Genomic DNA, 56813 nt, shown 5'->3' with positions numbered 1-56813 from the left:
ATCATCCGTAGCTCAGCTGGATAGAGTACTCGGCTACGAACCGAGCGGTCGGAGGTTCGAATCCTCCCGGATGCACCATATTCTCCGTACTTTCAGCAATGCAGATAAGATAGCGGTAATCACCGCTGGCATCAGAAGGATAACGTTGCGTCAGCAACGGCCCATAAGGCGAATAATCCTCCCGGATACGTCACTGCCCTGCAATCGCTTTTCCCCTTATCCTGAATATACCTCTTCATCTCTATTAGCGACAAAATCAACCAATTGCGATAAAGTACTGTCTGGTTATTCGGTTTGCGAGAACACGATGTACGCACGTTATGCTGGTTTGATTTTTGATATGGACGGTACTCTCCTGGATACCGAACCCACGCATCGCAAAGCGTGGCGTGAGGTTTTGGGGCGCTATGGTCTTCGTTTTGATGAACAGGCAATGGTCGCGCTTAACGGTTCGCCAACCTGGCTTATCGCCCAGTCAATCATTGAGCTTAACCATGCCGATCTTGATCCCCTGTCACTGGCGCGTGAGAAAACCGACGCGGTAAAAAGCATCCTGCTGGACTGCGTAGAACCGCTGCCGCTGGTTGAGGTGGTCAAAGCGTGGCATGGGCGGCGTCCCATGTCGGTCGGTACCGGTAGCGAAAGCGCTATCGCGGAAGCCTTGTTAGCGCATCTGGGGCTGCGTCGTTATTTTGATGCGGTTGTGGCGGCAGATCACGTACAGCATCACAAACCTGCGCCTGACACCTTCCTACTGTGCGCCCAGCGGATGGGCGTCATGCCGACGCAGTGCGTGGTATTTGAAGATGCCGATTTTGGTTTACAGGCGGCGCGGGCGGCGGGAATGGATGCCGTGGATGTCCGACTATTGTGAGTGACGGACTGTCGCTCCTGTCTCTGTTTGCCAGTAGTTTTCTCAGCGCGACGCTGTTACCCGGTAATTCTGAGGTGGTTTTGGTTGCTATGCTGGTCTCCGGCGTCAGTCATCCCTGGGTCTTAGTCTTAACAGCAACAATGGGTAATAGCCTTGGAGGGGTAACTAACGTTATTCTTGGGCGTTTCTTTCCGCTGCGCAAAACGTCGCGCTGGCAGGAAAAAGCGACTGGCTGGCTAAAGCGTTATGGCGCAGCCACACTATTATTAAGCTGGATGCCGGTCATCGGTGATTTGTTGTGCCTGTTAGCGGGATGGATGCGCATCCCGTGGGGGCGGACGATCTTTTTTTTGTGTCTTGGTAAGGCGCTGCGCTATGTTGCGCTCGCAGCGGCGACGGTTCAGGGCATGATGTGGTGGTAATAATTGTAGGTTTGGCATGTATGGCCGCCATTACAGTTATGCTTATTAAAACGATTTGGACAGGCGGGAGGTCAATTTGATCCCGGACGTATCACAGGCTCTGGCCTGGCTGGAAAAACATCCTCAGGCGTTAAAGGGGATACAGCGCGGGTTAGAGCGCGAAACGCTGCGTGTCAATGCTGATGGCACGCTGGCGACAACAGGTCATCCTGAAGCGTTAGGTTCAGCGCTGACCCATAAATGGATTACCACGGATTTTGCGGAAGCCCTACTGGAGTTTATTACGCCAGTCGATGGCGATATCCAGCATATGCTCACTTTTATGCGCGATCTCCATCGGTATACGGCCAGGAAACTGGGCGATGAGCGGATGTGGCCATTAAGTATGCCCTGCTATATTGCGGAAGGGCAGGACATAGAGCTGGCGCAGTACGGCACATCCAATACCGGGCGCTTTAAGACGCTCTATCGCGAAGGGCTGAAAAATCGTTATGGCGCTTTGATGCAAACCATCTCCGGCGTACATTACAATTTTTCATTACCGATGGCGTTCTGGCAGGCGAAATGCGGCGTTACGGAAGGCGAAGCGGCAAAAGAAAAAATTTCTGCCGGCTATTTTCGTCTGATTCGCAACTATTACCGTTTTGGCTGGGTCATCCCCTATCTGTTTGGCGCGTCTCCGGCCATTTGTTCCTCTTTCCTGCAAGGAAAGCCAACCACATTACCGTTTGAAAAAACGGACTGCGGCATGTACTACCTGCCGTATGCGACGTCGCTGCGTTTGAGTGATTTGGGCTATACCAATAAGTCGCAAAGCAATCTCGGAATTACGTTTAACGATCTACATGAATACGTTGCAGGTCTGAAGCGCGCGATTAAAACCCCTTCCGAGGAGTACGCGCGGATTGGTGTGGAAAAAGACGGTAAGCGGCTACAGATTAACAGCAACGTTCTGCAAATTGAAAATGAGCTGTACGCGCCCATTCGTCCCAAGCGCGTGACGCGCAGCGGCGAATCGCCTTCTGACGCGCTTCTGCGTGGTGGTATTGAGTATATTGAAGTTCGTTCTCTCGATATTAACCCGTTCTCACCGATCGGCGTAGACGAGCAACAGGTGCGCTTCCTCGATCTGTTTATGGTCTGGTGCGTATTGGCCGATGCGCCGGAAATGAGTAGCGATGAGCTGTTATGTACGCGTACTAACTGGAATCGCGTTATTCTGGAAGGGCGTAAGCCGGGCCTGACGTTAGGCATTGGCTGTGAAACTGCGCAATTCCCGCTGCCCAAAGTAGGGAAAGATCTTTTCCGCGATCTGAAACGCGTGGCGCAAACGCTGGACAGTATCCACGGGGGAGAGGAGTATCAAAAGGTGTGTGACGAGTTGGTCGCCTGCTTTGATAATCCTGAACTGACATTCTCCGCCCGGATCTTACGGTCTATGATTGATGAAGGCATTGGCGGCACCGGGAAAGCGTTCGGTGAGGCTTACCGTAATCTGTTACGCGAAGAGCCGCTGGAGATTTTACAGGAAGAAGAGTTTATTGCTGAACGTGACGCTTCAGTACGTCGTCAGCAGGAGATTGAGGCGGCGGATACCGAGCCGTTTGCCGCGTGGCTTGCAAAACACGCCTGACCCAAAAGAAAAAGGCCACTCACGGAGTGGCCAAAATTTCATCGCTGAAAACAGGGATGATGATAACAAATGCGCGTCTTTCATATACTCAGACTCGCCCCGGAACAAAGAGTTCAGTTTATTTTTAAAAAATTATCGGAGGTGACTAAATGCCATTATTAGATAGCTTCGCAGTCGATCATACCCGGATGCAAGCGCCGGCGGTCCGGGTTGCAAAAACGATGAACACCCCGCATGGCGACGCAATCACCGTGTTTGATCTGCGTTTTTGCATTCCGAACAAAGAAGTGATGCCGGAAAAAGGGATTCATACGCTTGAGCATCTGTTTGCTGGCTTTATGCGCGACCACCTCAACGGTAACGGCGTTGAGATTATCGATATCTCGCCGATGGGCTGCCGCACCGGCTTTTACATGAGCCTGATTGGCACGCCGGACGAGCAGCGTGTTGCCGACGCCTGGAAAGCGGCGATGGCGGATGTGCTGAAAGTGCAGGATCAAAACCAGATCCCGGAGCTGAACGTTTACCAGTGCGGTACGTATCAGATGCACTCGCTCAGTGAAGCGCAGGACATTGCCCGCCATATTCTGGAGCGTGATGTGCGCGTGAACAGCAATAAAGAGCTGGCGCTGCCGAAAGAAAAACTGCAGGAACTGCATATTTAGTCTTATTGGTAAGCGTTTCCAGTATTTAAATTAACCCCGGTTTATGGCCGGGGTTTTTTATTGCTTAATATAATTTGCGTTTATTATATTTGCGGCGAGAATACATTTTAAATTAAGTAATGCCTGGCCTGTTAAATAATAAAATGTGATCTGGCAAACAGAAAAGGCGGATAACTCACGATGCCAGAGTGTATTGATCACATAAACTAAAAATCATAAATAATTAATAGAAAAACATAATGGAATGCGCCAGATATCCAGGTAATAACAAGACTCTACTAATAGCCGGTCGATGGGGTTTTTAGCAAATCTTATCTGGTATACATCAAACTTAAGGGATAAAAAATGAAGGCTAAATATTTGGCGCTGATGATCGGTGCTTGCTTTTCTCATAACCTTTGGGCAGCGAATAATATCACTATTGAGCAGCGTCTGGCTGAACTGGAGCAACGTGTTGTTAATGCTGAAAAACGGGCATCCGATGCCGAGGCGCAAATTCGCTCGCTGAAACAGCAGCAGGTCGCCGCTACGCCGACGGTGAATGTCCAGTCTGCCGAGCCCACTGCAGCAGGTAAAACGCCGCCGAAGCTGACCTTATCCGGATTCAGCGATATTAAGTTCTATGGCGATGTCGAATTTAATATGGATGCGGCAAGCCGTTCCGGTAGCCTGACATCGATGAGAACGTCAGCGAATAAAGATTGGGCATCAGGAACCAATGAACGCTGGGATATTAACGGGCGCTTGTTGCTGGGCTTTGATGGCTACCAGCGGTTGGACAACGGTAATTTTGCCGGATTCTCTGTACAGCCTCTGGCGGACCTGACCGGAAAAATGAACCTTGATGATGCCGTTTTCTTCTTTGGTCGTGAGAATGACTGGAAAATTAAGGTTGGTCGTTTTGAAGCCTACGATATGTTCCCGCTGAATCAGGATACGTTTATTGAATATTCGGGGAATACAGCGAACGATCTTTACAGTGACGGTTACGGCTATATCTATATGATGAAAGAAGGACGGGGACGTAGCGACAGTGGGGGTAACTTCCTGCTGAGCAAAACCATCGACAACTGGTATTTCGAAGTTAACACATTGCTGGAAAATGGCAGTACGTTATATACAGAGAAGCAGTACCACGGAATGGATTTAACCAACGATAAAAACGTGGCTTACGTCCGTCCGGTTATTGCCTGGCAAAACGGGCGTTTTTCAACGGCGATAGCGATGGAAAGTAACGTCGTTAACAACGCCTATGGCTATTATGAGAATGGGAAGTGGATCGATCAGTCAGATCGTACGGGCTATGGTTTTACCATGACCTGGAATGGTCAAAAAACTGACCCGGAAGATGGCGCGGTGATTAACCTGAATACCGCTTATATGGATGCGACCGATGAGACAGATTTTACCGCTGGGGTGAATGCGCTGTGGCATCGATTTGAACTGGGTTATATCTATGCGCATAACAAAATCGAAGCCTTCAATGCTACTAATATCGATGCCGTTTGTGAGGACGATTGCTGGATCACCGATCCCGGCAATTATGACATTCACACTATTCATGCCTCATATTTATTCCCCAACGTGATGGATATGAAAAACTTTAACATCTACCTCGGTGCCTATGCTTCATGGGTAGAGTCCAATCCGAATAATGGCGATAACAGTGAAGATGCGCGTTACGGCGGGCGTCTGAGATTCAAATATTTCTTCTGATTGTTGGTCTACTAAAAAAGGGATCCGCAGATCCCTTTTATCAGATAGTTAGTGCGCGCCGCCACCGCCGCCGCCCGCACCGAAGGGCGGTTTGGCGAACCACACCAGGCCGAGCAGCACCAGGAAGATCCCCGCCGACATCCAGAAGATTTCGTTGGCGGAAATAATCAGCCCCTGATTCGTGATTTGCTGGGCTATCCAGCCTGACGCCTGTTGGTGCGTCATCCCTAAGCCTTCCAGTTTATCGTACATAGCCTGAGCGTTTGGATTATACGCCGTAATCGACTCCGTGAGCTGAGCATGGTGTAGCGACTCACGATCGGTCCACATAGTGGTGGTAATCGAGGTGCCGATGGAGCCTGCCAGCGTTCGCGTGAAGTTCGACAGGCTTGATGCCGCCGCCAGCCGTTCTGGCGGTAACCCGGAGAGCGTAATGGTGGTCAGCGGCATAAAGAAGCAGGCGACGGCAAATCCCTGAATAAACTGCGGCCATGCGGAAGCGCCGAAATCCATACCCGGTTCGAACGTCCAGGCGCGCCAGTAAAAACAGACGGCGTACATAATGAAGCTGAACGTGACCAGCCTGCGCATATCCAGTTTATGCGCGAAGCGTCCGATAATCGGCGACAAAATTACCGGAATAATGCCGACTGGCGCCGACGCCAGACCTGCCCACGTTGCGGTATAGCCGTACACCTCTTGCAAAAGCTGCGGCAGTAGAACAATGGCGCCGAAATAGAGCATATAGGCAAGGCTGATGCACAAGCAGCCAATCGTGAAGTTACGCGATTTAAAAAGAGAAAGATCGACGATAGGGTGATCGTCGGTCAGTTCCCAGACGATCAGGAAACTGATGGCGATGACGGCGACCACGGTCAGGATGATAATTTCCTGCGAGGAGAACCAGTCCAGCTCTTTACCGCGATCGAGCATAATTTGCAGGCTGCCGATGCCAATCACCAGTAACGCCAGCCCGACGGCGTCAATACGTCGCCGTTCGGTATGCGTTTCACGTCCGCGCAGCGTGTGTAACGTCATCAGGACGACGGCGATGCCAATCGGCACGTTGATGAAGAAAATCCATCCCCAGTGGTAATTATCACTGATGTAGCCCCCCAGAATCGGGCCGCAAATCGGCGCGACAATGACGGTCATTGACCAGAGCGCCAGCGCAATGGAGCGCTTTGCAGGCGGATAGTTATTCAGCAACAGGCTTTGCGAGAGCGGAATCAGCGGCCCGGCGACCACGCCCTGCACCACGCGGAAGAAGATCAGCATATTCAGGCTGCTGGATACGCCACAGGCCCAGGAGGCCGCGGCAAAGGCGACCGTCGACCACATGAACAGTTTGACTTCGCCAAAACGTTTCGCCAGCCAGCCGGTTAAGGGAATCGAGATAGCGTTCGCCACCCCGAAAGAGGTGATAACCCATGTCCCCTGGCTTAGGGAAGAACCCAGGTTCCCGGCGATGGTCGGAATCGCCACGTTGGCAATGGTGGAGTCCAGCACCTGCATGAATGTCGCCAGCGACAGCGCGATCGTCATGATGACGAGCTGCGCGCCCTCCAGCGGTTTTTGCTGTTGCATCACACGCACCTCAGGATTAACCCGCGTTAGCCTGTACGATGTCGTCGATCAGTTTATTGACCGGCGCGAGATTAATTTCGCGTGCGTTACTTTCGGCAACCGGCGTCGTTCGTACCTGGCTGGCCAGTACCTGACCGTCGCGATTAGCGGTATCCACGGTGACCAGCGTCGATAAACCAATACGCAGCGGATGTTGTTCTAACTGGCGGGCGTCCAGTTCGACGCGTACCGGCAGACGTTGAACCACTTTAATCCAGTTACCCGTCGCATTTTGCGCGGGCAGCAGAGAGAAGGCGCTGCCTGTTCCCATATCCAGACCGACGACTTTACCGGTGTATTTTACGTCGTCGCCATAAATATCAGTAATCACCGTCACTGGCTGCCCAATGCGCATATTCGCTAATTGAGTCTCTTTAAAGTTAGCGTCCACCCACAGATCGGTTGCAGGCACCACGGCCATCAGCGGCGTGGTGGGGCTGATTTGCGCGCCAGGCTGGACGGCGCGGCGGGAGACATAACCGGTCATTGGGCTGACGATGCGGGTACGCTCCAGCGCCAGCCAGGCGTTACGCACTTCGGTCGCCGCTTGTTGAACCGCAGGCTGATCTTCCAGTTTACTGTTGAGTATCATTGCCTGGTTGGCATTGTACTGTTGAATGGCGACATCCAGCTGTGCCTGCGCGCTGGCGACGGCATCGCGGGCGTGTTGCAGCTCTTCACGGCCAATAAGATTGGCATTACCCAGCGGCACACGACGGTTAAGGTCGCTTTGCGCTTGCGCCAGGGCGGTTTTTTGCACGTCGATATTCGCCTGTAACTGCTTGCTGTTAATCATCAACTGGTGCGTCTGGCGCACGCTGGAGGCCAGCGCCGTTTTGGCTTTTTCAAACGCTTGTTTGGCGTCAGTCTGATCGAGCGTGACCAGAACATCGCCCTCTTTTACAAAGTCGGTGTTATCAGCCCAGACTTTCGTCACGCTGCCTGACACCTGCGCCATGATTTGAACCTGGTTCCCTGCCACGTAAGCATCATCTGTCTCTTCAATATGACGCAATACTAAAAACCAATAAATTCCATATGCCACGGCAATAATAACAAAGAGCAAGGTAAGAAGTAGCAGCGCTGTTTTGCGTTTGCCTTTCTTCTTAGCCGGTTGCTGCGGGGTTTGGATCTCCGCATTTGCGCTCATGTTGTTCTCCACGATCTTATTATTCACATCGGCTGAGCCGACCTGTTGTCAGAAAGGCCAGCAGTAACGCGTGCCGGCCTGTCCGCTTTCCTGTTATTAATCTGGATTTTTGAGCGGGTCGGCGCTTTAGCGCAGCGCCTCAAGAACAGTGCCTTCCTGCTCCATTTGATCAAGACGCGTCAGGAGTTTACGAGTGATGTGCTCAAGTTGATCTTTTTCGGCAGTGCTAAGTGATGACCAGAGTTGATGCAGACAATGATGCTGAGGCGGAAGCACTTCTTGCAAAAATGCCTGACCTTTCTCCGTTAATTGCAGATGCAGGCAACGGCGGTCGTTATCGCTCTCACGACGCTCAATCCAGCCGCGTTTTTCCAGCTCATCTGCAATGCGTGTCGCATTGGTGCGAGATGAACCCAGCGCGCAGCTTAATTCAGACGGCTGAATACTGTGGTTTTCCTGAGACTCCAGCGTAATCAACGCCATAAACAACGTCTCGTTAATCCCTTGAGCCTTCAGCATCTTATTGCGGTTTTCCAGGAGCTTGCCTTGCATGTGCATACAAAGACGAGTCAAAAGAATTTCCTGATAAGGAAAGTCTTCGTGACGGCTGGCGCGAAATTTTAGCATTTGTTCAATGGGCGTAAACGAACTATCCATTTGGGCATGACCTCATTAATTTCAGCCGATATAGTAACGACAGTGACAAATAAAGTAAATGTATTATTAATACAAAATCATTCTTTCAGGCTATAAAGCAACCAATGATACGCAGACTGAGACGTCAACGGGAGCATTGGGCCCGGTAAAGCGCCGCCTGCGGCAAATCCAGGAATGACGAGAAAAGCGTGAGTGCCTGCATGAAAAAATCAGGAGAGAACGATAAGCGGGAGGGGCGAAAGCCGGGTAAACGGCCTTACAACCCGATGCAAAAGCCACCGGAATATCACGGATAGCTATCGGTGAACGACCTTCGAATCCTTGAACGGGCGCTATTGGCCTGGGAGCAGATGGGGATGCAGGGCTTTCCATAGAATTATATTATTCTTCACCGGTATAAAAATAACCATGATAAATGAATAGCATAACCTTAACAGACTGGGGAGCTCCTTAACACCCTAAGGAGCTTAAACAAAGGTAAACGCTCACTATCCGCTTAATTTACGGCTTCCTGTCGGTGAAAACCTCGCCACCAGACCAGTAAATTAAGTAAGGCTACCGTGACACCCGCCAGACAAACGCCGGCCCAGCCGGCATGTTGCCAGGCGGAGGCGGAAATCAGCGACCCCGCGGCGCCACCGATAAAGTAGCTGGTCATATAGCCGGCGGTGAGCCGGTTACGCGCATCCGGATGCAAACGATAGATGACCGTCTGATTGGTGATATGTACCCCCTGAACGGTGAGGTCCAGTACCAGAATGCCAATAATCAGCGCCAGTACCGAGGTGTGCCCAAGCCAGATAGCCAGCCAGGAGAGTAACAGCAGCAGTAAGCCGAACGTGGTGGTGAGGTGAGATTTACCTTTATCGGCAAATCCGCCAGCCGGACGCGCGCCTAAAGCGCCGGCGGCCCCCGCCAGGCCAAACAGGCCAATCATTCCCTCGGAATAGCTAAACGGCGGCGCGGCGAGCAAAAAGGCCATTGATGTCCAGAGGATGCTGAAATTAGCAAAGGTCAGACAGCCCAGCAGCGCGCGGGTACGCAGCAGCTTATCGTGAATAAACAGGCTGAATACAGAACCCAACAGTTGCGGGTAGTTAAGATGGGTGTCGGATTTGAGCTTTGGCAGTCCGCGCCACAACGCGACGGCCATCAGCGCCATCAGCGCCGACGCTACCCAAAATACGGTGCGCCAACCGCCGAGGTTTGCCAGCAGTCCGGCGACCGTTCGCGCCAGCAGGATCCCCAGCAACAGGCCGCTCATAATGGTGCCGACCACTTTACCGCGGGTGGCGGGCGTCGCAAGCGTGGCGGCCAGCGGAACCAGAATCTGCGCCACCACGGAGAACAGTCCGGTTAAGGCCGTTCCGAGTATCATCATGCTAAGCGACTGACTGCTGGCGGTGATCAGCATTCCGCCAGCCGCCAGCAACGTCATGGAGACAATCAGCGTTCGGCGTTCAAACATGTCGCCGAGCGGCACCAGAAACAACAGGCCAGCGGCATAGCCCAACTGCGCGGCGGTAACGATAAACCCTGCGGAGCTGGCGGAAAGCGAAAAGTGATGCGCGATGGTATCAAGCAGCGGCTGGGCGTAGTAGTTGCTGGCGACCGCCAGCCCCGTGGCCACAGACATTAAAACGATCAGCGCCGGGCTAAGCCCATGAGTGGGTTTCGTCATTATGGTAATCGTGATTCAGATAATTATTTCCTGGGAAAACAATCATAGCGGATGTTGATGAATAAAGGGGAACGGTGACGTGATGAATCGTGCGCTTTGAGGAGAGATTGCGTTGGCCGGATAGCGGCGCATGAACTGCGCCGCTATCCGGCATAAAAAACGATCTTATTTCTGCGCGGCCAGCGCTTCTTTCACCCAGCCGTCAAACTGCTGCTGGTGGGCGTTGATCCAGCCGTCTACGTGGCCCTGAACATCGGCTTCAGACGATTTACCGGCATGCATCATGGCGTTCTGCGCGTTGATATCCGCCAGCGGCAACTTCATGATGGCGAACAGTTTCGCCGCCGCCGGGTTTTTCTCCGCCCATGCCTTATTGGCGACAATATGCATGGTATTAACCGGGAACCCATAGTTCGCGCCGTTCGGCAGTTTAGTATCAATATTTTTCTGTTCGCCCGGCAGAGAGGAGAACGGCACCTGTAGCCAGACGACATCTTTACCCGGCTTCATTACGTCGCTCACCCAGTACGGGGTCCAGGTGTAATACAGCACCGGCTTGCCTTCTTTAAAACGGGTAATGGTATCAGCCATCATCGCCGCATAGTTACCGTGGCTGACCTCAACGGTTTTTTGCAGATCAAACGCTTTATTCTGGTGATTGATCACGGCTTCGCAGCCCCAGCCCGGCGAGCAGCCCATCATGTCCGCTTTTCCGTCGCCATTGGTATCGAAGATTTTGGCGATTTTCGGATCTTTTAGCTGAGCGATATTGGTGATGTTGTACTGCTCGGCGGTTTTTTTATCGATCAGATAGCCCTGCGCAGCGCCGGAGACGAAGACGCCCTCGCGGTAAAACTTTTTGTCTCCGCCTGCTGCGGCATACATATCATCATGCAGCGGCTGCCAGTTCACGGCGGTAAACGTCGCATCGCCAGAGGCGATGGAGGTATAGCCTACGTTGTAATCGACTTCACTCGGCTTATTTACGGTATAACCCAACTTTTCCAGCGCCCGGCTGACCAGTAACGTCTGGAAGGACTCTTCAGAAATCGTGCTTTGGATAGGTTGAACGGTAATGCCTTTGCCAGGCAGGTCGGCAGCGAAAGCGCTGGTGGTGACAAGGGTGGCAAACGCTGAGGCAAATATCACAGTATGTCGCATCGTTGTTCCTTTAATTATGGTAGGGAGTTGTAAGCCCGGTAAGCGCAGCGTCACCGGGCGTCAGGAGAGTTACTTAACGAAAGGGCGGGTGATTAGCCCAACAGGACCGGTGGTATACCAGCGACGGTTACCGCGGCTACGCGAGTCGCGCCCGACGGCCTGCGTCAGACGGTCCAGAATGATGGCGAGAATCACAATGCCGACGCCGCCGACGGTTGCCAGCCCCATATCAAGACGACCAATGCCGCGTAATACCATCTGGCCAAGCCCGCCGACCGCAATCATCGAGGCGATGACGACCATCGAGAGAGCCAGCATCAGCGTCTGATTAACGCCTGCCATAATGGTGGGCATCGCCAGCGGTAGTTGCACTTTGAACAACATTTGGCGCGGGCTGGCGCCGAACGAGCGCGACGCTTCAATTAAATCGGCAGGCACCTGGTTAATGCCCAGGATCGTCAGGCGTATAATCGGCGGTAGAGCAAAAATAATCGTCACCACCACGCCCGGCACGTTACCGATGCCGAATAACATGACAATCGGCACCAGATAGACAAACGCGGGCGTGGTCTGCATCGCATCCAGCAGCGGACGAACTATTTTGGCCGCGCGCGGGCTGCGCGCCAGCCAGATTCCCATCGGTAATCCGATCACGACGCAGAACAACAGGGCGGTCAGCACCAGCGCCAGGGTAATCATCGCCTGCGACCAGGCGCCGATCGCGCCGATGGCGATCAGCGATATCAGCGCCGCGATCCCCATGCCCACGCCGGAAACCTGCCAGGCAATCAGCGCAAAGAGAATAATCGCCACAGGGGCGGGCATTCCCAGCAGCAGTTGCTGAAAGCCGTTAAGGATGTAATCCACCGGCACACGAATCCCCTGAAAAAGGGGACGGAAATGGGTGACGACCCAGTCGATTCCCTCTGTGACCCAGCTATCCAGCGGGATAAGCGTCTTATGGAACGGGTCCAGAAGAGAAAAGTGTTCAGGGGCTGGCGCGGGCGCGCTGTTCAACCAGTCGGTACTGCCGCCGTCCGTGGCTACGCCTGCCGGTGTTCCCCAGGCATCAGCCGTTTGCGTCGTCGTATCGGCCACCTGTGCGGTATCCCACGGATTCGTTTGATCAGCCATTGTTACCCCCCTCGCGATCTAAAGCCTGTAGCAACATACGTTTTGAAATAATGCCAACATACTGGTGTTCTTCATCGACAACCGGCACCGCGCAGGGCGCCTGACCGACGTGAGAGAGCAACTCGCTGAGTGGGGTTTGCGCATCAACGACTAAAGGGTCGTCGATAAGCGCCGCTTCAATCCCTTGCGCCTGGCTTAATGCCGCTTTTAATGAGTCGATGGACACGACGCCCACGAATTTATTGCCACGCTCAATGACGTAACCATATTCACGGTCTTCATCCTGTAATAATTTCAGTGCCGAACGGGGACCGAAACCTGGCGTTTTACGAATTAATCCGACCGGACTGCGACGGGCAATATCTTTGGCGCTAAAGACCTGACTAATATCCACGCCACGGAAGAACGTGCGGACATAATCATTTGCCGGATTATTCAGGATCTCATCCGGCGTACCAACCTGTACAACCTCGCCATTTTGCATAATGGCAATCCTGTCGCCAATACGCATAGCCTCATCAAGATCGTGGGAAATAAAGACAATGGTGCGCTGATGTTTCGCCTGTAATTTCACCAGCTCATCCTGCATTTCGGTACGAATTAATGGATCGAGGGCGGAAAATGCTTCATCCATTAATAAGATATCAGGGTTGATTGCCAGCGCGCGGGCAAGCCCAACACGCTGACGCATCCCACCGGAAAGTTCATCCGGATAGGCGTGAGCGTAATTCTCAAGCCCCACCTGACGCAAGGCGTCCAGCGCTTTTTCGCGACGCTCTTGCGCCGCGATGCCCGCTAATTCCATACCGAATGCCGTATTATCCAGCACGGTCATATGCGGCATGAGCGCAAATGACTGGAAGACCATCGCAATCTTTTTCCTGCGCACCTCGCGAAGCTCAGCGTCTGATATTTTGGCAATATCAACGCCGTCAATCAGTACCTGTCCGCGGGTGGGTTCAATCAGGCGATTGAGAAGGCGTACCATTGTGGATTTACCCGAGCCGGATAATCCCATGATGACAAATATCTCGCCTTCTTCAATGGCCAGACTGGCGTCTTTAACGCCAAGCGATAGCCCCGTTTTTTCCAGTATTTGCTCTTTCGATAGTCCCTTTTCAATATATTTGAAGGCACGCTGTGGATGCTCTCCAAATATTTTATACAGATTCTTCACTTCTAATTTAATTGCCATGCAATAGAATGATTCCTGTTATTTACTTATGTCGATATGTTACCTGATAGAAATAGTTACCTTTTTCTACCCTAACATACTCAGAATCTGAGACAACCCTGAATTTGCTTCTGGCATGAATATTGCGAGGTGCTATCGGCTGTGATTTCCCATGATATAAGGGCTGAACGCGAATGGGGAGGGAAAGATATTTTTTGAGACAACCAGCAAAAATCCACCTGAATTGGAGGAATCCAGGTGAATAATCTCACTCGTATTGAGTGTAGAACATGTTGTAATATTTGCGCGATTTAACCCGGTATTGCTTGAAATAAAGGCATGGAAAATGTAACGTTATTTCCCATGCCCGTAAGGTTAAAAATTCCAGTCTTCGTCTTCGGTTTCGACTGTTTTCCCCATCACATAAGATGAACCTGAGCCGGAAAAGAAATCATGGTTTTCGTCGGCATTCGGCGAGAGCGCGGCAAGGATTGCGGGATTCACGTCAGCCATCTCCGGCGGAAATAACGCCTCATAACCCAGGTTCATTAAGGCTTTATTGGCGTTGTAGCACAAGAAGGCTTTGACGTCGTTAACCCAGCCGGTTTCCGCATATAATGCTTCTGTGTAGCGGATTTCGTTGTCGTACAGTTCCATCAACAAATCGAGCGCGAAAAGCTTTAACTCTTCACGCTCGATTGCCGATAGTTTTTGTAGCGCTATCTGATACTTATAGCCAATATAATAACCGTGAACCGCTTCATCGCGAATGATTAAACGAATCAGGTCGGCAGTGTTCGTGAGCTTACCGCGGCTGGAGAAATACATTGGCAGCCAGAAGCCGGAATAGAACAGAAAAGACTCTAAAAAGACGCTGGCAATTTTTTTCTTTAGCGGTTCATCGCTGACGTAATGAGCCAAAATAATCTGCGCCTTACGCTGAAGCGGCGGGTTTTCTTCGCTCCAGGCGTAGGCGGCATCAACCTCTTTCGTCTGGCACAGCGTGGAAAAAATAGAACTGTAAGAGCGGGCGTGTACCGCTTCCATAAAGCTGATGTTCGACAGCACTGCCTCTTCATGCGGCGTGATGGCATCTGCCATTAACGACGGCGCGCCTGCGATGTTCTGGATAGTGTCGAGCAGCGTAAGTCCCGTAAACACGCGAATGGTGAGCTGCTGTTCGGCGGCGCTCAGCGTCTGCCAGGCCGGAATATCATTCGATAACGGCACTTTTTCCGGCAGCCAGAAGTTACTGGTCAGCCGGTTCCACACCTCCAGATCTTTGTCGTCCTGGATCTTGTTCCAGTTGATGGCGCTAATACGAGATAATTTCATATGGCTTTCCTTATAGCGCGCAGGATACGCAGCCTTCAATTTCAGTACCTTCCAGCGCCAACTGGCGAAGCCGGATGTAATACAGTGACTTAATACCTTTTCGCCAGGCATAGATCTGCGCCTTGTTGATATCGCGGGTCGTGGCGGTATCGGGGAAAAACAAGGTGAGCGACAGCCCTTGATCGACGTGGCGCGTGGCCTCGGCATAGGTATCAATAATTTTTTCCGGACCGATATCGTAAGCATCCTGATACATGTCCAGATTTTTATTGGTCATAAACGGCGCGGGGTAATACACACGCCCGGTTTTGCCCTCTTTGCGAATCTCAATTTTGGCCACAATCGGATGAATGCTGGAGGTCGCATGATTAATGTAAGAAATCGAACCGGTCGGCGGCACCGCCTGCAAATTTTGGTTATAGATGCCATAGCGCATCACATCGTCGCGCAGCTTTAGCCACATTTCGCGTGTGGGCAGCGTAATGCCGCTGCGGGCAAATAGCGTTCTGACTTTCGCCGTTTTCGGTTGCCAGTCGTCCTGTAAATACTGCGTAAAATAGTCGCCGCTGGCATAGCGCGACTGCGCAAATCCGGCGAAGGTTTTGCCGCGTTCGCGGGCCAGCCGCATTGAAGTATGCACGGCATGCCAGGTAATGGTGTAAAAATAGAGATTGGTGAAATCCAACGCCTCCGGCGAACCGTAGGCAATGCCTTCTCTCGCCAGATAGCCATGCAGATTCATCTGGCCCAGACCGATGGCATGAGAGGCGGCATTACCGGCGGCTATTGAGGGCACGCTGCGTATATGGCTCATGTCCGACACCGCCGTCAGGCCGCGAATAGCGGTTTCTACGGTACGGCCAATGTCCGGTGAATCCATGACGTGAGCGATATTCAGCGAGCCGAGATTGCAGGAAATGTCATGCCCGATGTGGGTATAGTCAAGGTTATCGTCGTAACGGGAGGCGCTATTGACCTGTAAAATTTCTGAGCACAGGTTGCTCATATTAATGCGACCAGCAATGGGATTCGCGCGGTTTACCGTATCTTCAAACATGATGTAGGGATACCCGGATTCGAACTGAATTTCCGCCAGTGTTTGAAAAAAGTCACGGGCGTTAATATAGGTTTTACGCACGTGCGGATCGGCAATTAATTCATCGTACCGTTCGCTAATGGCGATATCGCCAAACGGTTTGCCGTAGCGTCGTTGTACGTCATAGGGCGAAAAGAGCGCCATTTGCGCGTTTTCTTTCGCCAGCCGGAAGGTGATATCCGGGATCACCACGCCGAGAGAGAGCGTTTTGATCCGGATTTTTTCGTCGGCATTTTCCCGTTTGGTATCCAGAAAACGCAGAATATCCGGATGGTGCGCATGGAGATAAACCGCGCCGGCCCCCTGGCGCGCGCCAAGCTGGTTGGCATACGAAAACGCGTCTTCCAGCATTTTCATCACCGGGAGCACGCCGGAAGACTGATTCTCAATGCGTTTGATCGGCGCGCCCGCCTCGCGCAGATTGGAGAGTAAAAACGCGACGCCGCCGCCGCGTTTGGAGAGTTGTAGCGCCGAATTCACCGCCCGCCCGATCGACTCCATATTGTCTTCGATACGGAGCAGGAAGCAGGAGACCAGTTCCCCACGCTGCTGTTTGCCGCAATTTAAAAAAGTCGGGGTGGCGGGCTGAAAGCGACCAGAAAGCATTTCATCGGTCAGTTGGGTGGCCAGCGTTTCGTCACCCTGCGCCAGCGTCAACGCCACCATTGTTACCCGATCTTCAAAGTGTTCCAGATAACGTTTGCCGTCGAAGGTTTTCAGCGTGTAACTGGTATAGAACTTCCAGGCGCCAAGAAACGTCTGGAAGCGAAAGCCGCTGGCGTGGGCGTGCTCGAACAGGCGGAGGACGAAGGCGCGGTCGTAACGCGCGAGGACGGCGTCATCGTAATACCCTTCCCGAACCAGCGTCTCCAGACGTTCATGCTGGCTGGCAAACGTCACGGAATGCGGGCGGACGTGAGCGGCAAAGAAGGCGTCGATCGCCTGCTGGTCCTTGTCGAACTGAATATGGCCTGCTTTATCATAAAGATTCAGCATCGCGTTCAGGGCGTGGTAATCCATGGTTTCCTGCATTACGCGCTCCGGGGTAGTTGTTGCCAAAATTCATTTACTCCTTTTCGGACGTTATCGATGTCGCGTTGTATGCCCATGAGCTCAAAGCGGTACAGCCAGGGGACGCCGCATTTTTGTGCTATCACATCGCCAGCGCATCCCCAGGCATCGCCGAAATTGCGGTTACCGGAGGCGATGACGCCGCGAATGCGCGCCCGGTTGTGTTCATCATTTAAAAAGCGGATCACCTGTCGCGGCACCGCACCGGCCATCCCGCCGCCGCCGTATGACGGCACAACCAGAATGTACGGTTCGTCTACCTGAATTCGCTCCCGTTCATTGAGCGGAATACGCGTGGCAGGCAGCCCCAGACGCTGCATAAAGCGGTGCGTATTTTCAGATCTGCTGGAGAAGTAGACGAGCGCGCTCATGCGTTTGCCGCGTGGGGTGTCGGGTGCAGACGGTTAATCATGTCCGGGCGGAAGCCAGACCAGCTCAAATCGCCCGCCATCACCACCGGTAATTGACGAAATCCTTGCGCCCGGAGCGTATCCGCTGCATCCGGCACCAGATCGACGTTCACCATCTCAAATTCAAATCCACGGCTTTCCATCGCCCGCTTTGTGGCGTGGCACTGGACACAGTTATTGCGAGTGTAAATAGTAATGCTCATGATTCGTATTTCCATTTAAAATGAGAAAACGGCGCGATGAAACGCGTCGGATTGTCGTGTGTTGATACAGGAAATACTAGATGTAGTTGAATTAAGATTCAACCATACAAGATATGGGAATTTTCGATTGATTTTAACGTCGCTGATGAACGCAGCGGGGTAGGGGCGGCATGGCTAATTTTTGCCGGATGGCGGCGTGAACGCCCGATCCGGCCTGCAGGTTCACGCATAACAGAGTTGGCTGACATCTGCGCCATCCGGCAACAATGCGTCACATTCGCATACCGATCGCCAGACGGTTAAAGCAGTTCATTAAACCAATAGCGAAGGTCAGATCGCTGATTTCACGCGCGCTGAAATGATCGAGCAGCGGCAGGTAAACATTATCTTCGGCGTGGGTTTCAGCAATGTGCGTCACCGATTCCGCCCAGGCTAACGCCGCGCACTCTTGCTCGCTGAAATGGTGACTTACCCGCCATCCTGCCAGCGCATCTAATTTAGCTTGATTTACGCCAGCCTTACGCAGCGCTTTACTGTGCATCTCCAGGCAAAATGCACAGCCATTTATTTGCGAAACACGCAGGTAAATCAGCTCCATCAGAGTGAGGTCAAGCGTGCTCTTTTCCAGCGCGTTTTTCGCCTGCACCAGAGCGCTGTAAACCTCCGGGCTCAGTTCATAATAGGGTTGGCGTAACGTCGTCATCATGTTTCTCCTCGTGTTGATGACGAGCACTGTAGCACTATAATGGTCTGTAAAAGAGAGCCATATTTTTACAGAAAAAGCAGACCATATGCCGCGCTATCAGCACATCGCTCGTCAGTTAAAAACGGCCATTGAGCAAGGAGAACTCGCGCCAGGAACGCGTTTGCCTTCCAGCCGAACGTGGGCGCAGGAACTGGGCGTTTCTCGCGCCACGGTGGAAAATGCCTATGGCGAGCTGGTGGCGCAGGGCTGGCTGGAGCGACGTGGCCAGGCAGGCACGTTTGTGAGCAACGCTCTACGGTTTGAGACGGCGCCGCCGATACCCGCCGTTTTTGCCGGAGAAAGTCCGGAACCGAAACCCTTTCAGATGGGATTACCGGCGCTGGATCTCTTTCCACGCGAGAAGTGGGCGCGAGTGATGGGGCGTCGGTTGCGCACGCAGACGCGCTTCGATCTGGCATTAGGCGACGTCTGCGGCGAGGCGATTTTGCGCCAGGCGATAGTCGATTACCTGCGGGTTTCGCGTAGCATTGAATGTCTGCCGGAACAGGTATTTATTACCTCCGGTTATGCGGATTCTATGCGGCTAATCCTGCGTACATTGTCTGTGCCGGGAGACAGCATGTGGGTGGAAGATCCCGGCTTTCCGTTAATTCGCCCGGTGATAACGCAGGAGGGGATTACGCTGGCGCCGATTCCGGTCGATGCCGATGGGCTGAATGTCGCGGCGGGGATGCGGGATTGCCCGCAAGGGCGCTTTGCATTGGTGACGCCCGCCCATCAAAGTCCGTTGGGGGTGGCGCTGTCGTTAACTCGCCGACGGCAACTTCTGGCATGGGCGGCGAATGTGCAGGCCTGGATTATTGAAGATGACTACGACAGCGAATTTCGTTATCACGGTAAACCGCTTCCGCCGCTCAAGAGTCTGGATGCCCCGCAGCGAGTGATTTACGCCGGAACGTTCAGTAAGTCGCTCTTTCCGGCATTACGTACCGCCTGGCTGGTGGTGCCGATAAAGCAGATTGAGCATTTCCGCCAGCAGGCGTCGCTGATGCCCTGTAGCGTACCGTTGTTATGGCAGCACACGCTGGCTGATTTTATCCGTGATGGCCATTTCTGGCGGCATCTGAAAAAGATGCGTCAACATTATGCTCAGCGACGGTTATGGATTGAAGAGGCGCTGGCAGAACAGGGATTTGTCGTGACATTACAGAAAGGCGGTATTCAATTGGTTATTGAGGTTGAAGGTGATGATAAAGCGCAGGTAGCAAAAGCGAATCAGGCCGGACTGGCGGTACAGGCGCTAAGCCGTTGGCGAGTGGTTTCGTCAGGAAAGGGGGGCATTTTACTGTCGTTTACCAATATTACTTCCGCTGGCATGGCGAAACAGGTCGCATGGCAGCTTCGACAGGCGATACAGTAACCGTTTCGCCGAATGGCGCGACCTGGGCCTGCGGCAATGATGCAGGCCCAATAAAGTATGTCGCAATCCGGCTGCGCACGTCGTTAGCGACGCAGGCTAAGCAGCGCCCCGATAAAAATTCCTACCGCTGCGGCGGTTCCTACGCTACACCAGGGTTTTTCACGCACAAACGTATCCGCGCACCCCATCGCATCACAGGCGGCTTGTTTTACGCGAGTACGTCCATGCATCCGCGCCCGGGTCTCTTTCAGCAACGCCTGTGCTTTACGTCGCGCAGCCTCGGCTTCGTCTTTCGCATCGCTTCCCCAGGATTTAAGGACATCTTCCAGACTGTCGGCTAATCGATTGACATCATTCTGAATATCCTGAACACCATCATCGACGTCGTTTCGGTTCGGTTTGTTAAGCATATGATCCTCCATTGATTTCGATGTAGCTTTCAGTGTAGTTCATATTTTTACCTGCCGAGGCTTGTTACGGCGATATCATGCGTTTCTGGACTTTTCTGAAAGCGTTGATAACGCGCTATCGGGTAAGGTAAGCCCGCAGTACAAGAGAATGAGGATAAAATATGTATTTACGACCTGACGAGGTGGCGCGGGTACTGGAAAAGGCAGGGTTTACCGTCGATGTGGTGACGAATAAAACGTATGGTTATCGACGCGGCGAGAATTATGTTTATGTTAACCGCGAGGCGCGTATGGGGCGTACCGCGCTGATCATTCACCCCAGATTAAAAGACCGTAGCTCATCACTGGCTGACCCGGCTTCGGATATTAAAACCTGCGATCATTACCAAAATTTTCCGCTCTATTTAGGCGGCGAGACCCACGAACATTACGGTATTCCCCACGGCTTTAGCTCCCGAATAGCGTTAGAACGTTATCTGAATGGGCTTTTTGGCGACGAAAAAAGCGACTAAAAGCGCGACTGGCAATGCCAGTCGCGACGCTAGCTTACGCCTTAGCCTGATGATAGCTGCTCACTTTAAACAGGCGGCGACAATAATCCAGGAAGTAGCCATAAACCGCGCCCATTAACATTGAAACAACAATGTTTGAACTCACGGCGGCCACTATCTGATGCCAGCCGGCACCGACGGTCAGCAAGATGATAATATAAACGGGTGACTGAAAGGTGACATAAGCCAATACATCCGCCAGGTTTTTGGCCCATCCCGCCGGGCTTGCCTTACGCGCGACGCGCATAATCAGATCGCGGTAAACGCCGTATGGCCATGCAATCAAAATGTTGACAGGTATCGCCACCAGCCTGGAAGAAAGCGACTGCTCAAAGCTCATTCCGGAGAGGAATATCTCGATCAACATGTTCACAACAGAACAGTAAACAACCATCGCAAACGTGTCTGCTACGGCATGACGCAAGCGTGACTGTGGAGAGAACATGTTAATGCTCCTTGTAGCGTATCGATCAGAATGAGGTGATGGTTGGTAGTGAAATCATAAAGCACTTTTGTCTTTGCATAGAGTATATCCCTATATAATAACTATCAACTAGTGTAATATTTTTATTTATAGGCTTTTTGTCGATAAAATACTCTGGGATTGTGTGTTTTTTGCTCGCGGCGAGATTTTCGTTGTTGTTAGTCATTAATTACTTTTAAATCAATGCATTATAATGCATTGTTTTTCTGGCGATTTTCAGCCACATTCCAAATGTTGTCAGATGCGATGTATTCTCGGCTAACGGCACGCGCTCTACTTTTCTCAGCATAATTATAGCTATTGCAGGCTGATTTTTAGCATAAAGCTCTGATGATGATTTTTGAATAGTTAATCTCTTATTGTGCTGAAATATTCACTTCTGTATAAGGTCAGCCACCGTGAGGGTCACCGTGGTTACTGAGATACGCAATACGCTATATACGCTATGGATTTCGAGTTGCTTAAAGGCGGCAAGGGAGTGAGTCCCCAGGAGTATAGATAACGATGTGACTGTGGGGAGCGACAAATCTGCCGGGAGCAGATTTGAACGTCGCGTGCGACGACCCGTCAGGGCGAGGCCCATGGATGGGCCGGGTAATCCGTAGCCAACACATAAGCAACTTGAAGAATGAAGGGTATAAACAGCCGAACGGGAAACCTACAGATATACCGTAGGCAGAATAACCTGAAACACACAGGGGGTAATGAATATAACCTTCTGGTTAACAGATTAATATAATTAATCGAGTTATACTGAGTATATCTGTATGAACTTTAGGATCTGGAAATATAATCAATAATCGCATACAATACCGCCTGTAATAGTTTTTGTTTTCTGCGTTAAAAGGTTTTTATTGATATGAATTTGATGTTACAGAACTTAAATAATATCCGCACGCTGCGCGCTATGGCTCGCGAATTCTCCATTGACGTTCTTGAAGAAATGCTCGAAAAATTCAGGGTTGTCACTAAAGAAAGACGCGAAGAAGAAGAATTGCAGCAACGCCAGCTTGCCGAGAAGCAGGAGAAAATTAATGCCTTTCTGGAGCTGATGAAAGCAGACGGTATTAACCCGGAAGAGTTATTTGCCATGGATTCAGCAATGCCGCGTTCTGCTAAAAAGCGCCAGCCGCGTCCGGCAAAATATCGTTTTACTGATTTCAATGGCGAAGAAAAAACCTGGACCGGACAAGGTCGTACGCCTAAACCGATTGCCCAGGCGCTGGCGGCGGGGAAATCTCTGGATGATTTCTTAATCTAATCACGGATAACCTTTAACAGATGGCGCTTCGTTTCCTGTCTCTATTAACCGGGACTCAGGGAACGTTGCGCCATGCTCATTCTGATAAATCAGCACACGCCAAAATCGCCCTCTTCGCAATAGGGGGTGACATCTGCCGCTTTGAGGATCAATTTTTCGCCCTGCTCATTACCGACCTGTACCGCGACAATATGATCCTCGTTGACTTCAATCACTTTCAGTTTCGGCCCACCCATTCGGGGCTGTACGATATCGCCTGGTGTGAACATCACGCTCTCCTGTTGAACAATGGTATAAACCCGCCTTCAGTCTACTACACACCTACCGACGCGCGGTGAAGGTACCGCTTAATGAGTACGGGTATTCCAGGGCATTTTTTCCAGTAGTCGCGCCATTCCGCAGAAGCCGGTCATGCCTGCCAGCATTAACCCGGCCCCGACAAAACCACTAATGAGGAAAAAGCCGCCGTGGACCGTATAGCCAAGAATCACCCCAAGCAACGTCAACCCGCCGGCGGCGATTTGCACCTGACGCATCAGCGGCAACGGTTGCGATTTGTCTTCTGTGACGGGCAATCCTGCCGCTTTCCATCCGTCGATGCCGCCTTCCAGTAGACTGACCTGAGCAGGGGCGGCAATGGCCTGTAGTTTTGCTGCATTGCTGCTGGTTCGTTTACCTGACTGACAGTGAAAAATAATCTGTTCCGCTCGCAGGTTGGCGGGCAAATCGCCCTGTTCAAGCCGGGAAAGCGGCGCCAGTTGCGCATGTGGAATATGCTCGCGCAGATATTCATCGGCGTCGCGCACATCAATCAGTTTCGCGCCTTGCGCTATCAGCGCTTGCGCCTCACGGGGGGAAACTATCCCAATGGACATCGTGCCTCCTTATGGACAATAGAGATTCTTTAACGTGGCGATAATCGTATTAACCGCCTCATTTTTAATGAAATAGTGAATGCGCTGGGCATCGCGTTGACTATCAATCAGCCCTTCTTCCCGCATCCGCGCCAGATGTTGCGACGTCGCGGAGGGGCTTAGCCCGGTAATGCGCGCCAGTTCGCCTGCGCTGGTTTTTGGCGAACCGCAAAGCATACATAAAATCAGTAATCTTTTTGGGTGGCTCATCGCTTTGAGCAGGGCCGCCGCCTGTTCTGCGCTGGACTGAAGTTGTTCAAGCTCTGTCATAGTTATTTAAGCATTTTCTAAATTTAGTTAATTCTAAAATAAACGTCAACCTAATGCCAGCGTAAAGAGCGTAAAGGAGGGTAAAAGCGCGGCGCGTGACTGGCAGGCTCAGGTAAACTGACTATGCTTAGAGATAAAATCTCTTTTTAAACAACGACTAATTTTGCTTGTATGGAGTGTATATGGGTTTCTGGAGAATTGTATTTACGATTATTTTGCCTCCGCTCGGCGTACTTTTAGGAAAAGGGTTCGGTTGGGCATTTATCCTTAATATCCTGCTGACATTACTCGGATATATTCCGGGGCTTATCCACGCATTTTGGGTTCAGATGCGTCATTAATTACCGGCCACCGGCGGCGCATAAGCGCCGCTTATCAGGATAACCTCATTCCCTCTGCTACACTTTTCTTTGTGTGTATTTTTGACAAGCGAGGTGAATATGGGACTTTTCAATTTTGTAAAAGATGCAGGTGAAAAACTCTGGGACGCGGTAACCGCTAATCATGATAAGGACGATCAGGCGAAAAAAGTCCAGGAACATTTAAATAAAACGGGAATACCCGACGCTGACAAAGTGAATGTGCAAATTGCTGATGGAAAAGCGACAGTGACGGGTGATGGGCTGAGTCAGGAGGCAAAAGAAAAAATTCTGGTTGCCGTGGGGAATATCGCCGGGATTAGCAGCGTTGACGATCAGGTTAAAACCACGACGCCAGCGGCTGAAAGTCAGTTTTATACCGTAAAATCAGGCGACACCCTGAGCGCTATTTCAAAGCAAGTGTATGGTAACGCCAATCTGTATAATAAAATCTTCGAGGCAAATAAACCAATGCTGAAAAGCCCGGAAAAAATATATCCGGGACAAGTGTTGCGTATTCCTGAAGAATAATGGCTATCAGGCCGCGCCAGGCTACATTTTTCCTGCCATCGCCTGGCGAATAATGGGAATCGGCGTCAGCAAATGCTGACGCATTAATTCGCTGGCGCGTGCCGCCTCGCGCGCCAGTATCGCTTCGGTTAGCGTGTGATGCTGGATATGTTTATCTTCCAGCATCTCGACGGACAGAACGGTTTCACGTAACCAAATAAAGCGGTAGCGGGCCGCCAGGTCAAATAAGCGTTCGCGCATCTGTAGCAGATAGTGGGAGCCGCACCCGGCGACAATGGCGGAATGGAACGCCTGGTGGCGCTGATCCCATTCATCGAGCATATGTTCACTGGCATCGCTGGCTTCCAGTTTACTGAGCATATGCGCTCGCGCCAGGATCTCTGCCTCCCACGCATCATCGCCGCGTTCAATCGCCAGGCGTACCAGCATCGCTTCCATATTGGCGCGCGCGTCAAAAATATCGAGGAGTTCCGCCTCTGACATGGACGCCACGCGATAGCCTTTTTGATTCACCACGGTGACCAGCCGTTCCGCCACCAGTTGCGACAGCGCCTCACGCAGCGGCCCTACGCCGAGCGCATAGCGGGCGGTTAATAAACTCATCCGCAGTTTCTCATCCGGCTGATAAGTGCCGCGAATAATGTCATTTTTAAGCCAGCGATAGCCATCTATGGCCGTCGGTTGGGAAAGGGCGGTCATCTTTTACTCCTGAGAAGCTTCCCGGCTGACGCCGGGAATAACTAACGTAGGTTTTGCAGGGGGGCTTTTTGCCACCTTATCAGTTTTTTCCAGCGAGACATAATGGGGACAGTACCTATTATGCCCAGCCCTAACAGCCCCGTCGAAATGACTTCTAGTTGCTGTGCTGGTCGAAACAGCATCACCACCAGGACAAAGCAGATAAAGCCGATAACCAGCCAGGTGAGCCACGGATAAAGCCACATTTTCAGCTTAATTTCTCCGCCCTGCGCCAGCAGAATTTTACGCATCCGCAATTGCGAAATCGCAATCACCAGATAGACCAGCAGCGCGATGGCGCCAGAACTGTCGATAAGAAATTTAAACACTTTTGCCGGGGCGTAATAATTGACGATAACGGTTAAAAAGGCCGCGCCGGTAGAGAGGAGAACCGCTACCCAGGGCGTTTTGCTACGGTTAGTTTTTCCCATTATCGCAGGCGCATCGCCGCGGCGGCTAAGGGAATAGAGCATCCGGGAGGCGGTATATAATGCGGAGTTCAGACAACTGGTCACCGACAACAAAATCACGCAGTCCATAATGAATTTTGCGTGCGGAATATGAAGCAGCTCCAGTACCGAGCGGTACGAACCTACGCTTTTCAGACCCGGCATATTCCACGGGATCAGCGCCACCACCACAAAAATGGAACACAGGTAAAAGATGGAAATTCGCCAGATAACAGAATTGGTGGCGCGTACAATATGTTTATCCGGCGTATCGGATTCCGCGGCAGCAATAGTGACGATTTCCGCGCCCATAAAAGAGAACATGGTGATCAACATGGCGCTTAACACAGCGCCGAAGCCGTTAGGCATAAAACCGCCGTGATCCCAGAGCCGGGAGATACCGCTTACCTCGGCATACGGATAAAAACCGCTAATCGCCGCCGCGCCCAGCGCGATAAACGCCAGAATGGCAATTACTTTACATAGCGCCAGCCAGAATTCGAATTCGCCGTAATTTTTGACGCTCAATAAATTGCTTCCGGTTAAGGCAAGCGTAATCACTAATGAAAATAGCCACACCGGAATACCTGGTATCCATGAATTCAGAATAATGGCGGCAATATTGGCCTCCAGCGGAATAACCAGCACCCAAAACCACCAGTATAACCAGCCGATGGTATACCCGGCCCAGGGGCCGATCGCTTTATCCGCATAGGTGGAAAAAGAACCGGTATCCGGCGTGGCGACGGCCATTTCAGCCAGCATTCGCATTATCATGACGACTAAAAGTCCTGCGAACAGATAGGCCAGCAGTACCGCAGGGCCGGCCTCCGCAATCGCCACGCTGGAACCGACAAACAGGCTGGCGCCGATGACGCCGGCGATCGATAACATGGTGACGTGGCGTGATTTCAGCCCGCCCCCTAATGCATGTGATTCTGACAATTGCCCCATCCTAAAACCTCTTTATTGTTATTGCGCTCGTTTACCGGATGGCGCCTGGCTTATTCGGCCTACAATCGAAACGGTTTTTGTAGGCCGGATAAGACAGTTACGTCGCCATCCGACGCTGCTTATTGGACATTACGCTTGTTTCGCCTCATCAAAGCACTGGGCGATAATCTCCAGGCCTTGCCGAATCTGCGAGGCCTCAATAGTGAGTGGAACGAGGATGCGCAAGATGTTGTAGTAAGGACCGCAGGAGAGCAGAATTAACCCTTTCTCGCGGGCGCGGGCCACAATGTCGGCGGTCAGAGTCGCGTTCGGTTTGCCGGGGTCGCCATTTTCAAACAACTCAATGGCGATCATGGCGCCCAGTCCGCGCACGTCGCCAATCTCACGGTGCGTTTCCGCTATCTCCATCAGGCCATCGCGCAGCGTTTTGCCAAGCGTATTTGCCTTTTGCAGTAGAGTTTCCTGCTCGAAAATGTCCAGTACCGCCAGCGCGGCGGCGCAGGCAATCGGGTTTCCGGCATAGGTGCCGCCCAGCCCGCCCGGCGCGATAGCGTCCATCACGTCTGCCCGGCCGGTAACGCCTGCCAGCGGAAAGCCGCCGGCGATCGATTTCGCAAACGTGGTAATATCTGCCGCAACGCCCATCTGTTCCATGGCGAACAGCGTACCGGTCCGGCCCGCGCCGCTTTGCACTTCGTCGGCAATCAACATAATGCCGTGTTGGTCGCATAGCGCGCGCAGTCGCTGCATAAACGCGGGAGAGGCGGCGTAAAATCCGCCTTCGCCCTGTACCGGCTCAATAATAATGGCGGCGATATCTTCCGGCGCGGCATCATTTTTAAAGATGCGCTCAATGCTGGCGATGGCGTCGTCGTCGCTGATGTTGTGTAGCGGGCAAGGATAAAGCGCGCGGTAGACATGGCCTGGCATCAATCCCATACCAGCAGAGTACGGGTGTACTTTCCCGGTCAGAGAGAGCGTGTAGTGGGTACGACCGTGGTAAGCGCCGCTAAACGCGATAGCGCCGCTGCGTTTTGTCGCCGCGCGGGCGATTTTCACCGCGTTTTCAACCGCTTCTGAACCGGTCGTGACCAGCAACGTTTTTTTGGCGAAATCGCCCGGTACCTTCTGGTTCATGCGTTCGCACAACGCCAGGTACGGTTCATAGGCCAGCACCTGAAAACAGGTATGCGACAATTTCTTCAACTGCGCTTCCACCGCTGAAACAATGCCCGGATGTAAATGACCGGTGTTCAGGACGGCAATGCCGCCCGCGAAATCGAGATACTCACGGCCTTCGACATCCCAGACCCGACAATTTTCCGCCCGCTCGGCGAAAATCGGGTGAATCTGCCCCACGCCGCGAGGAACGGCGTTATGGCGGCGCTGCATTAAAGCGTTATTGGTATTCATTAGCGACTCTCCTGTTAAAGGCCGATGCACATATATTTGATTTCTAAATAATCTTCGATGCCGTATTTGGAACCTTCACGGCCTAATCCGGAGGCCTTAATACCGCCGAAAGGCGCGACTTCGTTGGAGATAATGCCGGTATTAATACCGACGATGCCGTATTCCAGCGCTTCGCCGACGCGGAAAACGCGGCTTAAATCGCGTGCATAAAAATAGGCTGCCAGGCCGAACTCGGTATCGTTAGCCTGCCTGATGACATCCGCCTCGTCGCTGAAGCGGAACAGAGGCGCGAGCGGCCCGAATGTCTCTTCTTTGGCGACTTTCGCGTTATCAGGAACATCCGCCAGAATGGTCGGTTGAAAGAAGTTGCCGCCCAATTTGTGCGCTTCACCGCCCGTAATGACGCGGGCGCCTTTTTCCAGCGCGTCGGCGATATGCTCCTGGACTTTCGCCACGGCTTTTTCATCAATCAGCGGCCCGATAGCGACGTCGGCTTGCAGGCCGTCGCCGACCGCGAGCTTATTTACCGCCTGGTTGAGTTTTTCCGCAAAACGATCGTAAACTCCGTCCTGAACATACAATCTATTGGCGCAGACACAGGTCTGCCCGGCGTTGCGAAACTTCGAAGCCAGCGCGCCTTCGACGGCTTTATCCAGATCGGCATCGTCAAAGACGATAAACGGCGCATTGCCGCCCAACTCCAGCGACACTTTTTTAATGTCTTTGGCGCATTGTTCCATTAGCTGGCGGCCAATCTCCGTCGAGCCGGTAAACGACAGTTTGCGTACCAGCGGGTTGCTGGTCAGCTCGCCGCCGATATCGCCTGCCGAACCGGTAACGACGTTAAATACGCCTGCGGGAATTCCGGCGCGCTGGGCCAGTTCCGCCAGCGCCAGCGCGGAAAACGGCGTCTGGCTGGCGGGTTTGAGTACCATTGTGCAGCCTGCGGCCAGCGCGGGGCCGGCTTTACGGGTGATCATTGCCGAGGGAAAGTTCCACGGGGTAATCGCGGCGGTGACGCCGATGGGCTGTTTAATCACCAGCAGCCGTTTATCGGCCTGATGACCTGGAATCGTGTCGCCATAGATACGCTTCCCCTCTTCGGCGAACCATTCAATAAACGAGGCGGCGTAGCTAATTTCGCCTTTCGCTTCCGCCAGCGGTTTACCCTGTTCCAGCGTCATCAGACGCGCCAAATCGTCCTGATGTTCCATCATCAGATTGAACCAGCGACGCAGGATATTGGCTCGCTCTTTGGCGGTGAGCGCGCGCCAGGCGGGCAGGGCGCGATTGGCGGCGTTGATGGCGTCGCGCGTCTCTTCCGCCCCCATTTTGGGCACATTGCCGAGCGGTTTCCCGTTGGCGGGGTTGCTCACGGGGATGACATCGCCGCCGCGCGCGTCGCGCCAGTCGCCATCGATAAAGGCCTGCTGGCGGAACAGGGTAGAGTCGTTAAGTTGCATAATTGCTTCCTGTCTGAAGGGTTAACGGGTAAATGCGGCGTGTAGTGCGTCCACGCTGCGTGCCGCACGCAGCGTACGTCCGGGGTTGCTCTGGCTTGCGCGTAGCGCCTGAACTTTACTGACGATATGCGCGCCGATAGGTATCGCGGATGTCGCCGCCGGGGAGGGGGCGTTACAGGTGTGAATGGAACGCGGCGTCGTGACAAACAGAAAATCATCAATCAGTTTGCCGTCCGGTGAAACCGCCTGCGCCCGCACGCCTGCCGGCCAGGGCTGGAGATCGTTGACGGTCAGGCTGGGGCAATACTTTTGTACTCGCCGCAAATAGCCGCTTTTGCACAGCGAGTTTTTCATCTCGCCCAGTCCGGAAAGCAGATGGTTTTGCAGTACGCGGCGAATGCCGGCGGAGCGGAAAATCTCCAGGGTGTCGGTGAAGGAAACATCGCGCTTACGGTAGCCTTCGCGTTTAAGCGCCAGCACCGCATTCGGCCCGACCGTAACGCTGCCATCGATCATGCGGGTAAGATGGACGCCGAGAAACGGCATTGCCGGATCGGGGATCGGGTAGATCAAATGGTTAACGATCCGGTTGTGCCGCGGGGCCAGACGAAAGTACTCGCCGCGGAAAGGGCAGATAATAAAACCGGGCTCCACGCCCAGCATTTTGACCAGCCGATCCGCCATCAGTCCTGCACAGCCGATAAGCGTAGCGGTTTCGATTTCCCGACCTTGCGAGGTGCGAATGACAACGCCAGCGGCATGTTCTGTCAGCGCGCTGACCTCGGCATGGTAGATGATCTCGCCGCCTTTGGCCTGAAAGCGGTTCGCCATGGCCGTCGCGACATCGCGATAGCTGACAATCCCGCTGGAAGGGACAAAAATCCCGCCCAGGCCAATGATATTGGGTTCGCGTTCACGCAGCTCCGCCGCGCTTAACCACTCGCGCTCTAAGCCGTTGGCCACCGTCCGCTCCCATAGCGCGCGCATCCGCGCCATTTCCAGCTCCGAGGTGGCGACCAACATTTTGCCGCAGGTGTCGTAGCGGATGTTGTTTTGATCGCAAAAGGTTTTGGTCGCCTGATTGCCCGCCAGACAAAACCGCGCTTTGAGGCTGCCGGGCGTGTAGTACACCCCGGCATGGATCACGCCGCTGTTATGCCCGGTCTGGTGGCAGGCTGGCGCGGACTCTTTTTCCAGCAACGCGATGCGCGCATCCGGGTAGACATCAATAAGTTGCATGGCGGTCGACATGCCGATAATGCCGCCGCCGATAATCACAAAATCATACATCCGCGTAATTCCTTCGCCGTGGCGCTTATTGGTGAGTTTGATAATGGCTGGCGGCGTAGGCGAAGTAACCTCGCTGGCGCATCAGCTCGCGACGCAAGTCAGGATGCGGCGTAAAACGATCGCGTCCATGTAGCCAGAACAGATTGTTAATCAGCAGGAATTTGCCGACCGGTACCGGCACGGAGAGGATGTTTTGACTGGTTTCCAGCGCGTCTGAAAGCTCGCTGAGCCAGACGCCTTCTTCAAAGTCTTTTGGCTGGACGAACTGGTCGATATAACGCATGACCGGGCGGCCTTGTTGGTCGACATCAAACACCGGGTGCCAGACGTCATGGCTAACATTCTTGCTTGGCGGCGCCGCCCAGCGCATGACGCGACGCGCCAGCGGATGGGTAAAAAACGACTCCAGATGTTCCCAGTCATCAAGGTGCAGCAGCAGCGAATTACCGCCTTCCATATTTTGTTCGTCGATTTTCATCATCAGCACGTAGTCGGTCACCTCCTCAACATAGGTGCCGTCATTGTGCAGTTCCATTACGCGGTGGGGCTGGCGCAGATAACTGTCGGAGTTGTCGACGTTTTTGACCACGAAACGCGCGTAATACTGGCCGCTCATCGCATCGTAGTTGGAGCGACCAATAAGATGCGCCACCGCCGTCGCCAGTTTGACCATCTCTTCTGCCTGTGCGACATCATCGATCCCTTCGGCGCTGATCAACAGCGCGCCTTGTGCACGGTTGAGGAGCGTTTTGATCAACAGCGGTTGTAGCTGATTGCCGCACAGATCGTCGAGGATCTTGCCGATTTTGAAACGTAAGAAAGATTTGTATTCCAGCGCCTGCACCGGCCACTGCGCAACCTGATGGAGAAATTGTCTTGTGGTATCCGCCGTAAACGTTAACGCCAGCAGGCGCGGCGACTGCGCCGAAGGGGCAAGGATGAAACCAGTATGGCGTTGGGCTAAATCATCTGTGTTCGCTTTTACGGCAGTCAGTGCATTCATCAGAATCATTCCTCTCGGTAGATGGTCAGGGAGACATGGCGATGCTCATTTCGTAGCCATAAATTAAAAATATCGACATTTTCCAGGAACGCGTATGAAATAACCGCTTTTGTTTAATTATTGTGATCAAAAACAACAAATATTTAACAATGCGAAGGGGGAGGTTAACGGCGCCACGAGCCTGACAACGGCAAGAAGGGGTGTAAAATGAGCGAGTTATGGAAAGAGTGATGCTGGCGGGGTTGCCCGGCCTGGCACATGAGCGCGTAGGCCGGACAAGTACAACGTATTTCAGCAGTCAATTAACCGGCGTTAACCTGCGGTTTACGGCTGTGTTTACGGATCAGACGTAACACTGGCGGTACGACAATGACCATGATCGCCATGATCAGCAGGGCTTTGGCAACGCCGCTTTGCCACAAAATCGCCATATTGCCGTTACTGATGGAGAGTGCGCGACGCAGGTTTTGCTCCAGCATTTCCCCCAGTACGAATCCCAGGATCAGCGGCGACATGGGGAAGTGCATTTTACGTAAAATGTACCCTAACACGCCGAGCGCGACCATCAGCACCAGATCGAAGGTGGTGCTGTGTACCGCATACACCCCTACCGCCGATACGGCAGCGATGGCGGGTACCAGGAACCACAGCGGAATGGTGAGCATACGGGTGAACAGACCGATCAACGGGATATTCATGATCAGCAGCATCACGTTCGCAATCAGCAGCGCAGCGATGAGTCCCCAGACGATATCCGGCTGTTCGGTGAACATCGCCGGGCCTGGCGTGATGTTGTACAGCGTCAGCGCCCCCATCATCACTGCCGTAGTGCCGGAACCGGGAACGCCCAGCGTCAGCATCGGGATGAAGGAGCCGCAGGCAGAGGCGTTGTTTGCCGCCTCCGGCGCCGCGACGCCGCGAATATCCCCTTTGCCGAAGCTATCGCTGTTGCCGCTGAGTTTTTTCTCGGTCATATAGGTAATGGCGCTGGCGATGGTCGCCCCGGCGCCGGGCAATACGCCGACAAAAAAGCCGATTACCGAAGAACGCAGGGTGGTGCCGATACACTGCGCGCCTTCTTTCAGGTTGAACAACATTCGACCCGTTTTGCGGACCATTGTTTGCCCGCTGCTGGTATGTTCCAGCATTAAAAGTATTTCTGATACCGAGAACAGGCCGATCACCACGACGATAAACTGTACGCCGTCGGAAAGATGAACGCTGTCAAAGGTAAAGCGATAAACCCCGGTGTTGGCGTCCACGCCGACGGTCGCAAGGCCAAGACCGATCAGCGCTGCCAGAAATGATTTAAGCGGATTTTGCGCCATCATGCTGCCAAGACAGGCGATGGCAAAAACCATTAAGGCGAAATATTCCGCCGGACCGAAGGCCAGCGACCATTGCGCCAGTAAAGGGGCGAACAGAATGATGCCGCCGATAGCGATTAATGAACCGAAAAATGAGCTGACTGCGGAAATCGACAGCGCTACGCCGCCTTTCCCTTGCTGCGCCATTGGGTAACCGTCCAGCGCCGTCATGATCGCCGCCGCATCGCCGGGGACGTTGAGCAATATGGAGGAGATCCTGCCGCCATACTCACAGCCAATGTACACCGTCGCCAGCAGAATTAGCGCCGACTCCGCAGGCAGATGCAACGCAAAGGCCAGCGGCAGTAAGATTGCCACGCCGTTGATCGGTCCCAGGCCCGGCAGCAGACCGACGATCGTGCCCACGAAGCAGCCAATCAACGCGATAACCAGGTTTTCCGGCGTCATCGCCACCGCAAAGCCCTGAGAAAGATATATCCAGGTATCCATCGTTGCTCCGTTAACTCAGCCAGGCGCCGAGAGGTAAGGTGACATCAAGCAGCCGGTCAAAGGCATACCACAGCAGAATGCCTAATACCGCGCCGGAGATACCCGCCGCCGGAATCGTGGCGCCGAACAGCATCCCGATAACCATGGTGAGAAGCGCGGTGGCGATGGGAAAACCCAGCCATTCGAATCCCCAGGCATACATCAACAGGATGATGATCATGGTAATTAGCTTTTGCAGAACATGGCGGCGCGGCCAGCTAACCGTGTCGGGATGGCGCAATAACAGCGCCAGCGCGCAGAGCGCCATCAGGCCGATAATCCCCAGCGGAAAAGGGCGGGGGCCGACGGGTTCATAGCTGTATTCGCTTTGGATCTGCCAGGCGATGAATAGCCCGGCGATACAGAGCAACAGCCAGATACCCGCAAAGATACGATCGCTCATCATTGCCTCCGCGATTATTTCGCGAGTCCGAAGGCTTTCGCCTGTTCACGGTAATCAGTAACCTGTTTTTTCACGTAGTCATCGAGCTGCTGGCCGGTCATGTCGAACTCAAACAGGCCGCGCAGATCGCGCTGCTTTTTAAACTCGTCGGTTTGCTGGAGCTTCTTGAAGGTATCCACCCACCACTGGTAATCGGCATCGCTGACTTTGGGCCCGACGTAGAAGCCGCGAATAATCGGCCACACCAGGTCGTAGCCCTGTTCTTTAGCGGTAGGGATATTGGCAAGCTGGCCCGGCAGACGATTTTCTGAAAAGACGGCAAGCACGCGGATTTTGTCGCCGCCCAGATAAGGCACCATTTCACTGAGATCGCCGGAGACAACCTGAACATGGTTGCCCATTAATGCCGTCACCGGCTCGCCGCCGCCCTCAAAGGCAACATAGCGCATCTTGTGCGGGTCGACGTTCGCCTTTTGCGCCAGCAACGCCGACTTCATCCAGTCCTGGCTGCCAATAGAGGCGCCAGCGCCAATGACCACGCTGTTGGGATCTTTTTCCATCGCCGTCATCAGATCTTTCAGCGTCTTCCACGGGGAATCCGCACGCACGGCGATCATGCCGTAATCAGTGCCCACGCTTGCCAGCCAACGCACATCATCCACGCCGTAGCGACCAAATTTCCCCTGCGACAGGTTGAGCAGCGAACCGCCGGAAAAGGCGACCACAGTCCCGGGTTCGCCAGGGCGTTGGGCGACTATCGCGTTATAGGCCACAGCGCCGACGCCGCCGGGCATATACGTTACCCGCATGGGTTTCTCGATAGCGCCAGTCTCCAGCAAACTCACCTGAATCAGCTTACAGGTAAGGTCGAAACCGCCGCCAGGTTTGGCTGGTGCGATACATTCCGTTCGCGACGGCGCCTCCTGCGCCAGAACAGAGGTACTCATTAATAAAATGCTTGCAGTAAGGGTACGAAGTAATTGTTTTTTCATTTTTTATCCTCACGCCGGACGTCCGGATTTTTCAGGTTCGGAAGAAGATTTTTGTGATTATGTGAGCCGACATGTAGCAGTTCGGTTGCGTGATTGTTAAAACAATAACCTTTCAATTCCCTTTCAATGCGGCAGAAACTTTACAGGATGTGATATGCGTCTCTTATTGGCGGAAGATAACCGTGAGCTGGCTCACTGGCTGGAGAAAGCGCTGGTGCAAAACGGCTTTGCCGTGGACTGCGTATTTGACGGCCTGGCGGCTGACCATCTTCTGCACAGTGAAATGTACGCGCTGGCGGTACTGGATATCAATATGCCGGGAATGGATGGACTGGAGGTGGTGCAACGGCTGCGTAAACGCGGTCAGACCTTGCCCGTTTTGCTGCTCACGGCGCGAAGCGCGGTGGCGGATCGCGTAAAAGGTCTCAACGTCGGCGCCGATGACTATCTGCCGAAACCCTTTGAACTGGAAGAGCTGGATGCTCGTTTACGGGCCTTGCTCCGACGCAGCGCTGGGCAGGTTCATGAAGTTCAGCAACTGGGGGAATTGATCTTTCATGATGAAGGGTATTTTCTGTTACAGGGACAGCCGTTAGCGCTGACGCCGCGTGAGCAGGCGCTCTTAACCGTATTGATGTACCGACGAACGCGGCCGGTTTCGCGTCAGCAGCTTTTTGAACAGGTGTTCAGCCTGAACGATGAGGTAAGCCCTGAAAGCATCGAACTTTATATTCATCGACTGCGTAAAAAACTCCAGGGAAGCGATGTACGAATTACGACGCTGCGCGGCCTGGGTTATGTGCTGGAGCGCGGCGATGAAGTGGGTTAAGCCGCAATCGTTGTACCTGCAACTCTTGCTGTTCCTGGGGTTGCCGCTGATTCTGCTATGGGGGCTGTCGGCGTTTAACAGTTATGTCAATGCGCTACAGGCCGCCACTCAGGCTTATGACCGTACGTTGCTCTCCTCGGCGCGAACGGTATCGGAACGGCTGGTGGTGCGCAATAACCATCTGGAAGTTAACGTGCCCTGGGTGGTGCTGGATAGCTTCGAGCTTAATATGAATGATCGACTCTATTACAAAGTCGTCGACCCTTCCGGAAAGGTCATTTCCGGTTATGACGATCTGCCCGCCATGCCGCCCGCTACGCCCCGTACCCGGCTTTATCCGGCGCTGGCGTGGTTCTATCATACCGAGTATCGCGGCGAGGCGATCCGCGTGGCGCGTTTGCTACAGCCGGTCAACGAAGGCGGCATTATCGGCATGGCGGAGATTTATGTCGCAGAAACGCTGCAGTCCCGTCGTTATCTGGCGGGCCAACTGCTGTTCTCTTCCTGGATCTCACAGGGGCTGCTGGTGTTGCTGACCCTGGTGCTGGTTGGCTGGTTATTACGCCGGATCCTGCGCCCTATGCGTCAACTTTCGTCATTAATGGTACGCCGCGAACCGGGTCTGTTAACGCCGCTGCCGGAACTGCTGCCGTGGTCGGAAACACGCTTGTTAATCGTGGCGTTTAATCGCTACATTGACAGGCTCCGCGGCATCCTCTCCCGGCAGGAACGCTTTAGCGCCGATGCTTCTCACCAGTTAAAAACGCCGCTGGCGGTGTTAAAAACGCAGGCGGCGGTGGCGTTAGCCAGCCAGCACCCTCATCACTGGTACGAAAGTCTGCAGGCGATGAGCGTAACGCTGGATAGCACCATTCAGCTCACGGAAAGATTGTTGCAACTTTCTGCGGTAAAGCATAAAGAGCAGGGCGAGCGGCGTTTTTCCCCGGTGAATCTGTACGGTATCGTACAGAGCGGCTGTTTTACCCGCCTGGCGCAGGCACGGAGTAAACATATCGACCTGGGCTACGAAGGCGAACAGGAAGCGATGTGGATCGAGGGGGATGAGGTACTGCTTAGCGAGCTGTGCGGAAACTTGCTGGATAATGCGCTGAAATACACGCCTGAGCAAGGCATCGTCACCGCGCGGCTTGAACGGGATGGCGATGCTGTGACGCTGGTTGTCGAAGATAGCGGCCCCGGCATTGATGATGAACATATCCATCTGGCGCTACAGCCGTTCCACCGGCTCGATAACGTAGGAAATGTGGCCGGGGCGGGTATTGGTCTGGCTTTGGTCAATGATATCGCACGCCTGCACCGTACTCATCCCCATTTTTCCCGTAGTGAAGCGTTGGGAGGGTTATACGTTCGGATACGCTTTTTAAGCCTTGTTCCGCAGTAATGCGCACAAATGTGTCAGCGGTAAAGCACGTTTACAAAAAGTCGCATCTTGAGGTGTGACGTTTTAATCAAATGATCATACATTCCCCCTGCAAACCGTAGCGTTAATTAAAAATATAGTGGGTGCAGGGGCATGAATAATCATACTAAACGACGGGGAATAGCATTAACCGTCTTTCTTGTCGGGGTTAACATCCTGGCCTGGATTTGGGCGTTCTGTGTTTTTCATCACCATGCAGTCATGCTAAGCGCAGCCATACTGGCGTATAGCTTTGGGCTGCGTCATGCGGTTGATGCCGATCATATCGCAGCCATCGATACCGTCACCCGTAAACTGATGCAGCAGGGTAAAACGCCTTTAGGCGTGGGGGCGTTTTTTTCATTAGGTCATTCGACCATTGTCGTTCTGGCATGTCTGGCGATTGTTGTGACGTCGATGGCATTTCGCGATCGTATTGATGTTTTACATCAATATGGTTCGTTGATTGGTACGGCTGTTTCCGCTTTTTTTCTGCTGGCGATGGCCCTGCTTAACCTGTTTATTTTGTTCAACGTCTGGCGGCAATTTCGCTCGGTTACCCGCGGCGAGTCAGTGAGGGCGCATGACGAGGCCATACCTGGCGGGCTGATGACGCGTATATTTCAGCGTACGTTTCGTTTGGTCACTTCCAGTTGGCATATGTATTTTGTCGGTTTTCTGTTTGGTCTGGGATTTGATACCGCAACCGAGGTTGGATTGCTGGGCATTTCCGCTTCAGCAGCTAACCAGGGGCTATCTCTCTGGTCAATGATGATTTTTCCTGTGCTGTTTACCGCCGGGATGGCGCTGGTGGATTCCCTGGATAACTTTGTCATGGTCGGCGCTTACGGTTGGGCTTTCTCGCATCCATTACGTAAGCTTTATTATAATATGACCATTACCGCCGCATCCGTCATTGTCGCGCTGGCGATTGGCGGGCTTGAGGCGCTGGGGTTGATTGATGATGCGTTACAGTTAAGCGGAACATTTTGGCAGACCGTAAGCACGCTTAACGATCATATGGGGAATGTGGGCTTCTGGGTAGTGGGCGCTTTTGTGCTATTCTGGCTGCTCTCGTTGTTGAATTATCGCTGGCGCGGCTATGATAAAATCACCCTCAATACCTGATTGATTTCTGTAAAAATAGCATTTCGGCAGTGGTGTCATATCATTGCCGAAGCATTTTATCTCCTGAGAGTATATTCTTCCCGGTAAGTGCGTTATTTTTCATGCTTGCCTTTCGTTATCAATTTAAGCAATCCGATATAACATACAATACCAAAAATAATAATAACAGTTGTATACCCAAGAATCAGCCAGTCTGCATGTGTCATAATATAATCCAGTTATCAGGTATCCCGTGTTAAGACGATCTTTAAGCCTGTTGTCAGCAAGAACCACTGTACCCGTTCAGTGCTGTTGGCAATAACGTATTGTTTATGCACAAGAGCGTTGTTACAAATAACGTATACATTGAGCATAGACCTCACCCACATTTTTGTAATGCCATAAAGCAAGGCTACACCTTTAATCTACTGACGGTATGCCAGGCCAGAAGAGATAAAAGGGTAGTTGTCATCATCATCTGTTCCTGACGCCAGGTTAATGACACACACATATGAAAATGTATAACCGCTGCACGCTTTTTAGCACGTTATCTGTAACATACCGTGTTAATCAATTCCATAAAACCGAGTATAGTGTAAGTGAATTTCGAGTAATTGTCATTATGATTATATGGTGGTTAACTTATTTTTTAAATTCTGATTAAATTTCGTTTTTTATCAGTTCATCAGGATTTATGAAAAATCTGGACGTAAAAAACATATTTACGTCCAGGCTTTCTTTTTAGCAAATCGATTTCCCGGTAAAATAGGGGGTCGACCACATGCGCTTATATTCCCATTCAGGCTTTAGTATGCCGATGGAAAAAAGTAATTTTTTTTGTCTTTCCTGGCAGTAATTTCTGGCGCGGCTAATATTTAGCCACATTAGTATGCTGCCGGGACTGAGTGGCCTGCACTCATTTTTAATTGCACCATTAGATACGTCAAAGTAGACGTTCATCTGGCTTTCAGATTTCAGTACGATATCAAATGCACAGGGTATCCCTTCAATATAAAGAATATGCCCAAACAGAAGGTGATGCAGTTGACTAAAAAAGTTGGCAAGGTTATCAGCGGGATAGCAGGATGAAGTATTGCCGAAACGAGACTGAAATAACTCGATAAAAATATGAGTCAGTTCATCAGAAGAACAATCAGCAACGCTTTTTACACTACCGCCTTTTTTAAGAAATTGCTGATATTCATTACGGCGTCTTTTTTCAAACTTAGAAGAGAACGTTTCTTTGACCAGACAATTTTGTTTTTTTCTGGTGAGTTTCCATATGGCATTGCGTATTTGTGGCTGATGCAACGCCGAAAGCCGGTTAGTACGATCGGGTAAGAAGCAGCGTAAATCTGGTGCCATCGGAATAAGTATTTCATCTGACGATAGCGGGAAGGTTCTGCGCGTCAGGATGCCAATATTTTGATCATTACAGATAAAGTAGGCGCCTTTAATCTTATCGTCTTCTTTATAGTGGAAGAATTTAAAATGCCAGTTATGGCGCTTCATAAAATAATCCACAATATCTGGGTGCATATTGATACTACCGCCGTATTGCGTAAACACCTCCCGGTATAGGGTAAAGGAAGACGGCTGCCAGCGGGTTAATATACGCTTAACTTCTTGTATTTTCACCAAAACTCCTGACTTAGCTTACTGAAAATTCTATTTTGTATTATTTTTTTGCTTAACCAAATAAAAATGTGAAAAATGTTTAGCTTGTATTTAATAGTTAACATGCTAATCGATGACGTTATGGTGAAGGGAATAAGATTAAGATGTTGATCATAGCATGAGTGAAAGCGACGGTTTAATGCCGCGCTTTTCACTCGCAAGCCATTCTGTATTTAACCATCCAGTAGCGATACAGATTTCAAAGAGATCCGCTGAACGGTAGCAGGATCTGCACATCCGCGTATGAAATAGTTCTACCGGGAGAGGCTGTTAACCTCTTGTATTATTGTATCCAGAATATGATAGCGTTTCCGATACTCTGCGCGTTTTTTGCTGGGGATACTTTCAGGCGCTTTACGCATCACCTGTGATGGCAGATGATATAAGGCACCTTTCTTAACGCCGTTTAGCGACTCCCAGAATTCACTATAGCTGGCCACAAAAGTTTTTTTCTTCTGGAATAAGTACCTGAGTTGACGATAAACATGGTTGTTTTCACTTACCGCATAAATCTCGTCGACATTACAGGCCTGCATCAATGTTGCAAATGCTTCATACAGCATCCGTTTAGGAAAGAGACCGTAACAATCTTTGGTGGCGTTACGTATGACTTGTGGGCCGACATGTTTACTGGGCCCTTGTAACCCGGCAACCAGCGCTATTTGCTTCCCTTCATGACGGATAAAGGAAAATGATAAACGTGCCAACGGCGTATCATTGAAGCACAGCGTTAATGTCAGTTCACCTTCCCTGTCATAGCCACAGGGACCGCAGTAGATATCTACCAGAGCACCGTTTTTTCCTTCCAGGTGAGCGAGTAAGATTTGTTCCTCGGACAGAAGGATCTTTTTAATTTTACTTTCCGGAAAGGACTGAACGAACTGGTAGTGTTCCAGAATAGCTCTTGCCCGGCAACGTATGCTAAGCCCGGTATACAAATAGGGCCGCTGGATTTTTGCCGGCAATAGGGGACGATGAATGATCAGCGTTCTGGGCTGAGACAGATGGCATAATTCATTGAAGTATTTAATTGTCGTTACGGGGTTAATAAGGCAACGTAATACAAATTTATAGCGAAACTTACGCTCTCCCCAGCGTTTATGGCGATAAGGCGTCTGCGCCATGACTTCTTTTAACATTAATAATGGATTATATCTTTCCATATCACTTTGCTGCATCGTCATACTACGTCCCTACTACTCGATAGACTTATAACCGAGACGGTAGCCTGATTGAGTTAAACGTAAAGGCAACGAAGAAGGCCTGTACAGACGACGTTGTTAAACAGTTTATCAATGGCAGCAATAAAACGCCTGAACACGCTTTTTAATAGATTTTCTGCTAATGAGTGGGATGAGTCCTGAACGTAGTATTAAAACGAATGCCGTGTTTATTATTTTAAATAATGTTTATACTCTAAATAATTCGAGTTGCAGGAAGGCGGCAAGCGAGTGAATCCCCAGGAGCTTACTAAAGTAAGTGACTGGGGGGAGGGAACGCAGCCGCAGCACATGCAACTTGGTATGACGAGTATAAGCCAATATATTTATTTAGCTGGTATTGTGTAAGCCAGACAGCAAAGCGTCGTGATACGTTATTATGTAACCAGACGCAAAGGGGGTATTCACCTTATCTCTAAATGCAAATCTATATGATAAATTTTATCATGTACCATGTTGCTATCTCTGGGAGAAAATATTATGCAGCGTTCACTCGATAGTCTGGCTGGTATGGCTACATCTGCTTTTGGCGCGGGGACTTCTGCTGCTATGCGGCAAGCCACCTCTCCCAAAACCATTCTGGAATATATCATTAACTTTTTTACCTGTGGTGGGGTGCGTCGGAAAAATGAAGCACAGTATCAGGAATTGATAGACACTATGGCTGATACATTGAAAAGTTCAATGTCTGACAGAGGTGCTCCGTTGCCAGAAAACATTATACTGGAGGATATGGGCGGGTTTCGTGTCGAATTTAATCTTCCTGGTGAGAATAACGAAGCTGGACAAGTTATTGTACGAGTCAGTAAAGGCGACCATTCTGAGACGAGAGAAATTCCGCTTGTCTCTTTTGAAAAAATATGTCGAGTTTTACTATTCAGATACGAATTTTCTCTCCCTCAGGATTCTGTAATGTTAACTGCCCAGGGAGGCATGAATCTTAAAGGCGCTGTCCTTACCGGAGCAAATCTGACGGCAGAAAATTTATGTGGCGCAGACCTAAGCGACGCAGATTTAGGGGGGGCAGTACTGTTTATGGCGGATTGTGACGGTGCAAATTTTAAGGGTGCAAATCTATCGGGAGCATCATTAGGCGACAGTAATTTAATGAACGCCTGTCTGGAACATAGTATTATGTGTGGCGCTACCCTCGATCGCGCTAATCTTACTGGCGCCAATTTACAATACACAAGTCTGTTAGGCTGTAGCATGGTAGAATGTCTTTGCTCCGGTGCAAATATGGATCACGCTAATATTTCAGGCGCAACCCTAATACGTGCTGATATGAGCGGTGCGACATTACAGAGTGCTACTATAATGGCTGCTGATATGGAAGGCGCTATCTTAACCCGGGCAAACCTGCGAAAGGCTAGTTTCATTTCTACGAACCTGGACAGGGCTGATTTGGCTGAGGCTAATTTAAATAATACCTGTTTTAAAGATTGTACACTAACCGATTTGCGTACCGAAGACGCCAGAATGTCTACAAGTACACAAACACTCTTTAACGAATTTTATAGTGAAAATATTTAGCCCTTTTTGACGTGAATCTGAAATAAAAGAAATGTAAGAATAACTATCTGCTACTGAATAGTAGCCGAGAGTTAATTATTTACAGTATCTTTTATTATTACAGGAGTATGCGACGGTAAAAATATCTGAATAACTATTTCTATTTTCTCAAGTAGAACTTCCAACTAAAGCGAATTGTTTGAAAAGGAAAACGTTATGCCTGGATGTATAAGTGCCTGTTCATGCGTTGCCAGTCCGACGCCTCCCGATCCTAAGGCCCCCCCTAAGCCTAAGTGGATAGAGTTAAAAGGTTATTGTGTTACATGTACTAGTCAGGAGGATATTCGTCCACCTAAGGAGGGTGAACCAAAGCAAAAAATGACACCCAGTGAGTTAGTGCTGTTACGAGGTCTTTTAAAAGACCTGGGGGTAACACAACATCCCTGGCAAGACCCGACAGTAAAATCCACTAACTGTGGGTTGCCATATTTTCCAGTAGTTCCTGGAGAACGAGAAACCGATGTTTAATGGTTTTCAGTCTGCAAAGCGCCTGATAAATATTACCAGGCGCTTTGTATTTTGGCGCCAACATCACTTTCATTGTCATATATCGAATGACTACAATCGTATCCGATCCCGCCATTACCCTGACGGCAAACTGTAAGAACGGTTCGCCGTCGGCAGGGAAGCGGCGGTGAACCCTGAACCGCGCTATACCATCTTATCTGGGTGTTTATTATCATTAATGCTTTGAAAAATAATTAATTTCCTCTATTCCTGTTTTGTAAAACCTTCGTTCAGTAGGCGCATTCTGCCCCCCTTCCCGGATTTACTGGCAAAGCGGAGCCCGGACAGAGAGTCATATTGCAAAATCCCATTTCCGTTTTCTTATTACCAGATTTTTGCGGTCGAAAGATTGCCTTTTTCTTAATTGAATGATAATTATTATCATTAGCATATGATAATAATTACTATATAGACGTAACCTGGCAAGGATGTGAGCTTGAGGGCAACAGCGCTACTTTAGACATTATTTAGGGAATGGGTATGAGAGTTAAGAAGTTCATCTGGTTAATAACCGTGGTTTCTACAGGGGTTAATAGTCCATTATCAGCAGCAGAATCTACAGACGACAACGGCGAAACGATGGTGGTTGAATCCACCGCCGAGCAAGTATTAAAGCAGCAGCCGGGCGTTTCGATTATTACTCGTGACGATATTCAAAAGAATCCTCCCGTTAACGATCTTGCCGATATTATTCGTAAGATGCCTGGGGTTAATCTTACCGGCAATAGCGCCTCGGGGACGCGCGGAAATAACCGACAAATTGATATTCGTGGTATGGGGCCGGAAAATACCTTAGTGCTGATTGACGGCGTGCCGGTGACGTCGCGAAATTCGGTTCGCTATAGCTGGCGCGGAGAACGCGACACCCGTGGCGATACAAACTGGGTACCGCCGGAGATGGTAGAACGTATTGAAGTGATCCGTGGGCCCGCCGCCGCGCGCTATGGCTCCGGTGCCGCAGGCGGGGTGGTGAATATCATCACCAAACGCCCCACTAATGACTGGCACGGCTCGCTGTCGCTCTATACCAACCAGCCGGAAAGCAGCAAAGAAGGTGACACCCGGCGGGGTAACTTTAGCCTTAGCGGCCCGTTGGCTGGAGATACGTTGACGATGCGCCTGTACGGTAATCTCAACAGAACCGATGCCGACAGCTGGGATATTAACTCCTCCGCCGGTACCAAGAATGCCGCCGGACGGGAGGGGGTCACCAATAAAGATATTAATAGCGTCTTCTCATGGAAAATGACCCCGCAGCAAATCCTTGATTTTGAAGCGGGATACAGTCGGCAGGGGAATATCTATGCCGGCGATACGCAAAACAGTACTTCAAACGCGGTTACCAAAAGTCTCGCGCAGTCTGGGCGGGAGACCAATCGCCTGTACCGGCAGAATTACGGTCTAACTCATAACGGCATCTGGGACTGGGGGCAAAGCCGCCTGGGGTTCTACTATGAAAAAACCGATAATACCCGCATGAATGAGGGGCTCTCCGGCGGCGGCGAGGGGCGTATTACCAACGACCAGACGTTCACCACTAACCGCCTGACCTCGTATCGCACCAGCGGCGAGGTGAATGTCCCGGTGATATGGCTATTTGAGCAAACGCTCACCGTCGGCGCGGAGTGGAACCGCGATGAACTGAACGATCCTTCCTCTACCAGTCTGACGGTTAAGGATAGCAATATCGCCGGGATATCCGGTTCGGCGGCTAACCGTAGCAGCAAAAATAAATCGGAAATCAGTGCGCTGTACGTTGAAGATAATATCGAACCCATGGCCGGTACCAATATTATTCCGGGTCTGCGTTTTGACTATTTGAGCGAATCCGGGAGTAATTTTAGTCCCAGTCTTAACCTTTCCCAGGAGTTAGGTGAATACGTCAAGGTGAAAGCCGGTATTGCCCGTGCCTTTAAGGCACCGAACTTGTATCAAACCAGTGAGGGGTATTTACTCTATTCGAAAGGAAACGGTTGTCCAAAAGATATTACGTCGGGCGGCTGTTACCTGGTCGGTAATAAGAACCTCGATCCTGAAATTAGCATTAATAAAGAGATTGGGCTGGAATTTACCGTAGACGATTACCACGCAAGCGTCACGTATTTCCGTAACGATTATCAGAATAAGATTGTCGCAGGTGATAAAATTATTGGCAGAAGCGCATCTGGCGCTTATGTATTGCAATGGCAGAACGGCGGTAAAGCGCTGATTGAAGGTATTGAAGCCAGCATGGCTGTTCCGCTGATGCCGGACCGTCTGAACTGGAATACCAATGCGACTTATATGATCGCTTCTGAGCAAAAAGATACCGGCAATCCCTTATCGATAATCCCGAAATATACGGTGAATACCTTCCTCGACTGGACTATTACCAGCGCGCTCTCCGCTAACGTCAACTGGACGTTATACGGCAAGCAAAAACCGCGAACACATGCGGAGTCGCGTAGTGAAGAGACCAAAGGATTGTCCGGGAAAGCGCTGGGGGCTTACTCACTGGTCGGCGCTAACGTTAATTACGATATCAACAAGAATCTGCGTCTTAATGTCGGTATCAGCAATATCTTCGATAAACAGATCTATCGCTCCGCCGAAGGGGCAAATACCTATAACGAACCGGGTCGGGCTTATTATGCCGGTGTGACGGCCTCGTTTTGATGGATTATGCCCGCCGCTGGCGGGCATATTCTGGCGGCGGGTTAATGGCAGCGTGGTTTTTGGCTTGCCGGTTCGCGACTGATATCCAGCAATGCACTGCGAAAAGAGGCGTTAAACATGGGCCCGTGGCCCAGGCCCGGGTAATGCTGCAGGGCCGCGTTAACGCCGTTGTTCTCAAGCGTTCTCACGGTCTCCTGAACTTTTTGCAGGAGCTCGGCCATCTGGCGTTGCCTGCTATCCCCATTCGACGCTGAACCTTCCATTATGATGAGTTTTTTATGGCAGAACAGCGACGGCTTCACTGTCGTAAGGCGATTCAACAGGGCAAAGTTATCCCTGCTGAGTGACGGGCTGGCGCTGTAATAGATATGAAAGAAGGATGACGACAGCCAGGAGTCTAAAACGAACAGGCCGCCATAAGAATGTCCCCATACCCCGCGCCGTTCGGGGTTGATGGTTATTCCTTGTTCCACCTGCGGCGCGATATGTCTCTCCAGTAGCTGGCGGAACGCTGGCCCGCCGCCGGTCTTACGATGAAAACGCGGGTTATTTTCACTGCCTTCGATTCCCGGCGCCGGCGTATAGTCATAAGCTCTGCCGTTAAGATCAAACGGCAGGTTAGTCTGATAGCCAATCGCCACAATCACCGGCGGCGAGTGGTCTGCCAGCTGTTTGAGCAGCGTCTCCGGCAGTCTGTCCATCACTGCGTTGCCGTCCAGCATATATAAGACAGGATAACCCGACGGCGGGGCGGCTTTATTGGGAGTAGCGGTCCATACCCGGTAATGTCTTGCGCCATCGGCAGATTGAAAGTCATTGACCCTAAAATGGTAATATCCCGAACCTTTATCAGCAATATTCGGTCCTAATGGCTGCATATCCGGCTGCGCATAACTCAGCGCGCTAAAACAAAAACTCACTAAAAATAGCGCCATGCGATAGCACTTGTTGTGGTACTGGCGACCATACATCGGATGTGATTCCTTTTTGGCAGGTGAAGTTTTATCGGGGCAGTAGACGTAATCCGTCAATCAGCGCGCCGCGCCACCAGGCATAATCGTGACCGCCGGTGTACACGCTGCAATGGCTTTCAACGCCGGCGGCGCGCAATTTTTCATGCAACTGTTTGACCTGCGGGACCGTCGAACCTTCCAGCGATCCCACGCACAGATGCGTACGTACGGCTGGCGAGGGCGCGGATAACACATGTTCGCTGACCCATGAGCGCTCTTCTGCGCTGAAATGGCCCGGGCGATTGCGGTTGTCCGGCGTCCACCACATTGAGGGGGAGTGGCTCAGTACCAGGCCGAAGCTCTCTGGCGCGTGGCGGGCCGCCATCAGCGCGGTCACGCCGCCGAGGCTTTGCCCAGCCAGCACCGTTTGTGTACGGTCCGCCCACTGTCGTTCCGGGTATTTGGCGCGAAGGGTTGGCAGCAGGCGTTCGGCAATGTCGAGCACCAGCTCGCGGCGACCGCCGAGGATTGCGACGCGTTCACGCGCGTTGATGTTATCAATGCCGAGTACGGCCACCGGCGCGATGCGTCCGCTGCGGATGGCGGCGTCAATGGCGGCGCTTACCCCAAGATGGTCGAACCAGATCTCGCCATCCGTTAGTACCAGTAAGCCCAGCGGTTGTACGACAGGAACGTCAGGAAGATACAGCCGCACACGGCGACGTTGTCCGGCGAGCCGATGCTCTGAGGTGAAAAGCTGCCCGGCGTAAGCGCGACAGCCTGACCACTCCTCCTGTGCCGGGGCATGATCCAACGCCAGAACGGACTCCTGCGCATTACCCCGAACATTTATTCCCGGCGTGCTGTTCAGCGGGTCCGCCTTCCCGACAAGGGAGGCGAAACGGCTTCCAAGCTGCAATACCGTCTCGTCCGGGGTTTCCGGTGGTATTTCGACCATCGTATAGGAACCGCAGTAGGACGCCGGTAAGCGAAGCGTCAGATGCCAGATATCCGTTGTGGGCAGTTGCGTCATCATACCTTTCGCCACGTTATCTTTATCGGTGACACGGTTCAGGCGAACATAAACCCCCCGCAGAGGAGAGGCGGCACGCCACAGGAAGGTGACTTCCCGTTCATCGTCTGCGCCGTTAATGGCTGTCACCAGCGGCAGTGCGAGCGAGTTTGCTTCTCGCCAGAAGTGAGAAGCGTCAACCTGGCTTCCGGCGGCGAGTTGACGGCGAAGGCGCGTAGCGGTCTGTATAGCGACAGGAGCGACGGGCGGGCTCAGTCTCATTCTTTGTATTCCATCTCATTTATATTTCGGTCAGTATCAATAGCTAAAGCGGCTGTTACAGGAACAGCCGCTTGCGGGCTTTCTTTTGCGTAAATCGTGGCGATAAAAACTATCCTACGACCTCTCCTTGCGTATCGCGTGTCTGGCCGATGCTGTCCCGCCACAGACGAGCATACAGGCCATGAGCCGCTATCAACTGCTCATGGCTGCCATATTCAGCGATACATCCTTTATCGATTACGACAATCACATCGCAGCGGCGAGCGGTGGTCAGCCGGTGCGCGACGATAAGCGCGATGCGTTTCTCGGTATGCGTCACTCCGGTAAGCGAGGTTATTAAGCGCTCCTCGGCGCTGCGGTCAATACGCGCTGTCGCCTCGTCGAGCAGCAGAATGTGCGCCTGCGCCAGTTGGGCGCGGGCGAGGGCAATCAACTGACGCTGGCCCGCGGACAGATCCGTGCCGCCGTTATTGACCGGAGTACGAAACCCCAGCGGCAGATGTTGCACAGTTTCAAAGAGTCCCGCCTGTCGCGCCGCGATCTCCACCTCCGTGTCGCTGCTGTCTGGCCGCGAATAGCGGATATTTTCGGCAATATCGCCGCTAAATAATGCGACATCCTGAGTGACCAGCCCCGTCTGGCGACGATAATCACTAAGCGACGCGGCATCAATTAGGCGCTCACCGACACGGATTTGCCCGCTGCCGGGAGAGTAGAGCCCGGCCAGCAGCTTGATCAGCGTCGATTTGCCGGCGCCGCTACGTCCGACCACCGCGACTACCGTTCCTGGCGGAATGGTGAGCGAGAGCTTATCAAGCACAGGTTGCGTTTTTTCGGGATAGCGGAATGTCAATGCCTCCAGACGTAGCGCGCCGCCAGTGCCAGGCGTTATGGAGGACGGTTCAATATTCTCCGTTTCCTCAGTCGCCAATAGCGCATTGATATGTTTGCCGCTGGCGGTCGCCTGCTGCCAGGAATCGACAATGCCTGACAACTGCTGTACCGGGCCATAAAATTGTCCCAGTAGCAGGAAGAACGCCGCCAGTATCCCGGGCGTCATTTCGCCTTCGGCGACCCGGGTCGCTCCGATTAAAAGCACGGCGGCATAGGCAGCCTCGGTGCAGAAGGTCAGGAACGGAAAATAGACAGCAAGGTATTTTTGCGCCCGCACGCGGGTGGCGCGGAAGTTGTCTGATAACGCCCGTAGCCTGGCGGCTTCCTGCTTCTGTTGGCCGTGTGACTGCACTACCCGCATACCGGAGACCTTTTCCTGAAGCGTACTGTTCACCTTACCAATTTCCAGCCGTGCCTGGGCGTAGGCAGGCGAGCTCAAACGGCGGTAAATCCACGTCGCCAGCATCACTACAGGCACGGCGCTTAATGCCGTTAATGCAAGAATGGGGTCAAGCCAGAACATTGCCGCGGCGATAGCGACCATCGTCACGATGCTGGTGGCCGCGCTGGCAAGACCGTTTTGCAGAAATCGGGCGAGTGAATCAACGTCGACGGTCATGCGAGTAAGACGCGAGTCGATGTGCTTCTCGTGCCAGGGAAGACTCAGGCGTAGCAGGTGGCTGAAGCTGCGTAAGCGTACCGTATGCTGTACCGACTCTGCCGCGCGGGCGGCGAAGATCGTTTGCAGCGCATAGCAGCACCAACCGATCGCCACCAGGCACAGCGCGAGCAGGGCGCATATGCCAATAGTCGACATATCCCCTGCGGCAACGCCTGAGTCAATACCGCGCTGCAAAAGCACCAGCACGCCAACGCCTGCGGCGGAATCAAGCGCGATAAGCAGGGCGGCGATGACGAACATCCAGGCTACTGGCGTCAGCAGCGATGAGACTTGACGCCCGTGGCCTGCCAGCGCCATCTGTACGGCGCGTTCTGGAACGCGCGTCATCCGGTCGACAAAACCTTTTCCGGCGGGTGTCTGGCGCTCATGCGCGTCGTCGGATTTTGCCGCCTGCGTTGTTGGCCATAGCGCACGTTGTTCCGCCGGGGCGAGGGCGAGAAAATCACCCTCGCCGCTCATCAGCGAGCGAAACGTCGGACACCTTGCATCCAGCTCCGCCTGGGTACCGATATCCACGACGCGGCCTTTATCCAGCACGACGATCCGATTGGCTAACTGCAGCGTTGAACGGCGGCGTGCAATCACCAGCAGCATATGCTCATTATCGGCATAACGACCAAGAGCCGTGTTAATTTCCGCTTCAGTACCGGCATCGACCGCCGAGGTGGTGTCATCGAGAATCAGCAGTTCCGGCGCGGTAATCAGTGCCCGGGCTAGCGCAATACGCTGGCGTTGGCCGCCGGAGAGGTTGCTTCCGCGTTCGGTCAGTCGGGTGTTGAACCCCTGCGGTAGCGCATTGATGAACCCGCTGGCGCCTGCGGCATCGGCGGCGCGTCGAATGTCGTCCTGAGTCGCTTGCGGGTGCCCATAGGCGATGTTTTCCGCCACCGTACCGGCAAACAGAAACGCGTCTTCAAACACTACGCCAACGCGACGACGAAGCGCCGTCAGTTTCAGGTCGCGAATATTCTGTTGACCCGCAGTGGTGTTGAGCCACACCCCGCCGGAGGTGGGATCGTAAAAGCGCGCCAGCAACATCAGCAATGTTGATTTTCCGGAGCCGGATGCGCCAACCACTGCCACGGTTTCACCGGCGTGAATGGAAAACGAGATCTCATTGAGGATACGGTTACCGTTGTCGTAGTGGAAACTCATCTTCTCCACGTCCAGCCCGATAATCTGACCCTCAACCGACTCAGTACCGTCTTCCATGCGAGAACGCGTGTCGATAAGCGCGAAGACGCGCTCCACCGACGCCTGTGTGCGCTGTGCGATAACCAAAAACGATGCCAGTACGCGGGTAGGGCCGGTCAGCATAGCGAGAAAACTCGCGAACGCAACGAAGGTTCCCAGATCGATGCGCCCATTCATTACCGACCAGCCGCCATAGCACAGCAGGACGATTTGCCCTATCACCGGTAGCGCCAGCATGGTTGCGCCCGGCATCGCCTGCGAGATAGCGGCGCCGATGCGTACCCGCACCATCTGCCGCGACTGAGCATCGAGCCAACGCGTTTCGCGCAACTCCGCCACGCAGGACTTCACCACTGAGATCTGTTCCAATACTTCGCGCATATGCTCCGTCATGTGCGCCAGCCGGTCTGAGGCAAGCCCCGTTTGCGCGAAAACACGGCGACGGGCGCGCAGGGCGGTAATAGCAAGGGCGGCCAGTACGCAAATCACGATAAGCGTCATGGATGGCGACATCCATAGCATCACCGCGATACCGGCCACATAGTAAGTGAGCACCGCCAGCGGCACCGGACACATCTGTAGCAAGGTGTGTACCTGTTGAAGATCGCTGTTGGTACGCGAAATGACCTGCCCGGTACGCAAGGCGTCCTGGCCTGCGCCGTCCAGTTTTTGAATACTGTCGAACGCACGGCTACGTAACGTATGCTGAACCCACAACGAGAGTTCTCCGGCATAGCCGCGGCGCACGTAATTCCCGATAAAATCAAAAAGGGCAATTAACAGCAGGCCGCAGGCAAGTAACGGCAGGTGGGTCGTATCGCCTGCTATCGCGTCATTGACGGCCTGACGCGTTATTAGCGGCGTCAGCGCAGCCAGTAAAATGGTCGATACTGATGCTACGATGACAATGATGCTCAGTGTTTTACGTTCCCAACACACGCGGGCAAGGCGAACTATCCAGGCACGAGCGGGCATGGGGGAATGAGTCGCGGGCATTAAGCCTCCTTATCGGTGAAAGATGAGATATGGCGACACACGCTGGGTTCAGCCGCCATATTGTCATTGCGCTGCCGCGGTTAGCCGTGTTGCAGCATGGCGATCAGTTTTTTTGCCACCTCGGTCGGGCAAGGCTGGGCCGCCATTTCCGCCGCGACCTCCTGCGACGCCTCGCAAAGCGCGCGATTACCGAGGAAGGTATTGATCATGCTGCTCGTAAGCCCGCTCTTACCGGGAATAATGCCGCATCCGCGCTCGACCACGGCGCGGGCATTGACGGGTCTGTCGGCACCCTGGCCAAAGACTATCTGCGGAATGCCGGCATGCAGCGCCGTCAGGGTGTTGCCTGCGCCGCCATGGTGGATAAAACCGTCGGCGCCGTTAAGGAAAACGCCCATCGGAAGCCAGTCGACCAGACGGACATTCGGCGGCAGTGAACGTAAATCCGAGCGGGCGTTTGCCGGAAGATGCAGGATGATTTCGGCATCTACTTCGCCGGCAGAATCCATTACCCAGGAAATCAGATCCAGGCCATCCACCATCGGTTTGACGGTGCCGAGGCTGACCAGAAGACGCTTGCGATCAGGTGTACGTTCCCACCATTCTTCCCAGACGGCGCCGCCGTTATACGGGACGTATTGCATGGAGATAACCGGCTCTCCGTCATTTTGCAGTATGCTCATGCTGGGCGGTGTGACGTCTATCCACGCCAGATCTCTTGGTGGCGCGCTGACCCCATGGCGGCGGTAGGCGTTAGAAAGTGATTTCGTCACGCCTTTGATGTGCCATGGCGTATGACCGAAGCCGACGGTTTGCATCACTACCGGAATGTCATACTTAGCGGCAATCAGTGGTCCAACGACCCCAAGGGGAGGATAGACGATGAGATCTGGCCGCCACTGTCCGGCGAACGCGACCAGCGGGTCAGTCATCTCTTCGCTGAAAAATGAGAAGTTTCCCATTTTTGTTCCAATGTTATTTTCTTTTCGCAATGCCTCCTGACGGCGATAACCCGCTTCCGAATCGAAACCAGGCGCAGCGTCAAATACCACCAACCCAGCTTCTGCTGCTTTCTGTGCAAATTTTCCACCGCTTGCAATCAGCACTTCATGGCCATTAACACGAAACGCTTGCGCCAGGGACAGCACAGGGTATAGCAGTCCATACAGTGGGGGACCGACAAACAGAATACGCATGAGAAATCCTCTCTCTCCACGTCATAAATCTAACAAGTTTTAATGAGAATGATAATAATTACCAATATCATTTGTAAAATGCAATAACAAATACGACCCTTGTTCATGTGATGATTTTTTGCGTAAAAATTGGGGAAGAGGAGAGCGTTAAGCGGTGAAGTTTGGTTTCAGGCTTATTTACGCGCGTATGGTCGCGAAGGCAAAGCGTCAGGATTGGGGAACTGGATTCGCATACCAGACGCCCGTGGATTATTAATGATAACTTCGTAAATAACCTTTCAGACAATGAGGTAAACGTACCGACAGCAAGGTAACGGGAAACGTAGGGAGTAGTATTGATAACGCGTTGCGGGGCAATTTAACGGTGTCCGGCGGCGGATCGTGTTCTGTGTGGACTTTCCGGCGTTAAATCCCGTATCACCTGCGAGCCTGGACTATCTCTGTGGTATCAACTCTGTAGTAATTTTGTCCCCTTCGTCTTCATTAACCAATGAAACCAGCTTTAACGTCACCGTTCGAATGTTGCGAACGAACAGCTCCTTATGCGGATATCGTCACCGCTCTGCGATTTTTATAGCGCATCAGCCACACGATTTATTGGTTCTTGAAAACCAAGGTTTTTGATAACCAATGTTATGCCAGGCTTACCTGTGTCATCCAGGTTATCGACACTTGAGGCATAAACTTTACTATTTTTTCTGTCCGTAATTGCTTACATCTAACATTTTGATTAAAAAGCCTTTCCAGGTGAATACTGTGTCTGGTAGTGTTTTGAGCGATGTCGTCTATAGCTGGATGTAACATAGGCCTTATCGTGAGCGCGCTACACTATATATGTTAATGCGTTGAATTTTTTTTCTCTTTTTAATTAGATGCTGTCTTTTTCGTATACCCTTCCGGTTTATTTATGCCATACGCCTGTATTACAAAAATGTTATATCCATCCTGTTGTAATTTTTATTTTAATTCATTCGTTTTTTTATGCGGCTTGCCGGAAAATATCTGTATAAGGTAGATACGCCAATACCAAAAATAATAGCTAGTTGCTGCCGAGGATGGCCTTTCTCTAATAGCCGACTAATCTGTTCCTGTTCATGTTTGTTGATCGCGCGAGGGCGCCCTCCCAGTCGTCCTTGCGCTCTGGCGGCAGCCAGTCCGGCAAGGGTTCGCTCGACAATTAATTCTCGCTCCATCTCGGCCAGTGCTGACATTACATGAAAAAAGAATCGTCCCATCGCGCTACTGGTATCAATACTATCGGTTAAAGAATGGAAGTGAGCTCCACGTTCATGTAATTCTGATATTAACGCCACCAGGTTTTTCACGCTGCGGCCCAGTCTGTCTAATTTCCAGACGACAAGAGTATCGCCTTTATTTACATACTTTAACGCTCGTTTCAGGCCGGGGCGGTTTGCAATCTTGCCACTGATACGGTCCTCAAAAATGCGGTCACAATTTGCACTAGTAAGCGCATTACGCTGTAAATCGATATTTTGGTCAATTGTTGACACCCGAATATACCCAATAGTAGCCATGATTTTCTCCTTTACATCAGATAAGGAAGAATTTTAGTCGCTTTTCTCATGGAGGGTTGCTTTATCAAAAACCTTCCAAAAGGAAAATTTTATGGCACAAGTAATCAACACTAACAGTCTGTCGCTGCTGACCCAGAATAACCTGAACAAATCCCAGTCCGCACTGGGCACCGCTATCGAGCGTCTGTCTTCTGGTCTGCGTATCAACAGCGCGAAAGACGATGCGGCAGGTCAGGCAATTGCTAACCGTTTCACCGCGAACATCAAAGGTCTGACTCAGGCTTCCCGTAACGCTAACGACGGTATCTCCATTGCGCAGACCACTGAAGGCGCGCTGAACGAAATCAACAACAACCTGCAGCGTGTGCGTGAACTGGCGGTTCAGTCTGCTAACAGCACTAACTCCCAGTCTGACCTCGACTCTATCCAGGCTGAAATTACCCAGCGTCTGAACGAAATCGACCGTGTATCCGGCCAGACTCAGTTCAACGGCGTGAAAGTCCTGGCGCAGGACAACACCCTGACCATCCAGGTTGGTGCCAACGACGGTGAAACTATCGATATCGATCTGAAGCAGATCAACTCTCAGACCCTGGGCCTGGATTCACTGAACGTGCAGAAAGCGTATGATGTAGATAGTAAGGCTGTGACAGTAGCTGCCAATTTAGATATTACTGATCTTAATAAAGACGCAGCCCTTAAAGCAGGCACTGGTGCTACAACAGGTACTGCAGCAATAAAAGATGGCAAAGTTTATTATGATAGTGCTAGCAAAAACTACTATGTTGAAGTTACCGGTCTGACCACCCCTGATGACGGTAAAAATGGCTTCTATAAAGTAAATGTCGCCGATGATGGTAAGGTGTCTATGACCGCTGGTACGGCTATGGAGGCGGGTAAACCAGCTGGTGCGGTAGAAGTAACAAAAACTCAGGAAGAAAAAAATCCATTACCATTATCAACAGATCTCAAAACCTCCCTTAAATCTGGCGGGATTACAGACCCAGAAATTGCTGCTGCCCAGGTTGTCAAAATGTCTTACACCGATAAAAATGGTAAGACGATTGATGGCGGTTACGCTGTAAAGGTGGGCGATAATTACTATGCCGCTACCCAGAAAAAAGATGGTAGCTTCAGTGTTAACACCACGTCTTACACCGCAGCTGACGGTACTACCAAAACTGCCCTGAACCAACTGGGTGGCGCAGACGGTAAAACTGAAGTCGTTTCTATTGACGGTAAAACCTACAATGCCAGCAAAGCCGCTGGTCATGATTTCAAAGCACAGCCAGAGCTGGCGGAAGCAGCTGCTAAAACCACTGAAAACCCGCTGCAGAAAATTGATGCTGCTTTGGCGCAGGTGGATGCGCTGCGTTCTGACCTGGGTGCGGTTCAAAACCGTTTCAACTCCGCTATCACCAACCTGGGCAACACCGTAAATAACCTGTCTTCTGCCCGTAGCCGTATCGAAGATTCCGACTATGCGACCGAAGTCTCCAACATGTCTCGCGCGCAGATTCTGCAGCAGGCCGGTACCTCCGTTCTGGCGCAGGCTAACCAGGTCCCGCAGAACGTGCTGTCTCTGTTACGTTAATTTATTTTGTTTT

At 52.1% G+C, this 56813-nt stretch carries 50 protein-coding genes; 17 read left to right on the top strand and 33 right to left on the bottom strand.

All coding sequences use genetic code 11. From position 1 onward, the window contains the following. The first annotated feature begins 307 nt into the window (after positions 1-307). From yqaB to ACLJPQ_RS15735, 5 genes are all read left to right on the top strand, one after another. Positions 308-874, top strand: coding sequence for a fructose-1-phosphate/6-phosphogluconate phosphatase (yqaB, locus tag ACLJPQ_RS15755; protein WP_000271296.1), 567 nt, complete (start codon positions 308-310; stop codon positions 872-874). Beyond that, complete coding sequence (locus ACLJPQ_RS15750) at positions 871-1296, top strand: YqaA family protein (protein ID WP_001279499.1); 426 nt, start codon at positions 871-873, stop codon at positions 1294-1296. The genes yqaB and ACLJPQ_RS15750 overlap by 4 nt, the downstream gene beginning before the upstream one ends. Before the next feature lie 76 nt (positions 1297-1372). Beyond that, positions 1373-2929 carry a glutamate--cysteine ligase gene (gshA, locus tag ACLJPQ_RS15745; protein WP_000611821.1) on the top strand — a complete coding sequence of 519 codons (1557 nt, stop codon included), beginning with the start codon at positions 1373-1375 and terminating at the stop codon, positions 2927-2929. Between the two features lie 149 nt (positions 2930-3078). After that, entirely contained in the window at positions 3079-3594 is a 516-nt protein-coding gene (gene luxS / locus ACLJPQ_RS15740; RefSeq protein ID WP_001130194.1) for an S-ribosylhomocysteine lyase, read from the top strand. A gap of 345 nt (positions 3595-3939) precedes the next feature. After that, a complete protein-coding gene (locus tag ACLJPQ_RS15735; RefSeq protein ID WP_000645146.1) occupies positions 3940-5310 on the top strand; it encodes a carbohydrate porin in 1371 nt (456 codons plus the stop codon). 48 nt (positions 5311-5358) lie between these two features. Here the strand turns inward: ACLJPQ_RS15735 and emrB are convergent, their stop codons facing one another. The 12 genes from emrB to ACLJPQ_RS15675 form a co-directional block, all read right to left on the bottom strand. Then, entirely contained in the window at positions 5359-6897 is a 1539-nt protein-coding gene (emrB, locus tag ACLJPQ_RS15730; RefSeq protein ID WP_001187297.1) for a multidrug efflux MFS transporter permease subunit EmrB, read from the bottom strand. A gap of 16 nt (positions 6898-6913) precedes the next feature. After that, positions 6914-8086 (bottom strand): multidrug efflux MFS transporter periplasmic adaptor subunit EmrA, encoded by a 1173-nt coding sequence (gene emrA / locus ACLJPQ_RS15725; protein ID WP_001275600.1) that lies wholly within the window; start codon positions 8084-8086, stop codon positions 6914-6916. A 126-nt stretch (positions 8087-8212) separates the two neighbouring features. Then, positions 8213-8743, bottom strand: a complete 531-nt coding sequence (gene mprA / locus ACLJPQ_RS15720; RefSeq protein WP_000378431.1) for a transcriptional repressor MprA — start codon at positions 8741-8743, stop codon at positions 8213-8215. 496 nt (positions 8744-9239) lie between these two features. Next, the gene (locus tag ACLJPQ_RS15715; protein ID WP_000165769.1) at positions 9240-10424 is read right to left on the bottom strand and encodes an MFS transporter; all 1185 of its coding nucleotides are present in this window, start codon (positions 10422-10424) and stop codon (positions 9240-9242) included. Positions 10425-10589: 165 nt separating this feature from the next. Then, a complete protein-coding gene (gene proX, locus ACLJPQ_RS15710; protein ID WP_047607345.1) occupies positions 10590-11585 on the bottom strand; it encodes a glycine betaine/L-proline ABC transporter substrate-binding protein ProX in 996 nt (331 codons plus the stop codon). A 69-nt stretch (positions 11586-11654) separates the two neighbouring features. Further along, positions 11655-12719 carry a glycine betaine/L-proline ABC transporter permease ProW gene (gene proW, locus ACLJPQ_RS15705; protein WP_000775015.1) on the bottom strand — a complete coding sequence of 355 codons (1065 nt, stop codon included), beginning with the start codon at positions 12717-12719 and terminating at the stop codon, positions 11655-11657. Beyond that, on the bottom strand, positions 12712-13914 hold the full coding sequence (gene proV, locus ACLJPQ_RS15700; protein ID WP_000985529.1) for a glycine betaine/L-proline ABC transporter ATP-binding protein ProV: 1203 nt from the start codon (positions 13912-13914) through the stop codon (positions 12712-12714). The genes proW and proV overlap by 8 nt, the downstream gene beginning before the upstream one ends. A 354-nt stretch (positions 13915-14268) precedes the next feature. After that, positions 14269-15228 (bottom strand): class 1b ribonucleoside-diphosphate reductase subunit beta, encoded by a 960-nt coding sequence (nrdF, locus tag ACLJPQ_RS15695; RefSeq protein WP_000777903.1) that lies wholly within the window; start codon positions 15226-15228, stop codon positions 14269-14271. 10 nt (positions 15229-15238) lie between these two features. Beyond that, entirely contained in the window at positions 15239-17383 is a 2145-nt protein-coding gene (nrdE, locus tag ACLJPQ_RS15690; RefSeq protein ID WP_080185152.1) for a class 1b ribonucleoside-diphosphate reductase subunit alpha, read from the bottom strand. Then, positions 17356-17766, bottom strand: a complete 411-nt coding sequence (gene nrdI, locus ACLJPQ_RS15685; RefSeq protein ID WP_080185151.1) for a class Ib ribonucleoside-diphosphate reductase assembly flavoprotein NrdI — start codon at positions 17764-17766, stop codon at positions 17356-17358. The genes nrdE and nrdI overlap by 28 nt, the downstream gene beginning before the upstream one ends. Further along, complete coding sequence (nrdH, locus tag ACLJPQ_RS15680; protein WP_000028870.1) at positions 17763-18008, bottom strand: glutaredoxin-like protein NrdH; 246 nt, start codon at positions 18006-18008, stop codon at positions 17763-17765. The genes nrdI and nrdH overlap by 4 nt, the downstream gene beginning before the upstream one ends. A 271-nt stretch (positions 18009-18279) precedes the next feature. Next, a complete protein-coding gene (locus ACLJPQ_RS15675; RefSeq protein ID WP_000209807.1) occupies positions 18280-18711 on the bottom strand; it encodes a carboxymuconolactone decarboxylase family protein in 432 nt (143 codons plus the stop codon). A gap of 88 nt (positions 18712-18799) precedes the next feature. On the opposite strand from ACLJPQ_RS15675, the gene ACLJPQ_RS15670 reads away from it, so the two are divergent. After that, entirely contained in the window at positions 18800-20134 is a 1335-nt protein-coding gene (locus ACLJPQ_RS15670) for a PLP-dependent aminotransferase family protein (RefSeq protein WP_001138466.1), read from the top strand. An 83-nt stretch (positions 20135-20217) separates the two neighbouring features. Here the strand turns inward: ACLJPQ_RS15670 and ACLJPQ_RS15665 are convergent, their stop codons facing one another. Further along, on the bottom strand, positions 20218-20544 hold the full coding sequence (locus ACLJPQ_RS15665; protein ID WP_001650455.1) for a DUF883 domain-containing protein: 327 nt from the start codon (positions 20542-20544) through the stop codon (positions 20218-20220). A 161-nt stretch (positions 20545-20705) separates the two neighbouring features. Between ACLJPQ_RS15665 and ACLJPQ_RS15660 the strand changes: the two genes are divergently transcribed. Continuing rightward, complete coding sequence (locus ACLJPQ_RS15660) at positions 20706-21056, top strand: DUF2002 family protein (RefSeq protein WP_000281304.1); 351 nt, start codon at positions 20706-20708, stop codon at positions 21054-21056. A gap of 34 nt (positions 21057-21090) precedes the next feature. On the opposite strand, the gene alaE is transcribed toward ACLJPQ_RS15660, so the two are convergent. Beyond that, entirely contained in the window at positions 21091-21540 is a 450-nt protein-coding gene (gene alaE / locus ACLJPQ_RS15655) for an L-alanine exporter AlaE (protein ID WP_000492669.1), read from the bottom strand. 898 nt (positions 21541-22438) lie between these two features. Here alaE and stpA point away from each other — a divergent pair. Next, positions 22439-22840, top strand: a complete 402-nt coding sequence (gene stpA / locus ACLJPQ_RS15650) for a DNA-binding protein StpA (protein ID WP_001051100.1) — start codon at positions 22439-22441, stop codon at positions 22838-22840. 89 nt (positions 22841-22929) lie between these two features. On the opposite strand, the gene ACLJPQ_RS15645 is transcribed toward stpA, so the two are convergent. The 3 genes from ACLJPQ_RS15645 to ACLJPQ_RS15635 all read right to left on the bottom strand — a co-directional run bounded on the left by ACLJPQ_RS15645 (position 22930) and on the right by ACLJPQ_RS15635 (position 24024). Continuing rightward, complete coding sequence (locus tag ACLJPQ_RS15645; RefSeq protein ID WP_000494943.1) at positions 22930-23109, bottom strand: hypothetical protein; 180 nt, start codon at positions 23107-23109, stop codon at positions 22930-22932. A gap of 78 nt (positions 23110-23187) precedes the next feature. Continuing rightward, a complete protein-coding gene (locus ACLJPQ_RS15640) occupies positions 23188-23715 on the bottom strand; it encodes a rhodanese family protein (protein WP_000022011.1) in 528 nt (175 codons plus the stop codon). Positions 23716-23724: 9 nt separating this feature from the next. After that, positions 23725-24024: an ArsR/SmtB family transcription factor gene (locus ACLJPQ_RS15635; protein ID WP_001749413.1), complete on the bottom strand. Its 300-nt coding sequence runs from the start codon at positions 24022-24024 to the stop codon at positions 23725-23727. Between the two features lie 182 nt (positions 24025-24206). On the opposite strand from ACLJPQ_RS15635, the gene ACLJPQ_RS15630 reads away from it, so the two are divergent. Both ACLJPQ_RS15630 and lysM read left to right on the top strand, forming a co-directional pair. Next, positions 24207-24365 carry a YqaE/Pmp3 family membrane protein gene (locus tag ACLJPQ_RS15630; protein ID WP_000508175.1) on the top strand — a complete coding sequence of 53 codons (159 nt, stop codon included), beginning with the start codon at positions 24207-24209 and terminating at the stop codon, positions 24363-24365. 99 nt (positions 24366-24464) lie between these two features. Then, complete coding sequence (gene lysM / locus ACLJPQ_RS15625; protein ID WP_000522406.1) at positions 24465-24914, top strand: peptidoglycan-binding protein LysM; 450 nt, start codon at positions 24465-24467, stop codon at positions 24912-24914. Positions 24915-24935: 21 nt separating this feature from the next. On the opposite strand, the gene csiR is transcribed toward lysM, so the two are convergent. The 9 genes from csiR to ACLJPQ_RS15580 all read right to left on the bottom strand — a co-directional run bounded on the left by csiR (position 24936) and on the right by ACLJPQ_RS15580 (position 35475). Further along, positions 24936-25613 carry a DNA-binding transcriptional regulator CsiR gene (csiR, locus tag ACLJPQ_RS15620; RefSeq protein WP_000126152.1) on the bottom strand — a complete coding sequence of 226 codons (678 nt, stop codon included), beginning with the start codon at positions 25611-25613 and terminating at the stop codon, positions 24936-24938. Positions 25614-25654: 41 nt separating this feature from the next. Next, positions 25655-27055 carry a GABA permease gene (gabP, locus tag ACLJPQ_RS15615; RefSeq protein ID WP_020899122.1) on the bottom strand — a complete coding sequence of 467 codons (1401 nt, stop codon included), beginning with the start codon at positions 27053-27055 and terminating at the stop codon, positions 25655-25657. 129 nt (positions 27056-27184) lie between these two features. Next, positions 27185-28468 carry a 4-aminobutyrate--2-oxoglutarate transaminase gene (gabT, locus tag ACLJPQ_RS15610; RefSeq protein WP_080185150.1) on the bottom strand — a complete coding sequence of 428 codons (1284 nt, stop codon included), beginning with the start codon at positions 28466-28468 and terminating at the stop codon, positions 27185-27187. A gap of 14 nt (positions 28469-28482) precedes the next feature. Further along, complete coding sequence (gene gabD / locus ACLJPQ_RS15605) at positions 28483-29931, bottom strand: NADP-dependent succinate-semialdehyde dehydrogenase (protein ID WP_001176529.1); 1449 nt, start codon at positions 29929-29931, stop codon at positions 28483-28485. 21 nt (positions 29932-29952) lie between these two features. Continuing rightward, a complete protein-coding gene (gene lhgO / locus ACLJPQ_RS15600; protein WP_080185149.1) occupies positions 29953-31221 on the bottom strand; it encodes an L-2-hydroxyglutarate oxidase in 1269 nt (422 codons plus the stop codon). A gap of 25 nt (positions 31222-31246) precedes the next feature. Then, complete coding sequence (glaH, locus tag ACLJPQ_RS15595; RefSeq protein WP_000993092.1) at positions 31247-32224, bottom strand: glutarate dioxygenase GlaH; 978 nt, start codon at positions 32222-32224, stop codon at positions 31247-31249. A gap of 302 nt (positions 32225-32526) precedes the next feature. Continuing rightward, positions 32527-34041 carry a tripartite tricarboxylate transporter permease gene (locus ACLJPQ_RS15590; RefSeq protein WP_039518676.1) on the bottom strand — a complete coding sequence of 505 codons (1515 nt, stop codon included), beginning with the start codon at positions 34039-34041 and terminating at the stop codon, positions 32527-32529. A gap of 10 nt (positions 34042-34051) precedes the next feature. After that, positions 34052-34486 (bottom strand): tripartite tricarboxylate transporter TctB family protein, encoded by a 435-nt coding sequence (locus ACLJPQ_RS15585; protein ID WP_001574835.1) that lies wholly within the window; start codon positions 34484-34486, stop codon positions 34052-34054. 11 nt (positions 34487-34497) lie between these two features. Further along, positions 34498-35475, bottom strand: coding sequence for a Bug family tripartite tricarboxylate transporter substrate binding protein (locus ACLJPQ_RS15580; protein ID WP_000744413.1), 978 nt, complete (start codon positions 35473-35475; stop codon positions 34498-34500). A gap of 154 nt (positions 35476-35629) precedes the next feature. On the opposite strand from ACLJPQ_RS15580, the gene tctD reads away from it, so the two are divergent. From tctD to ACLJPQ_RS15565, 3 genes are all read left to right on the top strand, one after another. Beyond that, the gene (gene tctD / locus ACLJPQ_RS15575) at positions 35630-36304 is read left to right on the top strand and encodes a transcriptional regulator TctD (protein ID WP_001237934.1); all 675 of its coding nucleotides are present in this window, start codon (positions 35630-35632) and stop codon (positions 36302-36304) included. Next, positions 36291-37706: a sensor histidine kinase gene (locus ACLJPQ_RS15570; RefSeq protein ID WP_023216131.1), complete on the top strand. Its 1416-nt coding sequence runs from the start codon at positions 36291-36293 to the stop codon at positions 37704-37706. The genes tctD and ACLJPQ_RS15570 overlap by 14 nt, the downstream gene beginning before the upstream one ends. A gap of 132 nt (positions 37707-37838) precedes the next feature. Beyond that, positions 37839-38852 (top strand): HoxN/HupN/NixA family nickel/cobalt transporter, encoded by a 1014-nt coding sequence (locus ACLJPQ_RS15565; protein WP_001059351.1) that lies wholly within the window; start codon positions 37839-37841, stop codon positions 38850-38852. 720 nt (positions 38853-39572) lie between these two features. Here the strand turns inward: ACLJPQ_RS15565 and ACLJPQ_RS15560 are convergent. Together ACLJPQ_RS15560 and ACLJPQ_RS15555 are read right to left on the bottom strand one after the other, a co-directional pair. Next, positions 39573-40469, bottom strand: a complete 897-nt coding sequence (locus tag ACLJPQ_RS15560) for an antimicrobial resistance protein Mig-14 (RefSeq protein ID WP_080185148.1) — start codon at positions 40467-40469, stop codon at positions 39573-39575. Positions 40470-40762: 293 nt separating this feature from the next. Further along, positions 40763-41692 carry a VirK family antimicrobial peptide resistance protein gene (locus ACLJPQ_RS15555; RefSeq protein WP_023231816.1) on the bottom strand — a complete coding sequence of 310 codons (930 nt, stop codon included), beginning with the start codon at positions 41690-41692 and terminating at the stop codon, positions 40763-40765. Positions 41693-42208: 516 nt separating this feature from the next. Between ACLJPQ_RS15555 and pipB2 the strand changes: the two genes are divergently transcribed. The 3 genes from pipB2 (at position 42209) to ACLJPQ_RS15540 (ending at position 46462) form a co-directional block, all read left to right on the top strand. Then, positions 42209-43261 carry a type III secretion system effector PipB2 gene (gene pipB2 / locus ACLJPQ_RS15550; RefSeq protein ID WP_080185146.1) on the top strand — a complete coding sequence of 351 codons (1053 nt, stop codon included), beginning with the start codon at positions 42209-42211 and terminating at the stop codon, positions 43259-43261. Positions 43262-43435: 174 nt separating this feature from the next. Beyond that, positions 43436-43768 (top strand): hypothetical protein, encoded by a 333-nt coding sequence (locus ACLJPQ_RS15545; protein ID WP_077248411.1) that lies wholly within the window; start codon positions 43436-43438, stop codon positions 43766-43768. Positions 43769-44287: 519 nt separating this feature from the next. After that, a complete protein-coding gene (locus tag ACLJPQ_RS15540; RefSeq protein ID WP_001747679.1) occupies positions 44288-46462 on the top strand; it encodes a TonB-dependent siderophore receptor in 2175 nt (724 codons plus the stop codon). Positions 46463-46503: 41 nt separating this feature from the next. Here the strand turns inward: ACLJPQ_RS15540 and ACLJPQ_RS15535 are convergent, their stop codons facing one another. The 5 genes from ACLJPQ_RS15535 to hin all read right to left on the bottom strand — a co-directional run bounded on the left by ACLJPQ_RS15535 (position 46504) and on the right by hin (position 55206). Further along, entirely contained in the window at positions 46504-47433 is a 930-nt protein-coding gene (locus ACLJPQ_RS15535; protein ID WP_080185145.1) for an alpha/beta hydrolase, read from the bottom strand. Positions 47434-47464: 31 nt separating this feature from the next. Next, complete coding sequence (locus ACLJPQ_RS15530) at positions 47465-48709, bottom strand: esterase family protein (RefSeq protein ID WP_080091268.1); 1245 nt, start codon at positions 48707-48709, stop codon at positions 47465-47467. A gap of 109 nt (positions 48710-48818) precedes the next feature. Next, positions 48819-52475, bottom strand: coding sequence for a salmochelin/enterobactin export ABC transporter IroC (gene iroC / locus ACLJPQ_RS15525; protein ID WP_080178420.1), 3657 nt, complete (start codon positions 52473-52475; stop codon positions 48819-48821). An 80-nt stretch (positions 52476-52555) separates the two neighbouring features. Next, positions 52556-53671, bottom strand: coding sequence for a salmochelin biosynthesis C-glycosyltransferase IroB (gene iroB / locus ACLJPQ_RS15520; protein ID WP_076933128.1), 1116 nt, complete (start codon positions 53669-53671; stop codon positions 52556-52558). A 962-nt stretch (positions 53672-54633) separates the two neighbouring features. Further along, complete coding sequence (hin, locus tag ACLJPQ_RS15515; RefSeq protein ID WP_000190912.1) at positions 54634-55206, bottom strand: flagellar phase variation DNA invertase Hin; 573 nt, start codon at positions 55204-55206, stop codon at positions 54634-54636. A gap of 91 nt (positions 55207-55297) precedes the next feature. On the opposite strand from hin, the gene ACLJPQ_RS15510 reads away from it, so the two are divergent. Further along, positions 55298-56800, top strand: a complete 1503-nt coding sequence (locus tag ACLJPQ_RS15510) for a FliC/FljB family flagellin (protein ID WP_000079789.1) — start codon at positions 55298-55300, stop codon at positions 56798-56800. Positions 56801-56813 lie beyond the last annotated feature (13 nt).

It is taken from the genome of Salmonella sp. SAL04213, from assembly GCF_046550535.1.
GTDB lineage: Bacteria > Pseudomonadota > Gammaproteobacteria > Enterobacterales > Enterobacteriaceae > Salmonella > Salmonella enterica.
Note: the sequence above shows the minus strand (reverse complement) of the source record. Positions and strands in the feature narration are given on the sequence as shown.

Bases quoted from the DNA above. Each gene is read 5' to 3' on its own strand.
- yqaB (WP_000271296.1), top strand. From the start codon at position 308: ATGTACGCACGTTATGCTGGTTTGATTTTTGATATGGACGGTACTCTC.
- luxS (WP_001130194.1), top strand. From the start codon at position 3,079: ATGCCATTATTAGATAGCTTCGCAGTCGATCATACCCGGATGCAAGCG.
- ACLJPQ_RS15735 (WP_000645146.1), top strand. From the start codon at position 3,940: ATGAAGGCTAAATATTTGGCGCTGATGATCGGTGCTTGCTTTTCTCAT.
- emrB (WP_001187297.1), bottom strand. From the start codon at position 6,897: ATGCAACAGCAAAAACCGCTGGAGGGCGCGCAGCTCGTCATCATGACG.
- emrA (WP_001275600.1), bottom strand. From the start codon at position 8,086: ATGAGCGCAAATGCGGAGATCCAAACCCCGCAGCAACCGGCTAAGAAG.
- mprA (WP_000378431.1), bottom strand. From the start codon at position 8,743: ATGGATAGTTCGTTTACGCCCATTGAACAAATGCTAAAATTTCGCGCC.
- ACLJPQ_RS15715 (WP_000165769.1), bottom strand. From the start codon at position 10,424: ATGACGAAACCCACTCATGGGCTTAGCCCGGCGCTGATCGTTTTAATG.
- proX (WP_047607345.1), bottom strand. From the start codon at position 11,585: ATGCGACATACTGTGATATTTGCCTCAGCGTTTGCCACCCTTGTCACC.
- proW (WP_000775015.1), bottom strand. From the start codon at position 12,719: ATGGCTGATCAAACGAATCCGTGGGATACCGCACAGGTGGCCGATACG.
- proV (WP_000985529.1), bottom strand. From the start codon at position 13,914: ATGGCAATTAAATTAGAAGTGAAGAATCTGTATAAAATATTTGGAGAG.
- nrdF (WP_000777903.1), bottom strand. From the start codon at position 15,228: ATGAAATTATCTCGTATTAGCGCCATCAACTGGAACAAGATCCAGGAC.
- nrdI (WP_080185151.1), bottom strand. From the start codon at position 17,766: ATGAGCGCGCTCGTCTACTTCTCCAGCAGATCTGAAAATACGCACCGC.
- nrdH (WP_000028870.1), bottom strand. From the start codon at position 18,008: ATGAGCATTACTATTTACACTCGCAATAACTGTGTCCAGTGCCACGCC.
- ACLJPQ_RS15675 (WP_000209807.1), bottom strand. From the start codon at position 18,711: ATGACGACGTTACGCCAACCCTATTATGAACTGAGCCCGGAGGTTTAC.
- ACLJPQ_RS15670 (WP_001138466.1), top strand. From the start codon at position 18,800: ATGCCGCGCTATCAGCACATCGCTCGTCAGTTAAAAACGGCCATTGAG.
- ACLJPQ_RS15665 (WP_001650455.1), bottom strand. From the start codon at position 20,544: ATGCTTAACAAACCGAACCGAAACGACGTCGATGATGGTGTTCAGGAT.
- ACLJPQ_RS15660 (WP_000281304.1), top strand. From the start codon at position 20,706: ATGTATTTACGACCTGACGAGGTGGCGCGGGTACTGGAAAAGGCAGGG.
- alaE (WP_000492669.1), bottom strand. From the start codon at position 21,540: ATGTTCTCTCCACAGTCACGCTTGCGTCATGCCGTAGCAGACACGTTT.
- stpA (WP_001051100.1), top strand. From the start codon at position 22,439: ATGAATTTGATGTTACAGAACTTAAATAATATCCGCACGCTGCGCGCT.
- ACLJPQ_RS15645 (WP_000494943.1), bottom strand. From the start codon at position 23,109: ATGTTCACACCAGGCGATATCGTACAGCCCCGAATGGGTGGGCCGAAA.
- ACLJPQ_RS15640 (WP_000022011.1), bottom strand. From the start codon at position 23,715: ATGTCCATTGGGATAGTTTCCCCCCGTGAGGCGCAAGCGCTGATAGCG.
- ACLJPQ_RS15635 (WP_001749413.1), bottom strand. From the start codon at position 24,024: ATGACAGAGCTTGAACAACTTCAGTCCAGCGCAGAACAGGCGGCGGCC.
- ACLJPQ_RS15630 (WP_000508175.1), top strand. From the start codon at position 24,207: ATGGGTTTCTGGAGAATTGTATTTACGATTATTTTGCCTCCGCTCGGC.
- lysM (WP_000522406.1), top strand. From the start codon at position 24,465: ATGGGACTTTTCAATTTTGTAAAAGATGCAGGTGAAAAACTCTGGGAC.
- csiR (WP_000126152.1), bottom strand. From the start codon at position 25,613: ATGACCGCCCTTTCCCAACCGACGGCCATAGATGGCTATCGCTGGCTT.
- gabP (WP_020899122.1), bottom strand. From the start codon at position 27,055: ATGGGGCAATTGTCAGAATCACATGCATTAGGGGGCGGGCTGAAATCA.
- gabT (WP_080185150.1), bottom strand. From the start codon at position 28,468: ATGAATACCAATAACGCTTTAATGCAGCGCCGCCATAACGCCGTTCCT.
- gabD (WP_001176529.1), bottom strand. From the start codon at position 29,931: ATGCAACTTAACGACTCTACCCTGTTCCGCCAGCAGGCCTTTATCGAT.
- lhgO (WP_080185149.1), bottom strand. From the start codon at position 31,221: ATGTATGATTTTGTGATTATCGGCGGCGGCATTATCGGCATGTCGACC.
- glaH (WP_000993092.1), bottom strand. From the start codon at position 32,224: ATGAATGCACTGACTGCCGTAAAAGCGAACACAGATGATTTAGCCCAA.
- ACLJPQ_RS15590 (WP_039518676.1), bottom strand. From the start codon at position 34,041: ATGGATACCTGGATATATCTTTCTCAGGGCTTTGCGGTGGCGATGACG.
- ACLJPQ_RS15585 (WP_001574835.1), bottom strand. From the start codon at position 34,486: ATGATGAGCGATCGTATCTTTGCGGGTATCTGGCTGTTGCTCTGTATC.
- ACLJPQ_RS15580 (WP_000744413.1), bottom strand. From the start codon at position 35,475: ATGAAAAAACAATTACTTCGTACCCTTACTGCAAGCATTTTATTAATG.
- tctD (WP_001237934.1), top strand. From the start codon at position 35,630: ATGCGTCTCTTATTGGCGGAAGATAACCGTGAGCTGGCTCACTGGCTG.
- ACLJPQ_RS15570 (WP_023216131.1), top strand. From the start codon at position 36,291: ATGAAGTGGGTTAAGCCGCAATCGTTGTACCTGCAACTCTTGCTGTTC.
- ACLJPQ_RS15565 (WP_001059351.1), top strand. From the start codon at position 37,839: ATGAATAATCATACTAAACGACGGGGAATAGCATTAACCGTCTTTCTT.
- ACLJPQ_RS15555 (WP_023231816.1), bottom strand. From the start codon at position 41,692: ATGACGATGCAGCAAAGTGATATGGAAAGATATAATCCATTATTAATG.
- pipB2 (WP_080185146.1), top strand. From the start codon at position 42,209: ATGCAGCGTTCACTCGATAGTCTGGCTGGTATGGCTACATCTGCTTTT.
- ACLJPQ_RS15540 (WP_001747679.1), top strand. From the start codon at position 44,288: ATGAGAGTTAAGAAGTTCATCTGGTTAATAACCGTGGTTTCTACAGGG.
- ACLJPQ_RS15535 (WP_080185145.1), bottom strand. From the start codon at position 47,433: ATGTATGGTCGCCAGTACCACAACAAGTGCTATCGCATGGCGCTATTT.
- ACLJPQ_RS15530 (WP_080091268.1), bottom strand. From the start codon at position 48,709: ATGAGACTGAGCCCGCCCGTCGCTCCTGTCGCTATACAGACCGCTACG.
- iroC (WP_080178420.1), bottom strand. From the start codon at position 52,475: ATGCCCGCGACTCATTCCCCCATGCCCGCTCGTGCCTGGATAGTTCGC.
- iroB (WP_076933128.1), bottom strand. From the start codon at position 53,671: ATGCGTATTCTGTTTGTCGGTCCCCCACTGTATGGACTGCTATACCCT.
- hin (WP_000190912.1), bottom strand. From the start codon at position 55,206: ATGGCTACTATTGGGTATATTCGGGTGTCAACAATTGACCAAAATATC.
- ACLJPQ_RS15510 (WP_000079789.1), top strand. From the start codon at position 55,298: ATGGCACAAGTAATCAACACTAACAGTCTGTCGCTGCTGACCCAGAAT.